This is a genomic window from Rathayibacter sp. VKM Ac-2754 (assembly GCF_009807095.1).
Classification (GTDB): domain Bacteria; phylum Actinomycetota; class Actinomycetes; order Actinomycetales; family Microbacteriaceae; genus Rathayibacter.
Genome location: NZ_WUCC01000002.1, coordinates 343,728 through 400,490 on the forward strand (window position 1 = coordinate 343,728; position 56,763 = coordinate 400,490).

The following is a 56,763-nucleotide window of genomic DNA, read 5'->3' on the forward strand; positions in this document are numbered from 1 at the left end:
TGCGCGGGCCGCAGGTGTTCCGCGGCTACCACCGCAAGCCCGAGGAGACCGCCGCGTCGTTCACGACCGACGGCTGGTTCCGCACCGGAGACATCGCGACGATCGACGACGACGGCTTCGTCCGCCTGGTCGATCGCATCAAGGAGCTGATCATCACGGGCGGATTCAACGTCTCGCCCTCGGAGGTGGAGGAGGTGCTCCGCCGCCTCCCCTCCGTCCGCGACGCCGCCGTCGTCGGGCTGCCCGACCCGCACAGCGGCGAGTCGGTCGCCGCGGCGGTCGTGCTCGAGCCGGGGGCGAGCTTCGATCCCGCCGACGCGCGCACGGTGGTGCGGGAGGCGCTGACGCCCTACAAGGTGCCGAAGCGGATCGTCGTCGTCGACGAGCTGCCGACGAGCATGATCGGCAAGGTGCTGCGGCGCCAGGTCAAGGCGATGCTGCTCGACGAGGGCTGACCCGCCACGCGGACGAGCCCCCGGCCGAGGGCCGAGGGCTCGTCGCGAGGTGCGCCTGTCACATGTCGAAGCCGCCGAAGTCTCCTCCGAAGTCGCCGCCCCCGCCGAAGTCGCCGCCACCGAAGTCGCCGCCACCGGAGTCGCCACCCCACTCGCCGCCGCCCGCATCGGCTCCGGCGTCGCCGCCGTCGGCTCCCGCGTCTCCCCCGTCGCCGCCGTCCGCCGAGGCCGTGTCGGCGCCGGCATCCGGGAGGAACGCGTCGGCGATGGCGGATCCGATCACGAAGCCGGCGATCGTGCCGAGCATCGACGAGGCGAGCACGCCTCCGAAGCCCATGCCGCCCGCGCCTCCGCCGGAGAAGCGGCGCTCCATGAAGCCGGGCTGCCGCAGCTCGCTCCGCGTGGCAGACTGCGCGAGAGCCTGAGGGTCGTCGCTCCGAGGGGCGTCACCCGCGGGCGCACCCTCGCTCAGCTCGCGGAAGACCTGCTGACGCTGCTCCGGAGTGAGCTGCTCGAAGGCCTCGCGGTGCACCTGCTCGATCGCCTCGGGCGGAGCGGTCTTGAGCAGGTAGCGGTAGCGCTCGATCGCGATCTCGTCCTCACTGCGGGCGGAGCGGGCGGGCGGCGTCCCGTAGGCCGGGCGCGGGTCGGTCGACGAGCCGTAGCCGGAGGCTCCGCGCGCGTCGTCGGGGCGCTCTTCGCGTCCCAGCAGTCGGTCCAGGAATCCCATGATCTCCTCCTCGGCGGCGCAGGACGCGCGCGCACATCGCAACGGTATGCCTCCTTCCATCGGGTCTGCTCAGGGTTCACTCAGAGCCTGCGGAGAGCGGCCCGACCAGCGCCCCGGGCTCAGGGACCGAGCTGGGCGGATCTCACGCCGACTCCCGGACGATCAGCTGGTGCGAGACGGTGCGCACGACCTCCGGCCCCGACCGCGGCAGCTCCCCGGCGAGCATCCCGACGGCGAGCTCGAGCGCGTGCCGGGCGAGAGCGTCGAGATCGACGGCGAGCGTGCTGAGGGTCGGCGCGAGCAGCCGGCCGAGCGAGAGACCGTCGATGCCGGCGACGCGGACCTCCCCCGGCACGTCGACGCCAGCGCGACGGCAGGCCGACAGCACTCCCACGGCGCAGAGGTCGTTGAAGGCGATGACGGCGTCGACCGCGCGCGGCAGGGCGATGATCCGCTCCGTGGCCTCTGCGGCCGCCTCGGCCGTCGCTGCGGACGCCCTCGCGATCGACGCATCCAGACCGCGCGCTGCGAACGACTGCAGCAGCCGCGCCGCGCGTCGGCTCGGGGCCGGCCCCGACGAGACGTCGAGCACCACCGGTCGCCGCACGCCCGCCCGGGTCAGGTGCTCGGTCAGTGCGTCGATCGCCTCGGAGGGATCGAGCAGCACGGCCGCGCGCTCCGGAGCAGCCGGAGGATCGAGCTCGACCACCGGGACGGAGCCGAGCTGCTCGATCCAGTCCGCCGCGCAACCGCCGAAGGTGCCGATGACGGCGTCCGACTGGGCGCCGAGCGCCCGCACCATGCGGTCGGAGTCTCCGGCGAAGCTCACGTCCGCGAGCGACACGTTCCAGCCCCTGGCCGCGGCGAGCCGGACGATCGCCGAGGCCAGCTCGGGCGACCACGGGTTGCGGAGGTCGTCCACCACCAGACCGAGCCGACGGTCCCCTCCGGTGACGAGGCCCCGGCCGAAGCGCGACGGGCGGTAGAGCAGCTCCTCGGCCGCGGCCAGCACGCGCTGCTTCGTGGTCTCGCTGATGCCCGGCATCCCGTTCATGGCGCGGGTCACGGTCTGCCTCGAGACACCGGCCGCCGCGGCGACGTCGTGGATCGTCGCGCGGGCGGCCGGGTCGGAGCCGCTCAGTCGCGGAGGTCGAGCCACGCCGCCTGCTCCGGGCTGAGCTCGATCGAGAGGCCGCGCATCGACGACCGCACCTCGGCGATGCTGCGCGGCCCGAAGAGGGGGAACGTCGGGAACGGCTGGGCGAGCACGTAGGCCAGGGCGATAGCCGTCGCACTCACGCCGTGCTCCGCGGCGAGCTGCTCGGCCCGGCGCAGGCGCTCGAAGTTCTCCGGGCTGTAGTAGCAGCGCACCAGCTCGGCGTCGCTCGTGTCCTCGGGCCTCGCCCGCCCGGTGAAGAAGCCGCGCGCCTGCGACGACCACGGGAGCAGGGGCACCTGGCGCTCGACGAGCCACGCCTTCGACGCCGGATCGGTCACGTGCACGCAGCCGTCCCAGGGCACGTCGTACGCCTCCGCGAGGCCGAAGTGGTCGCTCAGCGCCTGGAAGCCCGCGCGACCGTGGGCCCGTGCGTAGGCCTGCGCCTCGTCGAATCGCGCCGGCGTCCAGTTCGAGACGCCGTAGGAGCGGATCCGCCCCGCACGCTGGTGCTCGTCCATCACGTCGACGAACTCCCCGACCGGCACGGCGGGGTTGTCGCGGTGCATCAGGTAGATGTCGGCGTAGTCGGTGCCCTGCCGCTCGAGGCTCTCGAGGAGCTGCCGGGTGAGCGAGTCGGGGTCGCAGTGCGGCGTGTGCGCGCCCTTCGTGACGATGACGACGTCCTCGCGGATCCCCCGGTTGCTGATCCATCGGCCCAGCCGCCCCTCGAGGACGCCACCGCCGTAGATGTAGCCGGTGTCGAAGGCGTTGCCGCCGCGCTCGACGAAGTGGTCGAAGATCGCCGAGGCGTGGGCGAGATCGGGCTGGTTGTCGACGCCCATCACGAGGCGCGACATCCGCTTGCCGACCCCGGGGATCTCGCCGTAGAGCATCGGCGAGTCCTGCGCCACTCGCAGCGGCGCCCCCGAGACAGTCGGGATGTCGGCGTCCTCGGCCTCGAACGGGTAGCGCAGGCCGATCGCGGCGCGCCAGCGGTCGAGGGTGCGGGCGGCGGCCAGGCTCTCGTCGAGCGTCATCCGCGCGGCCTCGACGGAGCCGGCCTCGAGGGCGTCGGTCGTCGCGTCCGCCTCCCGCGCGTAGGGGTCGGAGGGCGCGAAGGTCAGCGTGCGCGGCTCCTCGTCGACGGTGTGGACCTCGATGGTCGACTCGGCGCCGATCCAGGGGTCGCTGACGAGCAGCCGGCCGCGCGAGCCGAGCACAGTGACGGTGTTCGCGTCCTGCACCGCGACGCCCGTGCGGAGGGTCGCCGTGATGCCGCCGCGGTAGGTCAGGCGGGCGACGCTCCACTCGTCGACGCCGGTGGGGCCGATGCTGCCGCTCGCCTCGAGGTCGACGGGCTCGGCGACCGCGGTGCCGGTGGCCGCCTGCACCACGGCGGCGGCAGCGGTGACGGTGTACCCGCCGACGTCGAGGATCCCGCCGCCGGCGGTGGCGACGTCGTAGAGCCGCCCGGTGCGCGCGCCCGTCCGGAACGAGAACGCGGCCTCGATGTGCAGGACGTCGCCTATCGCGCCGTCGCGGACCAGGTCGAGGAGCGCCGCCGTCTGCGGGTGGAAGCGGTACATGTAGGCCTCGACGAGCGGGAGGCCTGCTTGGCGGGCGGCGTCGGCGAGGGCCATCGCGGTGCCGTGGTTGACGGCGAGCGGCTTCTCGCAGAGCACGGCCTTGCCCGCCTCGAGCGCCTGCAGGATGAGTGCGGCGTGGCCGGTGTGCACGGTGGCGATGTACACCGCGGTGACGCGCGGGTCGGCGAGCGCGGTGGCGTAGTCGCCGCTGGTCACGTCCGTGAAGCCGAGGTCGGCCGCCTCCTCGGCGAAGACGCGGGCCCGATCCGGGTCGGAGCTGCCGACGGCCACGAGGCGGGCTCCGCGCTCGCTCGCGGGCAGCTGCGACAGGAACCGGCGCGCGATGCCGCCGGGGCCGAGGACGGCCCAGCCGGTCGAAGTGGGGCTGGTGGTGGGGGCGTTGTCGGTCATCGGGGCCTCTCGCATCGTCATTGACGTGAACGTTCACGAGAGACGCTAGACGGGCGAGGCCGAGGCCGTCAACCACCGGAGGGGTGGTTGTCGTGAACGTTCACCTCCCCGGGCGGAGAGAAGCCTCTCCCACCGCCGCTCGGCGCGACCGTGGGAGAGGCTCCGAGGTCACCTCTGCTTGGGGATCAGGATCCACATCACGATGTACGCGATGATCTGCGGCCCCGGCAGGAGGCAGGACAGCACGAAGAGGAGCCGGACCAGGAAGGGGCTCCAGCCGAAGCGGTGGGCGAGGCCGGCGCAGACGCCGGCGATGATCTTGCCCTGACGAGGGCGGACGAGAGTAGCCATGGGTCCACTCTGGCGGAGCGTGACCCTGCTCGGCATCCGGGGAACCCCCTAATGAGGGCTAGGGGTGACGCTCTGAGGCGACACTGCGCTCGAACACGTCCCGCCGCTCGACGTCCTCCGCGGGCCAGACCGCGACGAAGCGCTCGAACACGACGTCGCCGATGCCGCCTGGCGATTCGCGCGCGAAGTACCGGCGGTGCCCGTCGAGCCACGACTCCCGGGAGCGGTCGCCCTCGCCCTCCGCCCAGGCGAAGTCGTCGTCGACCGAGTCGAGCGGGCCGACGCGGACCTCGGTCGTGCGGAGGACGGCGCGCGCCGTCCCCGCTCCGTCGCAGACGATCCAGTGGTCGCCGACCGCGGGAACGGGCTCCGAGCCGGCGAGGGAGGCGGTGGCGCTCTTCACGCCGCGGCGGACGAGCGCCAGCAGTTCATCGGCCATCTCGACGGAGTCGCCGAACGACTCGACGGGAGGGAGCGCCTCCGGCAGCTCCTCCGATTCGTGACGGCGGTACTCCGCCCACAGCCGGCTCGCACTCTCGGCGTCGGGGTCGGGGAGCGGCGTCCGGTCGGGCGTCTCGGGCAGGAGTGGCACCAGATTGCCGCCGGCGATCGCGGCCGGGTCCTCCGGATGGTTCTCCGGGGTGTCGACGTCGTCGAAGGACCAGCGCAGTCGCAGCCACTCCCGGGCGTACGCGTCGAGCTCCTCCTCGAGTCGGGACGCCTGGAGCGTCGGGACGACCCACCAGGAGACGACCGCCGGCCCGCCCTCGACGGGGCGGACGCTCAGCGCGCCGAGCGGCTCGGTCCAGCTGCGGTCGACGAGGAGGTAGGCGTGGGCCGATCCGGTGCGCGCCGCCTCCTCGAGGAGCGCGAGCGCCTGGTAGTCGTCGCCGGCGGAGGCCGACGGCAGGGCGCTGGGGTTCCCCTCCGGGAGCAGGGCCCCGAGCCACGCTCGTCGGTCGTCGAGCACCGCGCGCAGGAGCTCGAGGTCGCTCGAGACCAGCGGTCGGAGGAAGGCCCCGCCCGGCAGGTCGAGGCGCGCCGGGATCCCCGTGCTCATGGTGCCGGACTCCGCGCGTCGGCTCAGCTGGCGGCGCGCTCCAGGACGAGCTCGCGGACCCGCGCCGCGTCGGCCTGGCCCTTCATCGCCTTCATGACCGCGCCGATGACGGCACCGGCCGCCTGCACCTTGCCGTCGCGGATCTTCGCGAGCACGTCGGGCTGCGAGGCGAGCGCCGCGTCGATCGCCTCGATGAGCGCACCGTCGTCCGAGACCACGGCGAGACCGCGGGCGTCGACGACCTCCTGCGGGGTACCCTCCCCGGCGATGACGCCCTGCAGCACCTCGCGGGCGAGGCGGTCGGTGAGCACGCCCTCCTCGATCAGGCCCGCCAGCTCGGCGACCTGCGTCGGGGTGACGAGCGCCGAGGGGTCCTCGCCGGCCGCATTGGCCAGGCGGGCGATCTCGCCGGTCCACCACTTGCGGGCGGCCTGCGGGCTCGCACCCGCGGACACGGTCTCGGTGATCTCGGCCAGCAGACCGCTGTTGGCGACGTCCTGGAACTCGAGGTCGGTGAAGCCCCAGTCGGCCTTGAGGCGGCGGCGGCGGACGGCCGGCTTCTCGGGCAGGGCGGCGCGCAGCTCCTCGATCAGCTCCGGGCTCGGCACGACCGGCAGAAGGTCGGGCTCGGGGAAGTAGCGGTAGTCGTCGGCGTCGCTCTTCGGGCGGCCCGCGGAGGTGCGGCCCGTGTCCTCGTGCCAGTGCCGGGTCTCCTGCGTGATCGTGCCGCCGGCCGCGAGGATCGCGCCCTGACGCTGGATCTCGTAGCGCACGGCGCGCTCGACGGAGCGGAGCGAGTTGACGTTCTTGGTCTCGGTGCGGGTGCCGAGCTTCTCCTGCCCGATCGGGCGGAGCGAGACGTTGGCGTCGCAGCGCAGGTTTCCGCGCTCCATCTTGGCGTCCGAGATGCCGAGGGCGAGGACGATGTCGCGGATGGTGGCGACGTACGCCTTCGCGAACTCCGGGGCGCTCTTGCCGGCTCCGTAGATCGGCTTCGTGACGATCTCGACGAGCGGGACCCCGGCGCGGTTGTAGTCGACCAGCGAGTACTCCGCGCCCTGGATGCGACCGGTGGAGCCGCCGACGTGCGTCAGCTTGCCGGCGTCCTCCTCCATGTGAGCGCGCTCGATCGGGATCTCGACGAGCGAGCCGTCGGCGAGCTCGACCTCGACGGAGCCCTCGAAGGCGATCGGCTCGTCGAACTGCGAGATCTGGTAGTTCTTCGCGAGGTCGGGGTAGAAGTAGTTCTTCCGCGCGAAGCGGCTCGACGGCGCGATCGAGCAGCCCAGGGCGAGGCCGAGGCTGATCGAGTAGCGGACGGCCTGCTCGTTGACGACGGGCAGCGAGCCCGGGAGACCGAGGTCGACGGGCGTGACGTTCGTGTTGGGCTCGGAGCCGAACTCGTTCGGCGCGTCCGAGAACATCTTGGTCTTCGTGTTGAGCTCGACGTGGACCTCGAAGCCGAGGACCGGCTCGAAGGTCTCGAAGACCTCGTCGTAGTCCATGAGCTCGGGGACGGACGTGTGCGCGGAGGCCATCAGACGGCACCTTCCTCGGTGGCGGAGAGCTCGGCGGCGGCCAGCTCGGGGGCCCTCGAGAGCAGCGGGTGGCCCCACTTCTCCTCGAGGAGAGCCTCGAGCGCCGCCCCGACGGTGTACAGACGGACGTCCTCGCGGGCCGGCGCGAGGAACTGGATGCCGACGGGCAGCCCGTCCTCGTCGGCAAGGCCCGCGGGGACGGAGATACCGGGGATTCCGGCGAGGTTCGCGGGGATGGTCGCGACGTCGCCGCGGTACATCGCCAGCGGGTCGTCGAGCTTCTCGCCGAGGCGGTACGCGGTGGTCGGCGCGGTCGGCGACGCGATCACGTCGACGGTCGTGAACGCGGCGTCGAAGTCGCGCTGCACCAGGGTGCGGACCTTCTGCGCACTGCCGTAGTAGGCGTCGTAGTAGCCGGCCGAGAGGGCGTAGGTGCCGAGGATGACGCGGCGCTTGACCTCCGGGCCGAAGCCCTGCTCGCGGGTCGCCGACATGACCTGCTCGACGGTGCCGCCTCCGGGAGGAGTGACGCGGAGTCCGAAGCGCACCGAGTCGAACTTGGCCAGGTTGCTGGACGCCTCGGCGGGGAGGATCAGGTAGTAGGCGGCGACCGCGTGCTCGACGCTCGGGGCGCTCACCTCGACGATCTCGGCTCCGGCGCCCTCGAGGACGGCGAGGGCCTCGTGGAAGCGGTTCAGGACGCCGGGCTGGAAGCCCTCGCCCCCGTCGAGCTCCTTGAGCACGCCGATCCGCAGGCCCTCGACGTCGGCACGGCGGACCGCGTCGGCGAAGGAGGGCCACGCGTCGCGGAGCGAGGTGGAGTCGCGCGGGTCGTGCCCGGCGATCACGTCGTGCAGGAGCGCGGCGTCGAGGACGGTCCGCGAGACGGGGCCGATCTGGTCGAGGCTCGAGGCGAGGGCGATGGCACCGTAGCGCGAGACGCCTCCGTAGGTCGGCTTCACGCCGACGGTGCCGGTGACGTGCGCCGGCTGGCGGATGGATCCGCCGGTGTCGGAGCCGAGGGCCAGCGGCGCCTCGTAGCTCGCGACGGCGGCCGCGGAGCCTCCGCCCGAGCCGCCGGGGATGCGGTCGAGGTCCCACGGGTTGTGCGTCGGGCCGTAGGCCGAGCGCTCGGTGGTCGAGCCCATCGCGAACTCGTCCATGTTGGTCTTGCCGATCGGCACCAGGCCTGCGGCGCGGACCTTCTTCATCACGGTCGCGTCGTAGGGCGGGCGCCAGCCCTCGAGGATGCGCGAGCCGCTGGTGGTCGGCATGTCGTTCGTGACGATGACGTCCTTGACGGCGAGCGGGACGCCGGCGAGGGCGTGCAGCGACGCTCCCTCGGCCCGGCTCCGGTCGATGCCCGCGGCCGTCTCGAGGGCGGCATCGCCCGCGACGTGCAGGAAGGCGTGGACGGCGCCGTCGACGGCCGCGATGCGGTCGAGGTGGGCACGCGTGGCCTCGACCGAGGACACGGAGCCGTCGGCGAGCTTCTCGGAGAGCGCGGAGGCGCTCAGGCGGACGATCTCGTCGCCGTGCGCGCTCACTGCTCCTCCCCCAGGATCGCGGAGACCTGGAAGCGGCTGCCGTCGTGCTCGGGAGCTCCCGAGAGCGCCTGCTCCCGGGTCAGCGTCTCGCCGACGACATCCGGGCGGAAGACGTTCTGGAGAGGGATCGGGTGGCTGGTCGCCGGCACGTCGGGGGTGGCGACGGCCTGCACCGCTCGCACGGAGTCGACGATCGTGCCGAGCTCCCGGGTCATGGTCTGGATCTCCTCGGGGGTGAGGTCGATCCTGGCCAGCTGGGCCAGATGGGCGACCGTGTCGGCCGTGATCTCGGACATGCGTCTCCATCGGGTGGTTCGTGAGGAATCGGCGACCAGTCTAGCCGGGGCCTCCGACGCCTCCCTCTGCCGAGGGCACCGCGCTCAGGAGGCGGGAGTCGGCGACGAGGAGCCGGCGCCGGCGCCGCTGCCGAAGAGGCTCGAGCCGTGCTTCAGCAGGGCGTTGTAGGCGCCCTCGTACGTCGTCGGCAGGTCCTCGCCCGGCCCGCCGTAGCGGGCCAGCAGGAGGCCCATCAACCCGAGGGCCGGCGGGCTGAGCGGCTTGTCGCGGTTCGCGTTCGCGGGGTGCGGAGGCGTCGCCTCCGGGTTCGGGGGCAGGTACTGCGGCACGGTGGTCGGCCAGTCGCCGATCTGGCGCGGCGTGCTCGCGGTGACGACGCCGAAGAGATCGGGCGCCGAGGCGTCGCGATCGGTCAGCGGCTCGAGCCCGTGCAGCCTGCTGAGCGTGCGGATGAGCGCGCCGTGGTGCATCTCGTCGTGCACGATCGTGCCGGGCGCGGTGTAGGCCGAGATCGCGATCGCGGGCACCCGGCAGCCGAGGCGGTCGAAGGCGAAGCCCATCTCGCCCGGCCTGCCGTCTCCCGGTGGCGTCGCGGCGGGCGGCGGCACGTGGTCGTAGAGCCCGCCGTGCTCGTCGAACGTCACCAGGAGCAGCGTGTTGACCGCGTTCGATCCGGTCGTGCTCGCGCTCTCGCGGATCGCCGAGTAGACCTGGTGCAGCAGCAGCTCCCCGGCGCGCACGTCCGAGAGGGCGCTGTCGTAGAGCGGCTGCCCGTCGAGCTCGTCCTCGTGGAAGGAGCCGGTCGGCGGGTGCATGTCGTTGTGGTCGAAGACCAGCCGGGGCTCGATGAAGGCGTAGTCGGGCAGCTCGCCGTTCGCGGCGTCGGCGGCGAACTGCTCCATCGTCGCGAAGTTCGTCCGCCAGTACTTCTCGAGCACCGGCGCGTGCAGGAACCCGGTGTAGGAGACGACCTGCAGGGCGTCGAAGTAGACCCGCCAGGTCTTCCCCGCCTCCTCGAGACGGTTGAACACGGTCGGCGCGTCGGAGAGGTCGTCGGCGAGCCACTTCTCATAGCCACCGCCGTGCTTGTTGGTGACGAAGCCGTGCGAGGTCGAGGCGTGGAAGAACGAGCGGTTGCAGAAGGTCTGCGACGGGACGGCGGCGAACCAGTGGTCGAAGACGGCGAACTCGCGCGCCAGCGTCGAGAAGACCGGGAGCATCTCGGGCGAGAAGCCGCCCATGATCGTGCGGTACTCCTCCGGCGTCGGCTCCTCGCCCTTCTGCATGGCGCGGAGGTTCTGCACGTAGTCCTCGAGGAACCCGCTCATCGTCGGGGTGGAGGCGTCGGCCGGGGCGTTGTAGGGCGCGGTCATCTCGCCGACCGTCTTCCCGGCGTTCGACGGCGGGTCGATCGCGCCGAAGAGCTGGGTGTTGACGTGCGGGTACTCCTCCCCCGGGTCGGGGTCGGGCTGGCGCATCACGGTGTCGGTCGCGCCCTCGTAGACGAAGGTCGCGACGGTGTCGCCGGCGGCGGTCGTGTTGGTGTGCTCGCCGGTCGCGAGACCCTCGAAGGTCTCTCCCGCGGGCAGGTCGCCGTCGGCGTGGAGCTGCCCGAGGATGTTGTCGAAGGAGCGGTTCTCGAACATCACGACGACGACGTGGTCGAACCCCGGCTCGTCCCGCGCGGGCAGAGTCGCCTCGGCTTCGCGGTCGCGACCGGAGGCGACGGCCGCGCCGATCGTGCCGCCCGCCAGGGCACCCGCGGCGACTCCACCGGCCACCGCACCGCCGGCGAGGAACCGGCGGCGCGACGTCGGTCGCGACGCAGTGACCACCTGATCCGGTGCCGTCCCGCTCGACGATTCGTCGCTGCCGGTCATGCGTCCCGCCCTTCCCGCGATCCGGGGATCCGTGCCTGGTCGGAGTGTAGCGACGCGTCCGGCCGGGCCGCTCGGAGAAGGGCGAGAGCGCTCTGGGCCGTCTCGGCGGTCGCGCCCTCGGTGTGCCGGAGGAGGGCCGAGGCCAGTCTCGGGGTCACGCGGTCGGTCGACGGCGGGACGAAGGCGGAGGCGGTCTGCGGCCAGCGGGAGAGTGGACGGAGCGGACCGGCGATCGCCTCGGCGAGGGCCAGGACACCGCCGTCGGACAGCGCGCGCCGGTCGCCGGCGAAGCGCGCGCGGAGGAGCCGCGGAAGCGTCGAGGCGGTGACCGGGGCGTCGATCCCGGCACCGGGACGGACGCCTGACGCGATGACGAGCGCCGGCACCTCGCCGGGTCGGGAGCGGCTCCCGCGCGAGACGACGAGCAGGAGCATCCGCCGGCCGGCGCGCTCCCCCGCGCGGACGGCGCTGTAGACGGAGTGCAGGAGGTCCTCAGCTGCCCGGGCGTCGGCACTCCGGGGCTCGCCGAGCTCGGCGGCGGAGGAGAAGTCGGCCGGAGCGACGAGCGAGCGCGGCTCGACGACTACGACGGGAGGGAGCTCGCCGGCCGTGGCGAGCGGGGCGAGGCGGCTCAACGGGACGAGCGAGCCGCTCGCTCGGTGGTCCTGAGCCTCGAGGAGGGTTGTCGAGAGGCCCTGGCGATCGTCGACGACCAGGGCCCAGGGCGTCGCGCTGTCGTGCGCGGCGCGGAGCAGCCCGGGCAGCGGGTCGGCTCCGTCGGCCCACCAGTGCTCGACGCGCGCGAACGAGCGGGCGAGCAGCGTGTGCACGGGCAGCATCTCGGGGGCGAAGCGTCCGACTCCGTCGTCGAGGGCGGGGGCGGTCATCACCTCGTCGGTGTCGCCCTCGAACTCGACGCCGTCCTCGCCGTCGAGCGCGCCGAAGACCTGGTGCCGGGGCCGACCGGCGAAGGCCACGACGACGACGTGGTCGATGCCGGCCAGCGCGGCGGCCGCGGCACTCTCCCGCGGCGTCGGCGGGGCGGACCGGCCGACGGCCTCGATCGCGGCGGAGGCCGCCTCGGCGAACGAGCGCCGCAGGAACGCCCGCCGCTCGCCGCCCGCCGGTTCAGGCATCGCCGTCGGTCGTCTCCTCCGCGGTCGCGTCTGCTGTGGCGGTCGCGTCGTCCGACTCAGCTGCCGGCTCCTCCGCGGGCGGGAGCGCGATGGCCTCCGGCCCCTCGGTGACCAGCAGGTGGAACTGGGCGGCGTCGATGATCCGGACGCCGAGCTGCTCGGCCTTGCCGAGCTTGCTGCCCGCGCCGGGGCCCGCCGCGACGTAGTGGGTCTTCTTCGAGACGCTCGAACCGGCCTTGCCGCCCGCCTGCATGATCGCCTCGAGGGCGCCCTCGCGCGAGTAGCCCTCGAGCGAGCCCGTGGCCACGACGGTGAGACCGGCCAGCACGCCTCCGGCGGCGTCTGCCGCACCGGGGCCCGGGTGGCCGGGGGTCGAGAACCGCACTTCGGCGGCGGCCCAGCGGTCGACGATCTCGACGTGCCAGTCGACGGCGAACCAGTCGAGCAGCGCGTCGGCGATGATGCCGCCGACCCCGTCGACCGCGGCCAGCTCGTCGCGGGTGGCCGCCCGGATCGCATCGAGCGAGCCGAAGTAGCCGGCGAGAGCGCGGGCGGCGACCGGACCGACGTGCCGGATGCTCAGCGACACGAGGAGCCGCCAGAGCTCCTTGGTCTTGGCGCGGTCGATGTTCTCGATCAGGCGGACCGCGCTGGTCGAGGGCACGGAGGCGTCGTCACCCGCGAACGTGTCGGCGGCGGGATCGAACGCGCCGTCCTTCGCGATCTGGCGCCTGCGCTTGAACGGCGTCACGACCTTCGGGTCTCCCGAGGCGTCGAGCTTCTGCAGCCCGGTCTCGGAGTCGCGGACGACGACCTCGATCGGGAACAGGTCGGCGAGGGTGAGCTCGAACAGGCCCGCCTCGGTGCGCAGCGGCGGGTCGGCGGGGACGAGCGGCTGGGTGAGCGCTGCTGCGCTGACCTCGCCGAGCGCCTCGATGTCGAGGGCTCCCCGGCTGCCGATGTGCTCGACGCGCCCGCGCACCTGTGCGGGGCACGACTCCGAGTTGGGGCAGCGCAGGTCGACGTCGCCCTCCTTCGAGGGCGCGAGCGTGGTGCCGCACTCGGGGCACTGCGTGGGCATGACGAACTCCCGCTCACTGCCGTCACGCAGCTCGATCACGGGCCCGAGCACCTCGGGGATGACGTCGCCCGCCTTCCGGAGCACCACCGTGTCGCCGATCAGCACGCCCTTCGCCTTGACGACGTCGGCGTTGTGCAGGGTGGCCTGCCGCACTTCGGAGCCGGCGACCTTGACCTTCTCCATCTGGGCGAAGGGGGTCGCCCGGCCGGTGCGCCCGACGCTGACGACGATGTCGAGGAGCTTCGTGTGCACCTCCTCGGGCGGGTACTTGTAGGCGATCGCCCAGCGCGGTGCGCGGCTGGTGGCGCCGAGCTCGTCATGCAGCTCGAGCTCGTCGACCTTGACGACGACTCCGTCGATCTCGTGCTCGACCGAGTGGCGCTCGCGCCCGTAGCGCTCGACGAACGCCAGCACCTCGTCGACCGACTCCGAGACCCGGTTGTGCTCACTGACGGGCAGCCCCCAGCCCGCGAGCAGACCGTAGATCTCGGACTGCGCCGCGACGGGCGGATCGGGCCAGGCGCCGATGCCGTGCACGTAGAGAGCCAGGGAGGAGACGCGCGCCTCCCCCGCCCGCAGGTCGAGCCCGGACTTCTTGTCGAGCTGCTGCCGCAGGCCGCCGCTCGCGGCGTTGCGCGGATTGGCGAACGTCGGGAAGCGCCGCAGCGCGCTCTCGCGCGCCCGCTCCTCGTCGAAGGGCTTGCCTGCGGGACGCGCCGACCAGCGCGCCCGGGCCTCCTCGACGGCGTCGTCGCGCAGGGTCTCCTGCAGACGGTTCAGCGCATCGAAGGCCGCGACGGGGATGAAGACCTCTCCCCTGACCTCGACCAGCGGCGGGTGCCCCGAGCCCTCGAGGTCGAGCGGGATGCCCGCGACGCGCAGCGCATTGACGGTGACGTCCTCGCCGGTGCGACCGTCTCCACGGGTCGCGGCCGTGACCAGGTGGCCGTTCTCGTAGTGCAGCGAGATCGCGAGGCCGTCGATCTTGAGCTCGGTCAGCCAGCGGATCGGGCGCGCGGCCGAGGCGACGGTCTTCTCGCACCACTCGCGCAGCTCGTCGGCCGAGAACACGTTGTCGAGCGAGAGCATCCGCTCGGCGTGGTCGATCGGAGCGAGGCCCGCGGCGACGATGCCACCGACGGTCTGCGTGGGCGAGTCGTCGCTGGCGAGCTCGGGGTGCGCCGTCTCGAGCCCGGCGAGCTCGCGCACCAGCGCGTCGTACTCGGCGTCGGCGAGCGGCGAGGCGTCGGCCGCGTAGTAGTCCTCGCTCGCGGAGCGGATCCGCGCGCGGAGCTCGTCGACCCGCTGGGCGGGATCGACGACCGGCTCGCTCATCGACCGGCTCCTGCGGGCACCACGAGGTCGGAGGCCACCGTGCGGTCGATGGTGCACTGCCCCAGCACGCGGGTGCCGAGGTAGACGACGGCCGTCTGGCCGGGGGCGACGCCGTCGAGCGGCGAGTCGGGAGTGATCACGAGCTCCACCCTGTCATCGACCTCCGACACCCGGGCGACCGCGGGCACCGGGTCGGCGTGGGCACGGATCTGCACATCGCACCCGAAGGGCACGGTCGCATCGACCGGCGCGGTCCCGGCCCAGGTGAAGCGGGAGCCGGCGATCTCGCCGATGCGCAGCGCCTCCCGGGGGCCCACCACGACCTCGTTCGTCTTCGGCCGCACCTCGAGGACGAAGCGCGGTCGGCCGTCCGGCGCCGGCACCCCGAGGTGCAGGCCGCGCCGCTGACCGACCGTGTAGCCGTGAGCGCCCTCGTGCGCGCCGACCACCGCGCCGTCGCGGTCGACGATCGACCCCGACTCCGGCGCCACCCGCTCCGAGAGCCAGCCGCGCGTGTCGCCGTCGGGGATGAAGCAGATGTCGTAGCTGTCGGGCTTGCTCGCGACACTCAGGCCCCGCCGCGCCGCCTCGGCCCGCACGATCGCCTTCGACGGCGTCGAGCCGAGCGGGAACATCGAGTGCGCGAGCTGCTGGGCGGTCAGCACGCCGAGCACGTAGGACTGGTCCTTCGCCTCGTCGCTCGCCCGGTGCAGCTCGGGGGTGCCGTCGGGCCCGGTCTCGAGGGAGGCGTAGTGACCCGTGCAGACGGCGTCGAAGCCGAGGTCGAGAGCCTTCTCGAGCAGGGCGGCGAACTTGATCCGCTCGTTGCAGCGCATGCACGGGTTGGGGGTGCGCCCCGCCGTGTACTCCGCCACGAAGTCGTCGACGACGTCGAGCTTGAAGCGCTCCGAGAAGTCCCAGACGTAGTACGGGATAGCGAGCACGTTCGCGGCCCGCTGCGCGTCCATCGAGTCCTCGATCGTGCAGCAGCCGCGGCTGCCCGTCCGCAGCGTCCCCGGCATGCGGCTGAGGGCCAGATGGACGCCGACGACCTCGTGGCCGGCCTCCACCGCCCGCGCTGCGGCCACCGCCGAGTCGACACCACCGCTCATCGCCGCCAGAACCTTCACCGCTCGAGTCTACGAGCGGTCGGCAGGCGCGCCCAGCCTCGGCCGAGGACCGGGGCCGGGCGCTCAGACGGCGCGGCTCGACAGACCGGCCCGGGCGGCCCGCGCGTAGGCGCCGGGAACGGCGGCGACGAGCGCGTCGACGTCCTCCCGGGTGGTCGTCCGGCCGAGGGTCATCCGCAGCACCCCGCGCGCCTCGTCCTCGCTCCGGCCGAGCGCCAGGACGACGTGCGACGGCTCGGGGATCCCCGCGGTGCAGGCCGAGCCGGTCGAGACCGAGAAGCCCGCCATGTCGAGGAGGAAGAGGAGCGAGTCGCCCTGCGCCCCGGGGAAGGCGAGGTGGGCGTTGTTGGCCACGCGCCGACCGGAGTCGAGCGCCGGACCGGTCAGCGTCGCACCCGGCACCGCTGCGAGCACCCCGGCCACGAGTCGATCGCGCAGCGCGGCGAGCCGCGGTGACTCCTCCGCCATCTCGTGCACCGCCTCGGTCACCGCCGCCGCGAACGCCGCCGCCCCGGGGACGTCCTGTGTTCCCGAGCGGATGCCCCGCTGCTGGCCTCCGCCGTGCAGTACCGGGACGACGCGCGCGTCGCGCGACAGGAACAGCGCCCCCGTGGCGATCGGGCCGCCCACCTTGTGACCGGAGACGCTGACGGCGACGAGGCCGGCGCCTCCGCTCGAGGCCGAGGCGCGGCGGACATCGGCGATCTCGAGCGGCAGGTGCCCGAGCGCCGCGACCGCGTCGAGGTGCAGGGGCACACCCGCTCGCGCGCAGACCGCGGCGAGCTCGGCGACCGGCGCGACGGTGCCGATCTCGTTGTTGACCCACAGGGCCGAGACGAGCGAGACGGAGGCGGGGTCGCGTTCGATCGCCGCGGCGAGCGCCTCCGGTCGCAGGGTCCCCTCGTCGTCGAGCGGGAGCCACTCGATCCGCGCGCCCTCGTGCTCGGCGAGCCACTCGACGCTGTCGATCGTCGCGTGGTGCTCGCCGCCGGGGACCAGGATGCGGATCCGCGCCGGATCCTCCGCGAGGCGCTGCCAGTAGAGGCCCTTGAGGGCGAGGTTGATCGCCTCGGTCCCCCCGGCGGTCAGGACGACCTCGATGGGCTCGCAGCCGAGGGCCGCTGCGATGGCGGCGCGCGCGTCCTCGAGCCGGCGACGCGCCTCCTGGCCCGAGCCGTGGATCGAGGACGGGTTGCCGGGATGCGCGGACGCCTCCGCGAAGGCGGCCAGCGCGACGTCGCGCAGCGGGGTGGTGGCCGCGTGGTCGAGGTAGATCACCGGAGCCTCCGTCCCGCGTCCCGGGCGCTGAGGTGGCCCTCGCCCGTCACTACTGTAAGTCGCATGATCGCATCCGACTCCCCGGCCGACCCCGTGGCCGACCCCCTGGCCCGACTCGGAGTCACCGTGGACGCGGAGGGCGGCGAGCTGCGGATCTGGTCGGCGCACGCGAGCGCGATCGACCTCCTCCTCTACGACGAGAAGGACCCGACGTGGGTCACCCGCACCGTGCCCCTGACGCGGGACGCCGGCAGCGTCTGGTCGGCGCGATCGTCGCTCCTGACGGCGGGGCGCCGCTACGCCGTCCGCGTGGACGGTCCGTCGGAGCTGCGCTTCGATCCCCGCACCGCGCTGCTCGAGCCCTACTCGCGCGGGCTGCACCGGGTCGCCGAGAACGAGTGGCGTTCGGTCGTGGTCGACGACGGATTCGACTGGGGCGCTTCCGAGAAGCCGCGGACGCCGCTCGACCGCACCGTGATCTACGAGGCCCACGTGAAGGGACTCACCAAGCTCAACCCCGCCCTCCCGGCCGAGCTGCGCGGCACCTACGCGGGACTCGCGCACGAGTCGACCGTCGCCTCCCTCCTCGATCTCGGCGTGACGGCGGTCGAGCTGCTGCCGGTGCACGCCTTCGTCTCGGAGCAGCGCCTGCTGCGCCAGGGCCTCACCAACTACTGGGGCTACAACACGCTGAACTTCTTCAGCCCGCACGCGGCCTACGCCTCCTCCGCCGCCCAGCGCGGTGGACCGACGGCGGTGCTCCGGGAGTTCAAGGGCATGGTCAAGCTGCTGCACGAGGCGGGCCTCGAGGTGATCCTCGACGTCGTGTACAACCACACGGCGGAGGAGGGGCCCAACGGCCCGCGCTCGAGCCTCCGCGGCATCGACGACGCGAGCTACTACCGCCAGACCGCGGAGGGCCACTACATCGACGTGACCGGCTGCGGCAACACGATCGACTTCGGCTCGCCCGTCGCGCAGCGCCTCGTCCTCGACTCGCTGCGCTACTGGTCGTCCGAGGTCGGCATCGACGGGTTCCGCCTCGATCTCGCCGCGACGCTCGGGCGGGACGAGATCGCGCACTTCCGCACCGACCATCCGCTGCTGCGGGCGGCGGTCGAGGACCCCGCCCTGGCCGGAGTGAAGATGATCGCCGAGCCGTGGGACGTCGGCACGGGCGGCTGGCAGACCGGCAACTTCCCGCCCGGCTGGTCGGAGTGGAACGACCGCTACCGCGACCGCGCCCGCAACTTCTGGCTCTCGGACATCGACTACTCGCGGCGCGCGGGGACGGCGCCGGTGGGCATCGGCGGCTTCGCGACCCGCCTGGCGGGCTCGTCGAACACGTTCTCGGTCGAGCGCGGCCCGCTCGCCTCGGTGAACTTCGTCACGGCGCACGACGGCTTCACCCTGGCCGACCTCGTCTCGTACAACGTCAAGCACAACATCGGCAACGGGGAGTCGAACCGCGACGGCGCCGACAACAACCGCTCGTTCAACCACGGCTTCGAGGGGCCCTCGCCCGATGAGGGCGTGACCCTGGCCAGGCGCAAGGCGATGCGCAACCTGCTCGGCACCCTCCTGCTCTCGGCCGGAGTGCCGATGATCACGGCAGGCGACGAGTTCGGCCGCAGCCAGCGCGGCAACAACAACGCCTACTGCCAGGACTCCGACCTCACCTGGCTGCGCTGGGAGGGCCTCGGCGAGTGGCAGCTGCACCTGCGCGAGCACACCCGCACCCTGCTGCGACTGCGCCGGGAGCATCCGGCGCTGCGGCCGTCGCACTACGGACGCGGCGGCGAGGTCACCCCGGGGGCGAGCAGCATGCGCTGGTTCGACGCGCACGGGCAGGGCATGTCCGATCACGACTGGACCTCGGCCGAGAACCGGACCCTGCAGTACCTCGCCTCCTCCACTCCCGAGGCCGAGGAGTTCGACCGGGTCCTGCTGGTCGTCCACGGCGTCGAGCACGAGACGAGCGTGGTGCTGGCCGAGAGCGACGGGGTCACCGGCTACACCCGGCTCTGGAACAGCGAGGAGGCGGTGCCGCTCGGGCACGGCGAGTCGTTCGAACCCGGTCAGGTCATCCGGGTCGCGGGGACCTCGATGCAGCTGTTCGCGGCACACGGCGCAGCGCCGGTGGAGTTCGTGTGAGCTCGGCGCACCGGGGCCCGGGCACTCCGGCGACGGTCGCGCTCAGCGCCGCGGGGATCGACTTCGTCGCGCGGGAGTACCGGCACGATCCCGGCACGGCGAGCTACGGATCGGAGGCGGCGGAGGCGCTCGGGGTCGATCCGGAGCGGGTCTTCAAGACCCTCCTGGTCGACGTCGACGGCGAGCTCGTCGTCGGGATCGTCCCCGTCACCGGGTCCCTGGGGCTGAAGGAGCTGGCCTCGGCGGTCGGCGGCAAGCGAGCGGCGATGGCCGATCCGGCACTCGCGCAGCGGAGGACGGGCTACGTGCTCGGCGGGATCTCGCCGGTGGGGCAGAAGACCCGGCACCGGACGGTCCTGGACGAGACGGCCGAGCTGTTCGACACCGTCCTCGTCTCGGGCGGCCGCCGCGGCTTCGACATCGAGCTGGCCCCCGCCGCCCTGATCGCCGTGACCGACGCGATCCTCGCGGACATCGCGCGCTGACCGCCTCCGCTAGCTCCTCTCCTATGGGCCGGCTCGAGGCTCGCGGAGGCGGTCAGCCTGCGGCGGCGACCAGCCCGAGCTCGGCGGAGCGCGCGAGCAGCGGGTGCTTCGGCACCACCCGCACCGTGTAGCCGAAGGAACCGCTGCGGTCGAGCGTCACCACGCCCGCGTAGGGCACGCGGCCCACGGCGTCCGCGGGCACGACCGCTCCGACGGACTCGGCGACGTCGAGCTCCTGGTGCTGCACGTCCGTCAGCGACCCGTCGGCCTCCGTCGTGCCGTAGACGACCTGCACGGTCACGTCCTCGGGCCGGAGATCGCCGAGGAGCACGCCCGCGCGCACGGCCAGCCGGTCGCCCCGCTGCGGCACGGCGTCGATGCCGCCCGACTCGACGGAGGCGACGGAGACGCCGGGCCAGCCCGCACGCACCCGCAGCTTCCACGCCGAGAGCTCCTTCGCCGGCTCGAAGTGGTCGACGACGATCGCGCGATGGGCGTCGGCCGCCGGGCGGTAGAGCGCGTCGACGTACTGGCGCACCATCCGCTCGGCGGAGAGCTCGGGCGAGAGCGTCGCCAGCGTGTGCCGGATCGAGCGCACCCAGCGGCGCGGGACTCCGTCGTGGTCCCGCTCGTAGAACCGCGGCACGACCTCGCTCTCGAGGAGCTCGTAGAGCGCGTCGGCCTCGAGGGTGTCGCGCGCGTCGGGGTCGAGCGCGCGGTCGGAGGAGGGGATCGCCCAGCCGTTCTCGCCGTCGAAGTACTCGTTCCACCAGCCGTCGAGAATCGAGAGGTTGAGCGAGCCGTTGAGGGCCGCCTTCATCCCGGAGGTGCCGCAGGCCTCGAGCGGTCGGAGCGGGTTGTTCAGCCAGACGTCGGTGCCCGGGTAGAGCAGCTGCGCCATCGCGATGTCGTAGTCGGGGAGGAAGACGATCCGCCGCCGCACGTCGGGCTCCTGGGCGAAGCGCACGAGCTTCTGGATGAGCCGCTTGCCCTCCTCGTCGGCAGGGTGCGACTTGCCCGCGATCACGATCTGGATCGGGTGCTCGGGATGCGTGAGCAGGGCGCGCAGCCGCTCCGGGTCGTGCAGCATCAGCGTCAGCCGCTTGTAGGTCGGCACGCGGCGGGCGAAGCCGATGGTCAGCACGTCGGGATCGAGCAGCTCGTCGAGCCAGCCCGGGGTGAGGCCGCCCGGGTTCTGCTCTCGCCACGACCGCGCCGCACGGATCCGCGCATCCCGCACCAGCTGCTCGCGCATCGTGCGCCGCGCCTGCCAGATCTCGCCGTCACCGAGCGCCCCGGAGGCCCAGTCGGCCTTCGTCGTGTCCTCCGTCCCGAGGCGGTCGCGCGCCAGAGCGCTGAGCACCGGATCGGTCCAGGTGGCCGCGTGCACGCCGTTCGTGACCGAGCCGATCGGCACCTCCGCCGTGTCGAATCCCGGCCAGAGCGCCGAGAACATCGACCGGCTCACCTCGCCGTGCAGCGTCGAGACTCCGTTCGAGCGCTGGGCGAGCCGCAGCCCCATGAACGCCATGTTGAACATGGCGCCCGACTCCTCGGCGCCGAGGTCGAGGACGTCCTCGACCTGCACGCCCGGGAGCAGCTCGGTCGAGAAGTACCGCTCGACGAGACCCCGGTCGAAGCGGTCGATGCCGGCGGGCACCGGAGTGTGGGTCGTGAAGACCGTGCTCGCGCGCACGACCTGGAGGGCCTGGTCGAAGTCGAGTCCCGAGCCGATCAGTCCCGAGATGCGCTCCAGCCCCTGGAAGCCCGCGTGGCCCTCGTTGGTGTGGAACACCTCCGGGAGCGGCACGCCCGACACCTCGGACCACAGCTCGAGGGCGCGCACGCCGCCGATGCCCAGCAGCAGCTCCTGCAGGAGGCGGTGCTCGCCGCCGCCGCCGTAGAGCCGGTCGGTGGTGCCGCGCAGCGAGTCCTCGTTCTCGGGGATGTCGGTGTCGAGGAGGAGGAGGGTCACGCGACCGACCTCCGCCCGCCACACCCGCGCGTACAGCGCACGCCCTTCGGGGAGGGCCAGGACGATGCGCGCGGGCGACCCGTCCGCGAGGCGCACGACACGCAGCGGCAGACCGTCGGGGTCGAGCGAGGGGTACGACTCGAGCTGCCAGCCGTCGGCCGAGAGACCCTGCGAGAAGTAGCCGGACCGGTAGAAGAGCCCGACGCCGGTCAGCGGGATGCCGAGGTCGGAGGACGCCTTGAGGTGGTCGCCCGCGAGGATGCCGAGACCGCCGGAGTACTGCGGCAGGGCTGCGGCGATGCCGAACTCGGGCGAGAAGTAGGCGATCGACCGCGGCGCCGACTCCGGGAGCGACTGGTACCAGCGCGGCTCTGTGCGGTAGCGCTCGAGCTCGTCGCGCAGGCGCCAGACGTCGTCGACGAAACCCTGGTCGCCCGCCAGCTCGGCGAGGCGCTCCGGGCTCACGGCCCCGAGGAGCGCTGTCGGGTCGGCGCCGCCGCGGCGCCACAGCTCGGGGTCGACCCGCTCGAACAGCCGGCGGGTGGGCTCGTGCCACGCCCAGCGGAGGTTGCTCGCGAGCTCGCCGAGCGCCGAGAGCGCGGGCGGCAGGACGGACCGGACGGTGAAGCGGCGGATGGCCTTCACGGCACTCCTCGACTCTCTGCGGACCCCGGCCTACACAGATGCGGGAGCGCCGGGGCGCTCGCGCGAGGTCACCCTAGCGGAGAGGAGTGACCCGCGGACCGACCCGGCGCACCCCGTTTGCACAGCCCCGAGCACGGGCGCAACCGGCGTGCCAAAGCGTCCCCCGGTCGCTACTGTCGAGTCGTGGCTCAGACACCTTTCTTCAAGGCTTCGCACGGCAAGGACGCACGACGAGCAGGACGCGGGAGAACCGCGCCGGAGGAGGTGACGACGCCCCCGGAACCGGCTCCCGCTCCCGAGGAGGCGGCGGCGGCCGCACCGCCGGCCGCGGCAGCGCTCTCGACTCCCGAGCAGGCGCCGCCCGCCCCGCCGACGGGGAGCGGCTACGAGGTGCGCGCCGAGCGCATCCCGATCATCGATCCCCAGCCGCGCCTCGAGGACGACCGCTGGCCGGCCAAGGCGTTCGTCGGCGAGGTCGTCCCGTTCGCCGCGACAGCGTTCCGCGAGGGACACGACCTGATCGGCGTCGACCTCCTGCTGACCTCTCCGACCGGTGCCGACTCCGAGCACCGGATGTCGCTGCTCGCGACGGGCACCGACCGCTACGGGCGCCTCGTCCTCCTCGATGCCGAGGGCGACTGGACCTACCGGATCCGCGCCTTCGCCGACGACTGGGCGACCTGGCTGCACACGGCCGAGGTGAAGATCCCGGCCGGTCTCGACATCGACGTGACCTTCGCACTCGGCGCGGGACTCCTCCGCGAAGCCGCGGACGACGAGAAGCGCCCCGGTGCCGAGCGCACCCTGCTGACCGAGGCCGCCGCCCGCGTGGGCGACGCCTCCCTCGCGCCCGAGGAGCGCCTCGACGCGGCCACCGACTCCGCCGTGCACGGAGCCCTCGACGCCCGCCCCGTGATGAGCCTCGCCAGCGTCTCGGCGCCGCGCGTCGTGCACGTCGAGCGCACCCGCGCCGGCGTGGGCGCCTGGTACGAGTTCTTCCCGCGCTCGGAGGGCGCCGTCGAGAACGAGGACGGCTCCGTCACGAGCGGCTCGTTCGCGACCGCCGCCCGGCGCGTCCCGGCCGTCGCCGCGATGGGCTTCGACGTCCTCTACCTGCCGCCGATCCACCCGATCGGGCGCACGTTCCGCAAGGGACCGAACAACACGCTGAACGCCTCCGAGACCGACCCCGGATCGCCCTGGGCGATCGGATCGCGCGACGGTGGCCACGACGCCATCCACCCCGACCTCGGCACGGTCGACGACTTCCGCGCCTTCCACGCGGCCGTCACCGGCGCGGGCCTCGAGCTGGCGCTCGACTTCGCCCTGCAGGCCTCGCCCGACCACCCCTGGGTGACCAGTCACCCGGAGTGGTTCACGACCCTCCCCGACGGGACGATCGCGTACGCCGAGAACCCGCCGAAGAAGTACCAGGACATCTATCCGATCAACTTCGACAACGACCCCATCGGCATCCGCCAGGAGTCGCTGCGGATCCTCGAGTACTGGATCTCGCTCGGCGTGACGATCTTCCGCGTCGACAACCCGCACACCAAGCCGCTCGACTTCTGGGAGTGGGTCATCCACGAGGTCAACGCGAAGCACCCCGAGGTGGTGTTCCTCGCGGAGGCGTTCACCCGCCCGGCGATCATGCGCGCGCTCGGCAAGGTGGGCTTCCAGCAGTCGTACTCGTACTTCACCTGGCGCAACACCAAGGAGGAGCTCGCCGAGTTCTTCACGAGCATCTCGCAGGAGACGGCCGACTACATGCGGCCGAACCTCTTCGTGAACACCCCCGACATCCTCACCGAGTACCTGCAGTACGGCGGCCCGTCGGCGTACAAGGTGCGCGCCGCGCTCGCCTCGACGGCGTCGCCGCTCTGGGGCGTGTACTCCGGCTTCGAGCTCGTCGAGAACGTCGCGCGCCCGGGCGCCGAGGAGAACATCGACAACGAGAAGTTCCAGTACAAGGTGCGCGACTGGGCCGAGGCTGAGGCCTCGGGCCGCTCGCTCGCTCCGTACCTCACGCGGCTCAACGAGATCCGCCGGGCGCACCCCGCCCTGCGCCAGCTGCGCAACCTGCTGGTCCACGGCAGCGACGACGACGCGATCCTCGTCTACTCCAAGCACCTCGAGCGCGCCTTCACGGGCACGGGCTCGGCCGACACGATCCTCGTGGTCGCGAACACCGACCCGCACTCCGCGCGCGAGACCACCGTGCACCTCGACCTGCCGGCGCTCGGACTCGAGTGGGGCGCGACCTTCGACGTCGAGGATCTGATCACGGGTGCGGTCTGGACCTGGGGCAGCGACAACTACGTGCGACTCGACTCCTTCGTCGAGCCCGTGCACATCCTGAGCGTGAAGGCGGACGAACGATGAGCGACACGGTTCCCGAGAACGACGGAACGAGCGCCGCCGAGGCCGCGGGGCTGACGCCGCGCGTCGAGACGGTCGTCACCACCGGCACGAGCGCCGCCACGACGACCGGCACGACACCGCGCCACGCGGCGGCTCCGGCGGAGGAGGCTCCGGCGGAGGACGCTCCGGCGGAGGACGCTCCGGCCCCCGGGACCCCCGCCTCGCCCGCCGGCCCCGTCGAGGGCTCGGCGGCCGTGGCGCTGCCCGAGATCCCGGAGTGGATCCTCCAGCAGATCGCCACGGGCAGCAATGCGCTCCCCCACGACGTCCTCGGCCAGCACGTCGTGTCGGCGCCCGGCGTGGCCGACGAGATCACCGTCGTCCGCGCGCGCCGCCCGCTCGCCGACCGGGTCGTCGCCGTGCTCTCCACCGGTGCCCGCGTCGAGCTCAGCCACCTGCGCGACGGCATCTGGCAGGGGTTCCACATCCTCGGGCCGCAGGCCTACACGATCGAGGCGAGCTACGGCGACGGACCGGCGTGGATCGCGGAGGACCCCTACCGCTTCACGAAGACCGTCGGCGACTTCGACCTCTACCTGATCGGCGAGGGTCGTCACGAGCGGCTCTGGGAGGCGCTCGGCGCGCGGCACCGCGAGCACGAGGGCGTCTGGGGCACCTCGTTCTCGGTCTGGGCGCCGCACGCCCAGGCCGTCCGGGTCGTCGGCGATTTCAACGACTGGAGCGGCGAGGGCCACGCTCTGCGCAACCTCGGCGTCACCGGCGTGTGGGAGATCTTCGTGCCCGGGCTCGAGCCCGGCGCCTCCTACAAGTTCGACCTGCTCTCGCGCGACGGCCGCTGGGTCCGCAAGGCCGACCCGATGGCCCGTGCGACGGAGGTGCCGCCCGCCACGGCCTCGCGGATCCCCGTCTCCCACCACCACTGGAGCGACTCTGCCTGGATGGAGAAGCGCGCGGCGGTCGACCCGCACACGCAGCCGATGAGCGTCTACGAGATGCACCTCGGCTCGTGGAAGCCGGGGCTCGGCTATCGCGAGGTCGCCGATCCGCTGATCGAGTACATCACCGCCCTCGGCTTCACCCACGTCGAGTTCATGCCGCTCGCCGAGCACCCTTTCGGAGGCTCGTGGGGCTATCAGGTCACCGGCTACTTCGCCGCGTCCAGCCGCTTCGGCACCGCGGACGACCTGAAGTACCTGATCGACCGTCTGCACCAGGCCGGCATCGGCGTGCTGGTCGACTGGGTGCCCGGGCACTTCCCGAAGGACGACTTCGCGCTCGCCCGCTTCGACGGCGAGCCGCTCTACGAGCACCCCGACTGGCGCCGCGGCGAGCAGATGGACTGGGGTACGTACGTCTTCGACTTCGGTCACACCCAGGTCCGCAACTTCCTCGTCGCGAACGCGCTGTACTGGCTCGAGGAGTTCCACGTCGACGGCCTGCGCGTCGACGCGGTCGCCTCGATGCTCTACCTCGACTACTCCCGCAAGGAGGGCGAGTGGCTGCCCAACGAGCACGGCGGGCGCGAGCACCTCGAGGCGATCAGCTTCCTGCAGGAGGTGAACGCCACCGCCTACAAGCTCTACCCCGGGATCATGATGATCGCCGAGGAGTCGACGAGCTGGCCGGGCGTCACCCAGCCCACCGTCTCGGGCGGGCTCGGCTTCGGGCTCAAGTGGAACATGGGCTGGATGCACGACTCGCTCGACTACATGGCGAACGACCCGCTCTGGCGCCAGTACCACCTGGGCGAGCTGACCTTCTCGTTCGTCTACGCGTTCAGCGAGAACTTCGTCCTGCCGATCAGCCACGACGAGGTCGTGCACGGCAAGGGCTCGCTGATCAACAAGATGCCGGGCGACCACTGGCAGAAGCTCGCGAACGTGCGCGCCTACCTGGCCTTCATGTGGGCGCACCCGGGCAAGCAGCTGCTCTTCATGGGGCAGGAGTTCGGGCAGTTCTCGGAGTGGAGCGAGGAGCGCGGTCTCGACTGGTGGATCCTCGACCAGCCCAGTCACCACGGGCTCTGGAACCTCGTCGGCGAGCTGAACCGCGTCTACCGCGAGTCGACGGCGCTCTGGGAGCTCGACAACGAGCAGGCCGGATTCGAGTGGATCGACGGCGGAGCCGCGGCACCCAACGTGATCTCGTTCCTCCGCCGCGACCGCGAGGGCCGCTCGGTCGCCGTCATCGCGAACTTCTCGGGATCCCCGGTGCACGGCTACCGCGTCGGTCTGCCGCAGGCCGGACGCTGGGAGGAGCTCGTCAACACCGACGCCGAGATCTACGGCGGATCGGGTGTCGGCAACCTCGGTGCCGTCGAGGCCCGCGAGGAGCCGTGGGCGGGTCGCCCCGCCTCGGCAGAGCTGATCCTCCCGCCGCTCGGCGTGCTCTTCCTCCGTCCCACCGACTGACGAGTTCCTCGGAAGAACAGAGAACCCCCTCCGCAGACGATCGCGGAGGGGGTTCTTCAGTGTGTGTGGCGGGCGTACTCCTCAGTACAAGAGGCCGGTGAGGCGCGCCCTGGCCTTGTTGACGCGCGGGTCGGTCGTGCCGACGATCTCGAAGAGCTCGAGGAGTCGCGCGCGGACGCTCGCCTTCCCGTCGGCATCGAGCCGCGGGAAGATCGAGAGCAGCCGGTCGAACGCGTCCTCGACGTGCCCTCCGGAGACATCGAGGTCGGCGACCGCGAGCTGCGCGTCGAGGTTCGAGGGCTCGGCGGCGGCGGTGGAGCGCACCTCGTCGAGCGTCCTCCCCTGCAGCCGTGACAGCAGCCTGACCTGCGCGAGCCCCGCGACGGCGAGGTCGTCGCGGGGATTCTGCGCGATGGCGGTCTCGTACTCGGTGATCGCCGCGGCGTAGTCGCCCCGGTCGATCGCGTCGTACGCCTCCTGGTGGTGCGGGGGCAGCGGAGCCGGCTCGGGCTCGCCCGCCTCGGCCGGGGCCGCATCGACCGGGACGGTGCCGGTCACGCCGTTGGTCGCGGCCAGCTGCAGCACCTGCTCGAGCAGGTCGCGCAGCTGCTCCTCGGCGACGAGGCCGCTGAACAGCGGCACCGGGCGCCCGCCGATGATCGCGGCGACCGTCGGGACCGACTGCACCTGGAACGCCTGCGCGAGCTGCGGGCTCGACTCCACGTCGACGCCGACGAGCACGAAGGCCCCGGCGTACGACACGATGACGCGCTCGAGCACGGCGGTCATGCTCGTGCTCTGCTCCGACCAGGATCCGCGGAGGTCGACGATCACGGGGACGCGCGACGAGAGCTGGACGACCTGGTCGAACTCCGCGTCACCCGCCGTCAGCAGCAGCGGGTTGGCGGTGGGCGGCGGCCCGGCGGGCTCGCCTCCCTGCGCTGCGGGGGCGGTCGGAGCCGGCGCAGGACGCCGGTTCACGAGGGAGGACAGGTCGACGGCGCCGCGGAGGCCTCCGGGCAGTGGGGGGACGGTGCTCACGGCAGCTGCACCACCGAGACGAGTCCCTGGCTCCATCCGAGCATGACGATCTTCTCCTCCGATCCGACGGGCGGTACGTAGAACAGCAACTGGTAACCGTAGGTGGTCTCGATGCCCGTCGTCGACTTGTCGGTCCCCAGCAGGGTCTGCGAGGCACCGGAGGTCGAGACGGTCGAGCCCTCGGCGGTGGGCTTCACGGTCGACACTTCGGCGATGCTCGCGGCCACGAGGGCGCCCGAGTCGTTCGTCGCGAGCGCGACTGTCGGCGAGGTGCCGGCCTTGTTCGAGAACTCGATCGACGCCGTGTCGGGCAGCGCCGCGCGATCCGCATTCTTCTTGTCGATGCCGACCTGGCCGCGCAGCGTGTCCCCGTCGGCCGAGAACGACTCGGCGAAGCTGCTGGTGTCGCCGTTCGCGAGGATGTCGGCGTAGGCCGAGCCGACCTCCTCCGGGGCGAGCTTCATCAGCTTGGAGTCCGGCGCGACGATCGAGGTGCCGACGGTGACCGGCGCGACGTCGGGGATGCGGGCGTTCGCCTCGAGCGAGATGGCGTAGTCGACCTTGTAGTCGACGCGCGGGCTGGCCTGGCTCATCACCAGCGCGATCGGCGCCTGAGTGGTGTCCGTCGAGTTCTGCACGACGGCGGTGACGAGGCGGGGCCACGCCTCCGTGTCCTGCGGCAGCACGAGGCTCACGGGCGACGCGGGGATCGCCTGCGGCGGGTCGATCGTGCCGCCCTTGACGACGACCTCGTAGTTGGTCGTGCGCTCGGTGAGCGCCTCGCCCTGGAATCGCTCCGCGAGCGCGGTGGCGTCATGGGCCGCATCCGCGGCCGACGCGACGTCGGCGACGGAGGCGACGATCGCCTCCGCCTGCTGCGTCGTGACGACCGGGGTCGCCACCTCGGCGGCGGGCGCCGCCGTGGAGGAGGCGGAGGCGCTCGGGGTCCCCGTGGCACCCGCCGCCAGATCGGGCCAGTAGTCGGAGCTGCAGCCGGCGAGCAGGACGCTCGTCCCCACGACGACGGGCAGCACGAGGAGGCGGCGACGGCGAGCGGGGCGCGGGGCGGCGACGGACGCCTGGATGCCGGCGCGAGCGCGCGGCCGGCGGGCGCCGCGGGGCACCTTGCCCTGCGGGCCCTTCCGGCGAGGACCGTGCTGCCGGCGCAGGTGCAGGAACGCCCAGATGTAGAGGACGAGGCCGACGAGGAGGAAGAACGCGCCGCCGAGCAGCAGCGGACCGGCGAGAGGGGTCGCGGTGTCGACCGGCCAGCTGACGCTGACGTCGCTCGCGGCCGGCGCGGTGCCGTCGGTGGCGATCAGGATCGAGACGTCCTCGGGCACGTCGAGCGCGACGGTGATGCTGCCGGTGCCCTCGAACTGCTCGAGCCACAGGTCGGAGCCGCGCGGGTCGACGACGGCGGCATCGGCCGTGGCGACGTCGGAGGCCAGCTCGAGGGACGTCCCCGTCTCCTCCGACGCGGTGAGGGCGGCGGGCTCGCTCCGGTAGCCGATCGCCTCGTACTCGGAGCCGCCGACCCAGCCGAGCACGTCGGAGGTGCGCGCGTAGGCCAGCACCAGATCGCCGTCCCCCTCGACGGTGATCGTCTGCCGGCCCGGATTCGCGTCGAGCGTGCTGCCGTCGATCACCGCGTACGGGGCGCCCGACTCGAGAGCCGTCTCGGCGGTGAGCGACTCGGGAGGGGCCCAGACGGTCCTCTGACCGATGCCGAGCGCGATCATCGCGGCGGCGATGACGGTGGCGATGATGGCGAACACGAACCGCACGAAAGAACTCCTCCTGTGTCGCCGGATCAGGGTGACGACCTCGGCCGGTTCGGGTGACACGGCCGGCCCGCGGCGCGACGGCAACAGACAAAGACAGTCCACGATAGCCGATGGCCTCCGACGATCCCAGGAGATCCGCCGAGAGAGCCCGCCGGCCGCGCCGGGTGGGGTGTCGCCCCCGGGCCGGGACGCACCCGCTGACTAAACTTCCCGGAGTGCCGCGGACCCCACGCGGACCTACTTCCGGAGGAGACGACGTGGCAAGCGACGAGGCCGAATTCACCCAGGTGTTCCGTGGCTACGACCGGGACGAGGTCGACAAGGCCATCCAGGGTCTGCGGCGCGAGCTCATCCACGCCAACACCCAGGCCGCCGAGGGCGGTCGCGAGGTCAAGCGGCTCACCTCCCGCATCGACGGCCTCGAGAAGGAGCTGCAGCAGGTCGGCACCCCGACCTACGCGGGCCTCGGCGCCAAGCTCGAGCACACCCTCCGCGTCGCCGAGGAGCAGTCCGAGCGCCTGATCGCCCAGGCCGAGAACGACGCGTCGGCGCTGCGCCGCTCGACCCGCGACGACGGCGACCGCATCCTCCAGGAGGCGCGCGACGAGGCCGAGCGCCTCGTGACGGAGGCTCGTCGCCGCGCCGACCGCACGCGCAACGAGTCCGAGGCGCAGGCCGCCGCCACCCTCGGCAAGGCGGCCGACGATCGGGACGTCATGACCCAGGACGCGGTCCGCGAGGCCGCCGCGATCCGCGGGACCGTCGCGACCGAGGCCGCCGAGACGCGCGCCACGGCCAAGCGCGAGGCCGCCGCGATCCGCTCCGAGGCCGAGCGCGAGGCCGCCGAGATGCGCGCCGTCGCCGCTCGCGAGGTCGAGGTAGCCCGCGCCGAGGCCGCCCGCCTGACCCAGAGCACCGAGCTCCTGCGTGCCGAGGTCGCCTCGGAGGTCGACCGCCTGCGGGCGGCCGTCGCCGCCGAGGTCGCCGAGGCCCGCGCGGCCGTCGAGGCCGAGATCCTCACGGCGCGCGCCGACCTCGACGCCGAGCTGGCCGGCGGCCGAGCCGACGCCGCCCGCGAACTGGCCGATCAGCGCACCCGCCTCGCTCAGGAGAGGGCGGACGCCGTGGCGCAGCTCGACGCCGAGCTCGCTGGCCTCCGCGCCGCCGCGAACGACGAGGCAGCCGCGCTCTCGCGCGACGTGGAGCAGGCGCGCATCGACCTGGTCGTCGAGCTCGCCGCCCGCCGCGAGGAGGCCGACCGCGACTACCTCGTCCGCCACCAGGAGGCCGTCGCCCAGACCCAGCGCTACCTCGACGAGTCGAACCTGCAGCTCGCCGACGCCATCCGCCGCGCCAACGACAAGCGCCTCGAGGCCGACGAGCTGCGCAGCGACGCTCTCGACGAGACCACCCGGCTCCGCCGCGACGCGCAGGACGAGTCGGACCGGCTGCTCGACGAGGCCCGCGAGCGCGCCCAGCAGATCGTCGCGGACGCCGAGCGCCGCACCCGCGAGCTCGTCTCGGCAGCCGAGGGTCGCCTCGACGAGATCCGAACGGAGCGCGACGCGATCGCGGGATACGTCACGGGCCTCCGCGGGCTGATCGGCCACATCGACGGCCTGTCCGAGGACGACTCGAAGAACGACTCGAAGGACTGACTCCCGAGGAGCCCGGCCCGCCGAGCCCGCTCACCGCAGCCGGGGCCTCAGCGGGTCGGGGTCCTCGCGTCCGGCTCAGGCCGCGTCGCCCGCCCACTCCGTCGGCAGCGGAGCGGAGACGGGGGCGACGACGCGGACGATCTCGTCGAGCACTCGGCGCGTCTGCGCCTCGCCGACCCACAGGTGCTTGCCCCCGTCCACGGCGACGAGCTCGAGCTGCGGCACCGAGGCGAACCGCTCCGCCGCCTCCCGGGGCCGCAGGTAGTCGTCGAGCTCCGGGATCAGCGCGACGAGCGGCCGCCCGTCCTCGGCCCACGCGGCGACCTCGTCGGCCGACGCGCGGTGCAGCGGCGGCGAGAGGAGGATCATTCCCTCGATCGGGTGCTCCCTCCCCCACTTGAGCGCCAGCTCCGTGCCGAACGACCAGCCCACGAGCCACGGATGCGGCAGTCCCCGCTCGGCGACGAACGCCATCGCCGCCGCGACGTCGGCGCGCTCGTCGTCGCCGTGCCCGAACGCGCCTTCGCTCGTGCCGCGCGGAGAGCTCGTGCCGCGGGTGTTGAAGCGCAGGACGGCCAGGTCGGCGAGAGCCGGCAACCGCGCCGCGGCCTTCCGCAGGATGTGCGAGTCCATGAAGCCGCCGTGCGTGGGCAGCGGGTGCAGCGTGACGAGCGTCGCGACCGGCTCGCGGTCGAGCGGCAGTGCCAGCTCGCCGACCAGCGTCAGCCCGTCCGAGGTGTGCAGCTCGATGTCCTCGCGCCTGGCGGGGAGGACCACTCCGCCGCGGATCTCGGTCGTCATCGGGCTCCTTCGATTCTCCAGCAGTGGGTGTGCCAGTGCCGGCGTCCCGCGAGGTCGGCCGCGTCGCCGAGCGCTCCGTCGGCGCGCCAGACCACGAGGTGCGCCAGGCCGACGTCGATCGTCAGGCCGCAGCCCGGGCAGAGGTAGTTCTTGACGGCGCGGGCGGCCGACACGGGCTGCACGTTCCACTCCCGGCCGCGATGCGACTCGGTGCGGCGCCAGCCCGCGAGCATCTGCGAGAGATCCCGCTGCTCCTCGCCGTCGTCGTCGCGCCTGCTCCCCCGGGGTCTGTTGCTGCGCGGCATCGCACCAGTCTAGGAGGCGCCCCTGCGGCGTTCCGGAACGGGTGTCAGTGCGAACTGTCGTCCATCTCGAGCCGGGTCTCCTCGGCGTCGAGCATCAGCTGGGCCCGGCGGAGGATGCGCGACGAGTAGACGCCGCGGCTGCGCGCCTCCAGCAGCGCCTCGCGCTCGGCGAGCAGGACCGCGCGCCGCAGGTGCAGGTACTGGCCGTGCGGTCCGAGCGGGGCGTCGCCGTGCCGCTCGACCTGCTCCCAGGCGACCTGCGATCGGGTGAGGGTGTCGCGGCGGACGCGCTCGAGCACGCGCGGGCCGACGGTCCCCTCCGGCAGCTCGTCGACCGCCTCCGGGAGCGCCTGGATGCCGGTGGACGCCACCTCGTCCAGGAGGGTCGCGAGCTCGCGTCGATCGGCCTCGCCGTCGCTGCCCTGGATCCCGGTGATGCGGATGAGGGCCGGCAGTGTCGCTCCCTGCAGCAGCAGAGTCACGACCGCGACGGTGAACGCGATCAGGATCAGCTGCGAGCGATAGGGCGTCTCGTCCGGGAGCGACTGCGCCGCGGCGAGCGTGACCACGCCCCGCATCCCCGACCACGAGAGGATCACGCCGCCGCGCCAGCCGAACGCCTCATTCGCGGTCGCCGCGAGATCGGTCTCGCGGCGCTGGTAGAGCTTCTCGGCGCGCTGCTGCCGACGACGGAAGCGCTCGTCGGTGGTGGCGCTGTTGCGCAGCCGCATCACCCCGACCTTCAGCCGCCGGTTGATCCGCTCGGCGCGACGCCCCGATCCGCGGAGCCAGAGCAGCAGCGGCCAGACGAACAGCGTCCGCAGCACGATGAGGAGGACGACGGTCGCCAGCCCGAGGTACACGGAGGTGTCGACGCCGAGCCCGCCCTCCACCTCGCCGATGATCGCCTTGATCTCGGCGCCCATCAGCAGGAAGACGCCGTTCTCGAGCAGGAACTGCGCCGTCCGCCAGTTGATCCGCTCGCTGAGCCGCGACTGCGGGCTGAGGTAGCGCGCGCTGTTGTGCCCCGTGTAGATGCCGGTGACCACGACCGCGAGCACGCCCGAGGCGCCCAGCTCCTCCGCGGGGATGTAGGCGAGGAACGGGACGGCGAACGAGACCGCCGTGTCGAGGACCGGGTCGCTGAGCTTCGAGCGGATGAAGACGGTCAGCACGCCCATCACCATCCCGAGCGCGATCGCCATCAGCACGGAGTAGACGAAGAGCACTCCCACCTCGCCGACGTCGATGGCGTCGGTCGTCACGGAGGCGCCGACCACCGCGGCCGCGGCCGTCGCCGCCCGCAGCAGTACGAGGGCCGAGGCGTCGTTGACCAGGCTCTCGCCCTCGAGGACGGTGACGAGCCGCGGAGGCAGCCCGAGCTTCTTGCCGATCGAGGTCGCGGCGACCGCATCGGTCGGGCTGACGACCGCACCCAGGGCGATGGCCGCAGGGAGGCTGAGGTCGGGCAGGACGATGTAGAGGAAGAGGCCCACGACGATCGCGGTGACGAACACCAGCAGGACCGAGAGCCCGAAGATCGAGCGGAGGTTGCGGCGGAAGTCGGTCAGCGGGACCTGGATCGCCGCTGAGTACAGCAGGGGCGGGAGCACACCGGCGAGGATCAGCTCCGGCTCGACGTGGATGTCCGGGACGCCGGGCACGTAGGACGCGCCGATGCCGACGACGACCAGGATCAGGGGCGCCGCGATGCCGAGTCTGCTGGAGAAGCGCGCGACCGTGACGACGGTGATGATGCCGGCGATCCCGAGCAGCGCGTAGTCCACGGCACCAGGGTACCGACGCGATCAGCGCCGACCGGTCACCGGCCTCGACGCCGCCGGAGGATCAGTACCAGCCGACGTCCTCGGAGTGCGCCCAGGCGCCGCACGGCGAGCCGTAGCGACCCGAGATGTAGCCGAGGCCCCAGGTGATCTGGGTGCTGGCGCTGGTCGCCCAGTCGCCGCCCGCGCTGGCCATCTTGTTGCCGGGCAGGGCCTGCGGGATGCCGTAGGCGCCACTGGACTTGTTCTCGGCGTAGACGTTCCAGCCGGACTCGCGGTTCCAGAGCAGGACGAGGCAGTCGTACTCGCTGTCGGCCCAGCCGCGCTGCACGATCATGTCGTACGCGATGGCCTTGGCGGACCCGGGATCGGGAGCGGCGGCACGGGCCACAGGTGCTGCTGCCTCCTCCGACTCCTCCTCGTCCTCCTGGACGGCCTCGGCCGTCTCGGTGGGGGTCGGCGTCGGCGTGGGGGTCGGAGTGGGCTTCGCCTGCGCGTCGAAGGTGTCGCGCTGGATCGTCCGCTCGACGGCACCGGCGACGACGAGACGCTGCGCGGGGTCTCCGTCGAAGCGGGCGGGGGCCTGGTAGTAAGGCGACGCGACGGCTCCGCTGGAGGGATCGACAACGTTCACCATCACGAACCCGATCGACGCGGCGAAGGCGAGGAAGGCGAGCGGGATGCGGGTGCGCGACCTGCGAACGGGGGGCCGCTTCGGGGCGGCCGGCGCTGCGGCCGAGTGCCGCGAGACCGGTGCCTGGGAGACGGAACGTTCTTGATGCATAGCCACGATCACGAAAGCATAACGGGTTATGGCCTGATCGGCCAGGTGATCCGGAGGCGCGTCAGCGGACGGCCAGCATCACGTCGACCACCGTGTCGAGGACGAAGTCGACCTGGGGCTCCGAGTACCCGCCGCGCTGGGGGGCGAACGAGACCGTGCGGACGTCGTCCACCGTCAGGACGGAGCCGTCGCGGAAGTAGCCCGAGATCCGGTCGGCGAAGGCGTCGACCTGGCGGATGTTGTAGCCGGTGGTCAGGGCGCCGGCGTGGTCGAAGCGCTCGTGGGCGGGGCGGGCGAGCCGGTTGACGATCTCCTGTGCGGTCGCGCGCGCCTCCCGCAGCCACTGCTCCTCGCCCTTCGCGGCGATCGCGAACTGGCGCTCGCGCAGGGCGAACGCGTCCTCGAGGCGCTCGAGCGCGGCGTCGACGTGCGGCGCCGAGTAGCCGCCCTTCTTGAGCGTGAACGCGGTGTGGCGGAGGTCGGCGGCGCGCAGATCCGCGGCTCCACCGGAGAGCTGCGCGTAGGCCTCGCGCGCGGAGGCCAGGAACGTGTCGACCTCGACGGTGTCGTAGCCGGGCCGGGACTCGCGCGCGTAGGGGAAGGGAGCGTCCATCCCGTCATTCTGCCAAGACCCGAGAGCTGCGGCGGACAGCGGCGAGTCGGCGCTCAGCGGGCTCGAACCGCTCCGAGCGCTCAGCGGCCCAGTGCGCTCAGCGGCTCGATGGGCTCAGTGCGCGAAGACGAAGTAGAGCACGTAGGCCGCGGCGGCCGACGGGAGGATCGAGTCGAGTCGGTCGAGCAGTCCCCCGTGCCCCGGCAGCCACGTGCTCATGTCCTTGATGCCGATGTCGCGCTTGATCAGCGACTCGGCGAGGTCTCCGACGGTCGCGGTCAGGAGGATGACGGCACCGAACACGGCGCCCACCCACCACGGCTGACCGAGCAGGAGGACGGCGAGCAGGATGCCCGCCACGACTCCCGCGACTCCGGCTCCCGCGAAGCCCTCCCAGGTCTTCTTCGGGCTGATGCGCGGCGCCATCGGGTGCTTGCCCCAGGTGAGGCCGCTCGCATACGCCCCGGTGTCGACGACGATCGCGAGGGCGAGGAACGAGAGCGCCCACAGCTGGCCGCCCGGCTCGGCGACGAGGCGGATCGCGAACGCGCCGAGGAAGGTGACGTAGGCCTGAACGAAGGCGCCGAGGCCCAGATCGAGCAGCAGATCGCGCCGGCTCGACGAGGTGCGCTTGACGAGCTGCTCGCCCAGACGCCAGAGGCCGATGAAGACCGAGCCCAGGACAACCGCGAGGAATCCGCCGGAGATGCCGCCGTAGTAGGCGGCCGGCACGGCGACGACCGCCACGATCCCCGTGGGGATGCGGGGGATGTCGCGACCCGCGTGGCGGAGTGCCATCGAGAGCTCGAGAGCGGCGAAGAGCACCAGCACGCCGGCCAGCACCATGAAGAGCTCTTTGATCACCAGCAGGCTGACGAGCATCACGCCGACGCCCACGAGTCCGATGAGCGTCGCCGAGACGAGGTTGCGTCCCGAACGCGCCGTCAGCCGCTCGTTGGTGGCCTCCAGCTGCGCCCGCGTCGCCTCGAGCTGACGCTCGACGTCGGCGCGACCCTGCTGGGCCCGCGCGCGGAGAGCGTCGCGCGTGACCATGCGCGACCCCCGGGCGCCCGGGACGTGCGGACCGGGCCGCTCCTCGCCGCCTTCGGGTTCCACGGGGTGCTCTGCCACGGCCGACTACACCTCGAGGAGTTCGGATTCCTTGCGCTTGAGCGCCTCGTCGATCGCGTCGACGTGCTGCTTCGTGAGCGCCTCGAGCTCCTTCTCACCGCGCGAGAGCTCGTCGTCGCCGATATCGCCCTTCAGCGCGTCGAGGTCGTCCTTCGCCTTGCGGCGGATGTTGCGGACCGCGATCTTCGCGTCCTCGGCCTTGGTGCGCACGACCTTGACGAACTCCTTGCGGCGCTCGGTGGTGAGCTCGGGGAGGGTGACGCGGATGAGCGAGCCGTCGTTGGTCGGGTTGGCGCCGAGGTTGGGCATGTCCCGGATGGCCTGCTCGATGTCGCGCAGCGAGCCCTTGTCGTAGGGCGTCACGAGGAGCGTGCGCGCCTCCTGGTTCTGCATCGACGCGAGCTGCGAGAGCGGCGTCGGCGTGCCGTAGTAGCTCACCAGCACCTTCTGGAACATGCCGGGGTTCGCCCGGCCGGTGCGCACCGACGAGAAGTCCTCCTTGGCGACCTCGACGGCCTTGCCCATCTTGGTCTTCGCGTCGGCCAGTACATCCGAGATCACAGGGGACTCCTTAGGAAGGGGGAAGTGGTCAGTCTAGTTCGACACGAGGGTGCCGAGCTGGGCCCCCCGGATGGCCTTGGCGACGTTGCCGGCGGGCTCCATCCCGAAGACCTGCATCGGCATGCCGTTGTCCATGCAGAGGCTGAAGGCGGTCGAGTCGACGACCTTGAGGCCGCGCTGCAGCGCCTCCTGGTAGGTGAGGGTGTCGAGCTTCTTCGCGTCGGGGTTCGTCCGCGGGTCGGCGTCGTAGACGCCGTCGACACCGTTCTTGGCGACGAGCACGACATCGGCGTGCGTCTCGAGAGCGCGCTGCGCGGCGACCGTGTCGGTCGAGAAGTACGGCAGGCCGGCTCCGGCGCCGAAGATGACGACGCGGCCCTTCTCCATGTGGCGGATCGCGCGGCGGGGGATGTAGGGCTCGGCGACCTGCGTCATCGCGATGGCCGACTGGACCCGCGTCTCCGCTCCGGCCTGCTCGAGGAAGTCCTGCAGGGCGAGGGCGTTCATCACGGTGCCCAGCATTCCCATGTAGTCGGCGCGGCCGCGGTCCATGCCGCGCTGCGAGAGCTCGGCACCGCGGAAGAAGTTGCCGCCGCCGACCACGACCGAGATCTCGACCTCGGTCGCCGCATCCGCGATCTCCCGCGCGAGAGCGCTGATGACATCCGGGTTGACACCCAGCGTCCCGGCTCCGAACGCCTCCCCCGACAGCTTCAGAAGCACCCTGCGGCGCTTGCCCGTCGTCATCGCATCCGTCTGCGTCATGGACGTTTCCTCCCGTAGACCCGTACAAACCTATCCCGCGCGGGACGCACCCGCGACCACGCCCGGAGCACCCGACTCCGGGCAGAGCGAAGGGAGTCCGGGTCGACTGAACGACCCGGACTCCCCTCTTCAGCGTGTTAGGCGCCGACCTTGAAACGGGCGAAGCCCGAGACGGTCAGGCCCGCGTCGCTCAGCACCTTCGCGACGGACAGCTTGTTGTCCTTCGCGTAGTCCTGGTCGAGCAGGGCGACCTGCTTGAAGTACGCGTTGACGCGACCCTCGATGATCTTCGGGAGGGCGGCCTCGGGCTTGCCCTCGCCGCGCGAGATCTCCTCGACGATGCGACGCTCGTTGTCGACCTCGGCCTGCGGCACGTCCTCGCGCGACAGGTAGGTCGGGTTGGCGAACGAGATGTGCTGCGCCACGGAGCGAGCGGTCTCGGCGTCGTCACCCGAGTAGCCCACGACCACGCCGACCTGCGGGGGCAGGTCCTTGTTGGTCTTGTGCAGGTAGACGGCGAAGTGCTCACCGGTGACGCTGGCGACGCGGCGGAGCTCCACCTTCTCGCCGAGGATGGCGGCCTCGTCGTTGATGATGTCGGCGACGGTCTTGCCGCCGGCGGGGGCCGCGAGGGCCTCCTCGACGGTGGTCGCGCCGGCGGCGACGACCGCGGCGAGCACGGCGTCGGCGAGGGCGATGAACTTGGTGCCCTTGGCGACGAAGTCGGTCTCGCACGCGAGCTCGATCATGGTCGCGACTCCGCCGTTCTCCGCGGCGGCGACGAGGCCCTCGCTGGTGGAGCGGTCGGCGCGCTTCGCGTTGCCCTTGGCGCCCTTGAGGCGGAGGATCTCCACTGCCTTGTCCAGGTCGCCGTCGGCCTCGACGAGAGCGTTCTTCGTGTCGACCATTCCGGTACCTAGCTGCTCGCGCAGCGTCTTGACGTCAGCGAGGCTGAAAGTAGCCATAGTTCTGCGAACTCCTTCGTGTTCTGCGGACCCCGGTCGCCGTCTCGGCGTGTCGGGCCCGCAGCGATTCTGTTACGGGGATGTCGTGCTGCTACCGAACGGGGGCCGAACGTTCTGCATCCGCAGAACGTCCGACCCCCGACTCAGGAGGTGGTGTCAGGCCTTGGCGGACTCGTCGGTCGAGGCCTCGGCGGGGGCGTCCTCGGTCGAGGTCTCCTCGGCGGCGGGCGCCTCGACGGACTCCTCGACGACGAGCTCGTCGGCGGGGGTCTCGGCGTCGGCGACGGCCTCGTCGGCGGTCTCGGCCTCGGCGTCGGCGACCTTCTCGGTCTCGGCGCCGGCCTGCTCGTTCGGCTCCTCGACGGCGGCATCGGGGGTGCCCGACGTGAGCAGCTCCTTCTCCCACTCGGCGAGGGGCTCGACGGCGGAGACGTTGCCCTCGGCCTCGGGCTTCTGGTGACGCTGGATGAGGCCCTCGGCCGCGGCGTCGGCGATGATGCGGGTGAGCAGGCTCACCGAGCGGATCGCGTCGTCGTTGCCCGGGATCGGGTACTGGACCTCGTCGGGGTCGCAGTTCGTGTCGAGGATGCCGATGACCGGGATGCCCAGCTTCTTGGCCTCGTCGATCGCGAGGTGCTCCTTCTTGGTGTCGACGACCCAGAGGGCCGACGGCGTCTTCGAGAGGTTGCGGATTCCGCCGAGCGACTTGTGCAGCTTGTCGAGCTCGCGCTTCTTGATGAGGAGTTCCTTCTTCGTGAAGCCGCTCTTGGCGGTGTCGTCGAAGTCGAGCTCCTCGAGCTCCTTCATGCGCGCGAGGCGCTTGGAGACGGTCTGGAAGTTGGTCAGCAGACCACCGAGCCAGCGCTGGTTGACGTAGGGCTGGCCGACGCGGGTCGCCTGCTCCGAGATCGCGTTCTGCGCCTGCTTCTTGGTGCCGACGAAGAGGATGGTGCCGCCGTGGGCGACCGTCTCCTTGACGAAGTCGTAGCTCTTGTCGATGTAGGCCAGCGACTGCTGGAGGTCGATGATGTAGCTGCCCGAGCGCTCGGTCAGGATGAAGCGCTTCATCTTCGGGTTCCAGCGACGGGTCTGGTGACCGAAGTGGACGCCGCTGTCGAGCAGCTGGCGCATGGTGACGACTGCCATGAGTCGTTCTCCTTGTCTCGGGGCTCGGGCGCACGACGGCGCCGAACTCCCGTTCGGTTGTCTGTGACGGCCGGTCGGCGCGTCACCCTGGCGCCCGGCGCGCTCCCGCCCGTCCGCGTGAGCGGAGGGACCGTGGGGAGCGGAGGCCGAATGGGCGCGCGTAGTCACCCCGACGAGCGAGGTGCTCCGGAGATTCTAGCACCTGCGCGGGTTCAGGCCGGGCTGCCGCTCGACCTGTGCATGTCCGGCTCGTGGAAACACGTTCGGCTCGCAGGAATCGAGGATTCCGACGAGCCGAACGTGATCTCGCGAGCCGGAGGTCGGCCCGCAGGTGAGCTACTTGCGCGCGGACTTCATGACGGTGCGGATGTGCAGCGTGTCCATCTCCTCGAGCGAGCGGCCCTTCGTCTCGGGCACGAACATGAAGACGAAGACGAACGAGAGCGCCGCGAACGTCGCGTACAGGCCGTAGGCGAGAGTCAGTGAGACGTCCTGAGAGAGGATCGGGAACGTCACGGTGATCGCGAAGTTGGCGATCCACTGAGCCGAGGCGGCCAGGCCGAGAGCGGCGGCGCGGATGCGGTTCGGGAAGATCTCGCCGAGGAGCACCCAGACCAGCGGTCCCCAGGTCGCCCCGAAGAAGACGACGAAGGCGTTGGCCGAGACGAGGGCGATCGGGCCCCATGCGCCGGGCAGCGAGACGTCCTCGCCGCTGATCGTGGACTGGCTGAACGCGATCGCCATCAGCGCGAGCGAGATCGCCATGCCCGCGGAGCCGACCAGCAGCAGCGGCTTCCGGCCGACCTTGTCCACCAGGAAGATGGCGACGAAGGTGACGACGACGTTCACGACCGAGGTGAACACCGAGATCGCGAAGGAGTTGGACTCGTCGAAGCCGACCGCGCTCCAGAGCGAGGTCGAGTAGTAGAAGATCACGTTGATGCCGACGAACTGCTGGAACACCGACAGCAGGATGCCCACCCAGACGACCGGCAGGAGGCCCAGCGCCGGGCCGCGGAGGCTCGACTTCTGAGCGTTCTCGGCGTCCTCGTCGATCTTCTTCTGGATGTCGTTCAGGGCGTCATCGACCTCGTCACGCGGAGTGACGGTCGCGAGCACCTTGCGCGCCTCCTCCTTCTTGCCGCGGGTCGCGAGGTAGCGCGGCGACTCCGGGAGCGTGAGCGCGAGCAGACCGTAGATCACCGCGGGGACGGCGCAGGCGATGAACATCCAGCGCCAGGCGGCCACGCCGAACCAGTACGGCTCGGAGGCGCCGTCGGCACCGTTCGCGATCAGGGTGTCCGAGAGCAGCGCGGCGAAGATGCCGAGCGTGATCGCGAGCTGCTGGAGCGAGGCGAGGGCCCCGCGGATCGCCTTCGGGGCGATCTCGGAGATGTAGGTCGGCGCGATGACCGAGGCGATGCCGATGCCCAGGCCGCCGACGACGCGCCACAGCACGAGGTCCCAGACGGCGAAGGCGGCGCCCGCTCCGATCGAGGAGACGAGGAAGAGGACCGCGCCGAGCAGCATCACCTTGATGCGGCCCCAGCGGTCGGCCAGACGCCCGGCCAGGTAGGCGCCGAGCGCGCAGCCGAGCAGGGCGGACGCGACCGCGAAGCCGATCAGGGCGGCCGACAGCTCGAACTCGCCCTGCACCGCCTCGACCGCGCCGTTGACGACGGAGGAGTCGAAGCCGAAGAGGAATCCGCCGACCGCCGCCGCGATGGCGAGGCCGATCACCTTCCTCCGGAGTTTCGCCGCCGAGGGGTTCGGGGTGGTGTCAGATCGTCCGCTGGTCATGGTCGTCTCCGATTCTCGCCGCCGGTCGGGCGCTGGTCTCGCCCCGCTCCGGATCACAGGCACGTTACTCCCGGCTCGGAATCCACCGGGACGGGGTTGTGCTCCGCGCGATCCTCTTTCTCCTCCACAGTCCCCCGCCCAGCCGTCTTCTCCCCCGGTCGGGCCGCAGGTCGGTCGCGGCGCGGCTCGCACGGCCAGGGTGGGCGCATGACCCCACCCCTCCTCCTCCGCCCGGGCGTGTTCCTGGTGCTCGCGCTGCTCGCTCCGATGCTCTGGACGCCGCCCGTCGCGGGGTTCTCGGTCGTCGCACCGTGGTCGGCGCCCGCTCACCGCTATGCGGCCGGGCACCGCGGGATCGATCTCGCGGCGCCGCCCGGAACCGCTGTCGCCGCGGTGGCGGCGGGGGTCGTGTCGTTCGCCGGTCCGGTGGTGGATCGCCCGGTGGTGAGCATCGAGCACGCTGACGGACTGGTGTCGAGCATCGAGCCGGTTCTCGCGACGGTGACGAAGGGACAGGCGGTCGCCGCAGGCGAGGCGATCGGAGTCGTCGGGGCCGGCGGGCACTGCGACGGGTCGTGCGTGCATCTCGGCGTGCGCGAGAACGGGGAGTACGTCTCGCCGATGCGGTTCTTCGGCGGCATTCCGAGGGCGGTGCTGCTGCCGATGGACGACCTCGCGTCAGGCGCGCGGGTGCGCGAGCCGGTAGGCCTCGCGGATGCGCTCGGTCGAGACGTGCGTGTAGATCTGCGTGGTGCCGAGGCTGGCGTGACCGAGCATCTCCTGCACGGCACGGAGGTCGGCGCCGCCGTCGAGGAGGTGGGTGGCGGCGGTGTGCCGGAGGGTGTGCGGGCCGGAGGGCCCGGAGCCCTGGCCGCCGTCCAGGAGCCGGGAGACGACTCCGTAGACGGTGCGCGGCGTCAGGCGGGCGCCGCGTCGTCCGAGGAGGAGGGCATCGGTGCGCTCGGCCCCCGCGGTGGCGAGGGTGGGGCGGGCGTTCTCGAGGTAGGCGACGAGCGCCTCCTTCGCGGGCACTCCGAAGGGGACGACGCGCTGCTTCGAGCCCTTTCCGGTGACGAGCACGGTGAGCCTGCTCAGGTCGAGGTCGGCGACGTCGATGGCGACCAGCTCCGAGACCCGGATCGCGGAGGCGTACAGCAGCTCGATGATCGCCAGATCGCGGATCGCGATCGGGTCGTCGGTAGCCCCCTGCGACGCGACGATGTCGATGACCTGCTCGGTCTGCGGCTGCGTGAGCACCCGCGGCAGCGACCGCCCACCCTTCGGTGTGCGCAGCCGTGCCGCGACGTCGGTGGCGAGGCGCTCGGAGCGGAGCACCCAGGAGGAGAAGGAGCGGACCGCGGCCGTGCGTCGGGCGAGCGTTGCCCTCGCCACTCCGGTCTGCGACTCGTGCCACAGCCAGTCGCGCAGCAGCTCGAGGTCGAGCTGCTGCAGGCGGTCGGCGTTCCTGGTCCTCGCGAACTCGACGAGCGTGGTGAGGTCGCCGCGATAGCCCTTCGCAGTGGCGGGTGAGAGCGAGCGCTCGTCGAGCACGTAGCGGAGGAAGTCGTCGACCGCCGCGGCGAGCGAATCGTCAGGCATCGGGCATCCGCGACCAGAGGTCGATGCGGCCCTGCTCGTCGAGCGCCTCGAGCTTCTCGATCAGGTCGGTGCCGAAGCGGGTCGCGATCGGAGCCGTCGCGGTCGGGACGAGGGAGGTCGCGATCGTCTCGGGGTGGACGTGGACCAGCGAGAAGCTCTGGGCGCCGTCGATCCCGCGGAGCTCGCGCTCCGGAGCGCTGAGATCCATCGTGTAGCTGGTCGCGCCGGCCACGAAGACGGGGATACCGGCGAAGGTCGCGGCCGTCGGGTAGTGCAGGTGCCCGCCGAGGATCGCGCGGACGTCGGTGCCGCGGATCACCTCCTCGAGGCGGTCCATCCCGCGGAGCTCGAGCACGGTCATCGCGCCGAGCGGAGTCGGCAGCGGCGGGTGGTGCAGGGCGAGGATCGTACCGAGCGGAGCCGGGGTCGCGAGCTCGTCGGCGAGCCTCTCGAGCTGGGCGTCGGTGAGCTCGCCGTGGTGGAAGCCGGGGACGGCGCTGTCGAGCGCGATGAGCCGGAGCCCGCCGAGGTCGACGACCTGGTCGATCGGGGCGTCGACTGCGCTGTCGCGCTCCTCGAGCAGGATGCGGCGGAAGGCGCGGCGCTCGTCGTGGTTGCCCATCACCCAGACGATCGGGCAATCGAAGCGGTCGCCCAGCGGGTCGAGGGCGGTACGGACGCGGCGGTACGCGTCCTCCTCCCCGCGGTCGGCGACATCGCCGGTCACGACGATCGCGTCGAGGGCTCCCCCGCGCTCCTCCAGCCGCTCGACGGCCTGCGCCAGGCGGGCGACGGTGTCGACCCGCCCGTACAGAGGTGCACCCTCCGCGAGGAAGTGCGTGTCGCTGAGGTGTGCGATGACGCGGTCGGCCGCCCTGAAGTGACCGAGCTGCGGCCTCGCCGTCCGTGCACTCTCGTCGCCCATGCCGCTCCCCTTCGCCGATGCGTCTTCAGCGTAGGGCGGACGACCGACACGGCCGGCGGGGCGCACGGTGCACGGACCACGAGCACGCCCGACCGACGCGCCTCCACTCACCGCGGCACTGCCCGCCACCCTCCGTCGTCGCCGCGCTCGACGAAGCCGTCGGCGAGGAGCGCCCCGAGCACGGAGAGCGCGTCGGCCACCGAGCAGCCCGCCTCGCGCGCGACCGACTCGGTGTCGTGCGCACCTCGCCCGCGCAGGGCGTCCATCAGCCGTGTCCCGGGCCCCGAGGGTTCTGCCGCTTCGACGCCCTGGTCTCGCACGCCCAGCAGTTCGAGGACGTCGGCCGTCGAGGTCACGCACGTCGCCGCGTACTCGCGGAGGAGACGGTGACAGCCCGCGGACGACGCACTCGTGACCGGTCCGGGAACCGTTCCCAGGGGGCGACCGAGCGCGGCCGCGTGCCCCGCGGTGTTCAGCGAACCGGAGCGAGCGCCGGCCTCGACGACCACCGTCGCGGCCGTCGACGCCGCGATCAGCCTGTTGCGCTGGAGGAATCGCCATCTCGTAGGTGTGGTGCCGGGCGGCACCTCCGTCACGACGGCGCTGCCCGGTGTCGCGATGATGCGGTGCAGCAGATCGGAGTGGGCGGTCGGATAGAGGCGATCGGCGCCGCCTGCGAGGAACGCGACAGTATGGCCGCCCGTTCCCAGGGCGGCGCGGTGCGCGACCGCATCGATCCCGAAGGCGCCGCCCGAGACGACGAGCACCCCGCGGTCGGCGGTTCCCGCGGCGAGCTCGGCGGCGACGTGCTCGCCGTAGCCGGTCGCAGCCCTCGCTCCGACGAGTGCGAGCCGGCGGGGCGTCACGAGGGCGGCGGAGTCGCCGCGAATCCAGAGGACGAGCGGTGCATGGGGACCGAGGTCGTCCAGTGCCTCAGGCCATCCACTGGAACCCGGCACCAGCAGGTGCGCATCGAGCCGGTGGGCGATCTCGAGTCGTCGGCGGAGGAGCGCGCGGTCCACGCGGGGCCGCCACCGTCCGAGACCAGCGGAGAGTGCACTCAGCTCGAGTGGCGGCTCCTCGCTCGTCGCCAGGATGTCGGCGGCGGACGATGTGGTGATCACGTGGGCGAGGGCCGCGGCAGCCCCGATGCCGTCGATCAGCGTCGCGGCGACCGCGTCTCCCGGCTCGGCGAGCGAGCTCCAGGCGGCACGGGCCAGCGCCACGATCGGATCCACCTCGGATCCCTCAGTGAGCAGCGGACGGACCGCGCGGATCTCGGTCCGGTCGAAGAGCTCGGTGGTGCGCATCACGCCGCACCTCCCCGCAGCACCAGGGCCCGGCCGAGGTGCGACGCCGTCGGTCGATCGACGTCGTCGAGGTCGGCGAGCGTCCAGCCCAGGCGGAGGACGCGGTCGTAGCCGCGCATCGTCACGAGCCCTCGCTCGAGTGCGCGGTCGAGCACGCGCGACTCGGAGGCGGACGGGCGGTGCTCGCCCGAGCGGAGCCAGCTGCCGGCGACCTCGGCGTTGGTCGACCAGGGCGTCCTGCGCAGCCGCTCGGCGGCGCGACCGCGGGCCGCGACGACGCGGGCTCGCGCCTCGGCGGTCGTGAGGCCGGGCTCGTCGCGACGGGCCGCCAGCTGGGCGGCTCCGATCCTCCGGACCGTGAGCCGGATGTCGACCCGGTCGAGCAGCGGACCGCTCAGCCGGGCGAGGTACCGACGACGCAGCGCGGGAGCGCAGGTGCAGGTCTCCCCCGGGATGCCGTGCCGCCCGCAGGGGCACGGGTTCGCCGCGAGCACGAGCTGCACCCGGGCCGGGAACTCCGCGACGGCGTTCGCGCGGTGGATGCGGATGACCCCGGACTCGAGCGGCTGACGGAGCGCATCGAGCGCCACCGCCGAGAACTCCGGAGCCTCGTCGAGGAAGAGGATGCCCCTGGTGGCGCGCGCGACGGCGCCCGGACGGATGCGTCCGCTGCCGCCTCCCACGATCGCCGCGGGCGACGCGGAGTGGTGCGGGCTCTCGAACGGCGGCCGCCGAACGAGGTCCCCGCCGGTCGGTTCGCCGGTCAGCGAGCGCATGCACGTCGCCTCCAGCGCCGCCTCGTCGTCGAGGTCGGGCAGGATGCCGGGCAGCCGTGACGCGAGCATCGTCTTGCCCGCGCCGGGCGGCCCGAGCAGGAACACGTGGTGACCGCCCGCCGCCGCGGCGATCATCGCCTCCGCCGCCTCCTCGTTGCCGATCACATCGGAGAAGTCGAGCCGCGACTCAGCCCGGATCGGCGGCGCCGATACTGACGCCTCTTCGGGCAACACCGGCACCTCCCACTCCGCGCCGTGCCAGACCGCGGCCGCCGCGAGCGAGGACACCGCGATCACCTCCACGCCGTCGACGAGCTCGGCCTCGAGCCGGTCGTCGGAGGGGACCATCACCCGTCGCCGCCCCTCGCGCGCCGCCGCGAGCACCGCGGGCAGCACCCCCGGCACCGACCGCAGCCGGCCGTCGAGACCCAGCTCGCCCATGTGCACGACCGACGCGACCGACTCCGCGTTCACCTCCCCCAGCGCCGCCAGCGCCGCGAGCCCGATCGCGAGATCGAACGCCGACCCGTGCTTCGGCATCGCCGCCGGCGACAGGTTCACGGTGATCTTGTACTCCGAGATCACTGAACCGGAGTTGATCGCCGCCGACCGCACCCGCTCCTTCGCCTGCGACAGCGCCGCATCCGGCAGCCCGATGATCACCATCCCCGGCGTCCCGTCGGCCGAGTGCGCCTCCACCCCGACCACCGCGCCCGTGAAGCCCACGAGCCCGACCGACGACGTCCTCCCGATGCCCATCACGCCACCGCACGCAGATGACGCACCTGCGTCGGCACACCCTCGGGCGCGATGATTCCCACGGCGTCGATCCGCAGGTGCCGCGACCGCTCGTGATGCTCGTGCGCCCACGCGTACGCCAGCCGCCGCAGCCTCTGCGCCTTCGCCCGCGTGATCGCCTCGACCGGCAACCCGAATCGGCTCGAGGACCGCGTCTTCACCTCGACCACCACCAGCGCCGCACCCTCACGCGCCACGATGTCGAGCTCACCCTCCCGAACCCGCCAGTTGCGATCCAGGATCTCGAACCCGTGCGCCTTCAAGTGCTCCGCCGCGATCTCCTCGCCACGCCGCCCCAACTCGTCCTTGTCCATGCAGAACCTCCCGCACGAACCGTCCCGCAACGGAGGAGTACTGAGGAGGGGACACCCTCCAACCTGTGGAGAGTTCCACCGGAGGGTCCGTGGGGAGGACAACTAGACGCCCGCCGCCCGGCTCCGCTAGCCGGTCGCCAGGCGGCTACGAAGCGCCTTAGTCGTGTTAGGGGCTAGTTGGGGCCGAACCGGTCGCGCTGACCTGGTACTCCCCGACAGACGAAGACTGACCACTCACGGTGTTCCAGAGGATGGTGCCGCTAGAGACATCCGGTGTTGAGTCGAAGCGCACCGTCCTCTGCGTCCATGGACTGGACACGTCAGCAGCCTGAATCGAGCTGCGTGCGAGTACAGCCCCTTGGACGCCAGCGGAGTCGTCACAGATCTTCACCAGCACGGTGCCCCGGGTGGCCCGCGTCGAGCGCATGCGTACGTCCGCGCGGGTGATCTGATCGTTTTCGGTGCTTGTGAGCTTCTGAGAGATCGCCTGCGAGCCGGGAACCGTCAGGATGGATGCTGAAGCGGTCGATGAGACGGACGCGTTCTGTGCCTCTCCTATGGGCACTGTGTAGTGGCCGAGCCCGCGGCGGGTATGGTGGCGACCGATCTTGACGAACCGAGCGTCGAACGCTGCGGAAAGCTCGGCGATTGAGATGTCGTCGTTGTCCTCGTGAGTGTTGACGCCGTCCTTGAAGCTGATCGCCTTCGTCTGCCCCTTGGCAGAGGTGAGTGCGGTGCCCGAAGCGGGACCTAACCACGTCGGCCTCGAAGCGATGACTTGCCGACGCGGAACTGGCGTAGGCCGTAGCGCTGGAGCATGTCCTCGGCGAGGTCCTCCACCTTGCGCTCGTGGAGCGAGGCGATGTCGAAGTTCTCGCGATGGCGCTCGACGCCAGCAAGGCCACCCTCGACGAGGACGTTGCTGAACTCCTCAGGGATGAGCGGAGCTGCGTCGTCTTCCAGGCGCGGTGCTGCCACGCGGTAGCGAAGACCGATCGTGTAGTCGAGATCGAGTGGACGGTCCCAGTAAAGCTCGCCTGCGTAGTCCGTGTAGGTCGACGGCATGCCGGCTGCGTTGGTGTCGGGGACTGCGTTGCGCTCGAAGAACGCGCTCGGCTCGACGACCTCTGGCTGACCGTGCGTCGCGGGTGAAGCGACGCTGCTCAGGACGACCTGCAAGATCTCTTGGTGGCCGATGTCGTACGCGAAGGTCGTGGAGTCGGCGTAGAGCGTCTCGACCAGGCGTGCCTCGGTAAGCGGGAAGCGGTGTCGCCCCAGCACTTCGTCCTGGGTGCCCTGGAGGTAGCCCCGGACCAGGTCGCGGCTGAACGAAGAGTCTTTCGCCCGTGCGATTACTTTGTCGATGAGTGTGGACACGTTGTAGTCGGCCATGTTGTTCCCGCGCGACTCGTCCTAGTTGTTTCTAGGATAACAAATCCGATTGCAGCTGCCTAGATCTCGTGTACGATGCGGCCATGCCGTGGCCCTTCAAGCGTAAACCACCCTTGCCGAAGTACATGCAACGACAGCCGCGTCAGGCTCCTACTTGGCTCAAGTCCGGACTAACGCTCGCGCTTGGAGCAATTCTTGCCATCGCTGCCGGCGGCGTGCAGTCTTATATAAGCGGCGATCTCGAATCGGACCGCAATCGAGAGGAGTTTGTCAGAGAGCAACGGGTCCTCGCATACTCAGATTTCCGCGCCGCACTACAGCAGCAAGACTCGCTCGTGAGGCAGCTACTACAAAAGGCGAGCAGAAGCTCGGCTTACTCCCTAAACGACTATGAAACCGATCTCGTACAACTACAAGAGGCTTCGGATAACCTCGATTCTACTGCTGCGCAGATCGGAATGATTGGAAGCGATGAGACTTCTCAAGCTACCAATAGCGCTGTGTTTGCTCACGCAATTTCCTTTGACTCGGTTCGAGATGTATTACTCGACGCAACCACCGAATCTCCTCGGATTAAGGATAGGACGTTCTTTTCAGACGTAACCTACGCACTGGCTTGCTATTCTGAAAGCTCAGCAACGTTCAACGCGCACGCCCGCGCCGACCTCACCGGCGAAGACTACCAAGGCTCCTGGTCCGTTACAGACTGTCCGGAAATCTATTTAGCGGACGTGAGTTCGGATTAATACAAGAAAAGGCACTCAGTTGTGCACGGGCATCGTTGCCTCGTACGGCACCTTCGCGATGCGCTTGTCCTCCTGCGCCCGCCGCATGGCTGAGCCGAAGTATGCACCAGCGACGGGGCTGTCCCACGAGCAGTAGTACTCCTGGTCGACGAAGGCATTGGCCTCCTCCTCGCTCTGACCACGCGCCAGGAAGCGTGCCACCGCACCAGCACGGATGCGTTCCATCTGCTCGGGCTTGAAGACGTTCGTCTCAGTTACGGGCAGGATCGACACGTAGACGGTCGGGTCCTTCTTCCACGCCTCGAGCATGCCCTTGGCGGCGCTGTCGCCGTTGCTGGTCATGTTGACGATGAGGATCCCGCCGTTGGCCTCCAGGATCGGCTCGATGATGTCGATGACGCTGGGGTCCATCGCCTGGAACTCGGACAGCACGAAGAGCTTAGAGTTGCCACCGCGGAGGCGACCCGGCTTGTGCGCTGAGATGATGCGGATCGAGCCGCCTGTGATCAGTTCGATGCGCTTGAGCGAGTCGTTCAGCCCGTCATCGTTGGCGTGCCGGCGGACGCGTAGGTCCTCGGGCACGAAGTCGGTGAAGCGCAGGCCGTCGTTGGTGTAGCTCTCCCAGAGGTTGTCGCGGCTCATGTCGCTCGTCGGGAACGCGTACTTGGTGGTCATCGGCTGCTCGGCAGTACGCTCGATCGCCATGTTCCAGTTGGTCATGTCCTTGCCAGCACGGCGGTGCCAGTTGAAGACGAAGTTGCGGTAGCTCTTGCCCTTGTGCGCACCCGTGCCGTGGAACGCATCCCAGGCGTCCTCCTGGTAGTAGCGCTTCTTGTAGATGTGCGGGAGCTTGATCTCTACCGCCACGAGCTAGTCCTCGCTGCGTGTGATGACAGTAACCGTCTGGTCGCTCTTCTCGGCAACCTCGGCGCGGTCCACGTAGTCGTGCTTCGCGAGCATCAGCTTGGTGATCGTCGCGTTGAAGCGGCCGTAGAGGCCACCGTTGATGAGGCGGTGCGCTTGGATCTGCATTACACGGTCAAAGATGTGGGAAAACTCCTTGCCCATCGGAGTGTCAATCTCAGCCCACGCGTAAAGCGTAGTGCGATCGATGTCGAGGTAGAGACCAGGACCCTCACGAGTAGGTAGCTCCGCAATGCATTGATCAGCGTAGCGTGCGGCGCGGTCTAGCATTTTTTGCGTCAGTTTAGTGGGTCTTGCCATATGCCTTTGTTATAACACATCATCATACTTTGGTATGGACGAAGCATGGCGGTGCGTCTTGCGATGCACGCGCTCCGGCATGTACTTCAGGGTGTCAAGATGACGCACCCAATGCACACCATGACTGTCGGCAAACTCTAGAAAAAACTCGGATAGCTCGTGCTCTTCTTTGTATATCAGTTCAACACTGCGAGACGAGTCCTTGAGAATGGGGCCATCTTCCCCGCGCACGGTGTACGGATTCTGATGGCTGTCGCGTCGAGCGTGCACAGGAATGTAGGAGGTCTCTGAGATGTCTTCCGGTCCGGCCACGCTCGCCCAGATAATCGGTTCTGTCCCGGAGTTGTGGACGTTGACCGTCAGCTTCCACTCAAGAACTCCGATGTTCGTCAGGTGCCTCGTGATGTTGATTTGAGTCCACGAAGCGAAGGCATCCGCGGGTCTTCTTCTCGACCTCGTCCGATCGTCAAACAAGAGTTTCAGACCGAGGCCGAATGCGGCGAGAGTTCCAACCCCGCTCACCCAGTCAGCAACGCTTCCCCATTCAATCACAGCTCACCCGTCCGCTTCTGCTCTCGCATGTTTGCGACAACCCTCTGTCGGTGGAGTTCCATCCTCACATCGAAGAGCTTCGCCTCCAGCCAGCTCATCTGCCGCTGCTTTGTTCTCCACGCCTCTAGCCACCGTCGCGAATGGTACGAACCATCCTTCAGACGGCGGTGCCACCTACGACCGTTCCCGTCTGAAAAGCTGATGACGGGGTCGTACTTCTCGGGATGAATTGATTCGTCAATAGAAGTCATCTTGGACTCCCCTGGCTCGAGCACGAGATCCATCACAGGAAGGCTAACTGGCGCAATGCTCTCGTACCGATATTGATCCTGGTCGTCGAAATAGCCGACTGAGGCAGAGTAGATAGGTGAGTCGCCAGTGTTGTGCGCGATAATCTCGAAGGTTGTAATCTCCGTATCGACATCCTGTGCAAGATGAGAGACGACGCGGAACCGCTCAGCGAGGGCTCTCTTCTTCTCGGCAACATCGCGCCTCCAGAGGTAGGCACCGCCGATGAAAGTGGCAGCTGTGGCGGTCGAACCGACCCACTCTGCCCATGACCCAAGTTCCATGCCCGGAGCCTAGCGTTGACCTCCGACGACGTAGTCCAGCAGCTCCTTGGCATGGCAGCGCGTGCACCCTCGCACCACGAAGTGAGCCGAGCCGTGGAACCGAGCGTTCTCGACCACTACCGTCTGCTTGAACGAGGCCCACGTGTGCATGCATCCGTTGGCCTTGGTACGAGACGCCACCCGAGCCTGCGACGCAGCCCTGACCCGAGCGTGCAGCTCAGCGCGGAGGGTGTCGAGGTCCCTGGGGCTCTGACCTACCACCACGTGTTCTCCTTGAACACCGTGCCGTAGTTGTTGGTGCAGTGTCCGGTGCAGGACCAGTACGCGGCGGCAGCCACCCATGAGCCGTAGCGCTCACGCATGTAACCCGTGAACCAGTCGTCCTGGCAGGCGTAGTCGGTCAATGAACACGGGAGCTTGCTGCACGGGAGGGCCTGGCCGATCCCGCACGCACCAGACGACGGGTTGATCGCGTCTGGACGGTTGCCGCTCTCGTGCTGGTAGACGAACGCCTTGGCCTCCGCTTCAGCGTCGATGGCCGGCGCTGCTGTTGAGACAGAGGCTGTGAGCTCGTCTGAGGCCTGCTGGGGCTCGGTGAGCGCTTCAGGTGGTTCTGGTGCCGTCTGGATGATGGGCGCGGTAGAGACGGCTTCTACTAGCGTTGCTCTAAAGACCCTGCGGCGACCGCTTGCTCGATCTGGCTCACGTTGTGTGAACGGAGGGTCCAGCCGGTGATGATGCCAGCGAGGGCGAAGGTCATGATGGCGACGATGAACCATGGGAGCGAGACGCTCAACGCAATGGTTCGAGGCTTTTTTGGTAGGGATGGTTCTTGTGTGTTGGTAGTGCTCATATTCAATTTTCCTTGCTTATCCATAGTCCGGGAATTTCCGGACTATGGATTTTATTACTTTAGTTGTGCTTACTTGACTATTACGAACGTGATCTTATTGGGTGCTCGGTAGTCTGTGATTGCTATTAGGTTAGTCATGTTGGTGTTTCCTGTTTATTTGACTGTCTTTAGTTAAACACAAGCGTTACATAAAGTCAATACTATTTATGTGCGATATGGTGCTTCGCTGGCATATACCTTCACAAACCTCTTGAAGCCCAAATCGTTATCGAGCGCCATTCTGATTCCAAACACGGTTTCACTGGTTGCTCCGGGACCGAGAATTACTTCTCGGAGAGGATAGAATCCGTCCGCATCAACAGGCCAAGCCAATGACTTGTATCCCATGATTCCTCGCCGACCGTTGCGTACCTCCATCCGCTCACTCTCGACCGAGCCAATTAGCCGGATCTCTCGCTCTTCTGCAAACGCCTTATGCTTCAAGACGGGAGACTCCCATCCAACCTCGCTTCCGATGGCGTCATACACACGGAGCCAGTGCGGGTCCTCGTTGTAAGCTCCAGTTCGAATTCTTGCAAGAGCCCGACTAATAATGCCATTCATCAAATCGCTGGCAGTACCAGCATCGTAGATACACTCGCGGAGCTTCCACTGGTATATGTCCTCAAACATGGACCGGTCAAATCCGAGGGCATAGCCTTGGCCGGGACCGGTGTATCCACGCCACTGACTCAGGGAGTCAGGGTCTGAGGAGAACGAGACGATGCAGTTGCCGTGGTAAGGCATGTTGTCCAAGTACTCGGCTGCGTGTAGCATCCCGATAACGACGTCATCATTCTCAGGTTTCTGAGCTTCAAGCTGAAGCGCCGTAGACATGAGTCGGTGAAACTGAAGCAGCTCTTCCGTGTCATTCAAATGAAAAGTGTGCGAAGCCCAAAACTCGCGACTCTTGAGCATCCCAAGGGCACCAGCCGCATCGGTGTAGTGCCACATGAGGTCCGAGGGGACAGGACCGGTCCGCGTCTCCAGCTCGTACATGCGCTCGACGCTACATGTCAGACCCGTCGCACCGCATTTGCCCACACCCACGCATCGAGCTTCGTGCCGTTCGACATGCTCCACTCGATGTGCACCGCTCGGTCGGTCCACTCCACCGCGAACGCGTCGGTGATGACGGGCTGCTCCTGGAAGCGCACCCAAGCCCGCACGGGAACAGCCGGCCCTCGACGGATCGGATGGTTGGCTTCGTCGAGCTCAGCGGGCGTGAGGGACACGGGCTCAGGCCTGACCGCCGCCTCCGACACGCGCTGCTGCGTCATACGGTCGTAGTGGTCCTCGTAGCGTCGGTTCGATCCCATGGCGTCAGACGGTAGTCGAACGTATGTTCGAACGCGAGCGAATGCGGCGTGTCCTACGGTGGTGCCATGACAACGGCAGAGACGGTCAACGCGTTCCTTCCCCTGCTGTCGATCCCGCTCTTCACAGCAGCCGTTGTCGCCCTCGTACCAATTGCGATACCGACGATCCGTTGGAACCGACGCCTCAAGAACGAGCTTGCGGTGCTGAAGGATCTCCCGGACGGCGAGCAAAAGGATCGCTTTGAAAGACGCATCGTGGCACAGGCCAAGCGGCTCAACGATTACCACGAGCTGATTCCAATCCACGAGAAGGTTCTCACTTGGGTCTCAGTACCCGTGTTTGTCGGACTCACAACTATTACCGCCTTGCAGTGGGACGCGTTTGGCGAATTCTCGATCCTCGATAATCTTCTGACGGCTCTTGTGATACTCATCGGTTTTGCGGCCACTTTGGGAGCGTTCACCGGACGTACTTCTGGGCTTATGAATGGAGAAGCGTACCGCGCTTACATGCGAAACGAAATAAAGGGCATGAAACGTCAGACTGCCAGAAGAACCGCGCGTCGTAGGCTCAGGGGCATGAAGAAAGCAGAAAAGCGTGCCAACGCAAACAGACCCACTGTCGAGCGCGTAACAGGCTCGGGGAGTTAGTACTGAAGCATTCCCTTAGTGGGGTGCAGTCGGTCGGTTCTTCAAGGATAGCTTGAGTAGCAACTCCCTCATGATCAGTTGAGCACATGTTGCGCACGTTCTGAGCATGTTCTGAACCAGGTTGTGAAGGTGCGCGGGTTGTTTCCCTTTGATCCCATCAGTACAAAGCAGGCTTTACGATAGCCGAAACACACGCTCCAACTAACGACTGGATTGCGACTTTGAGTCAGTTCTTCTCTGTACCGACTATTTCGTCGAAGAATGGTATTGACTATTTAGAACATAAGCGCATAATGAGAAGCAGGTAAGACGCGGGACACCAAATAGGTCCGACAGCGATCCGCCAGAACTCATCAACTTAAATACCGAAGGGGGACGCATAAAGGATATTCACACATGGAAGAGCAGAACAACTGGCGCATATACAAGAAGCAGCACGGACGCCAGCAGATCAAGGCTAGCGACAAATGGGAACCAGCACTCCGCCAGGCGTTGCAGGACCTCGCAGACAGCGAGACACAGCGCTTAGGTAGGAAGATCTCGGTCTCAACCGTCGTCAGCAACCTCATGACACGCAACGGTGCGTTCGCGATCGAGAAGCGCAAGGAGCTTCGCAAGAACTATTTACAACTGAAGAAGGAGAACACCAATGACAGCAGAAGGGAGCATCGAGGGCAGTAAGCTCGCCGCCGCACTAGTCGGCTTCCGAGCGGACGTGCCCGTAGTCAAGCGCAACGCCACTGGTCAGGCTGGCTCACGCACGTACAAGTACGCCGACCTGGCCACAGTAGAAGAGACGGCTCAGCCGCACTTGGCGAAGCACAGGCTCGCAGTAACGCAGCCGATCGACACCGGTGAGGACGGCTTCAACTACCTCCGCACCGTGATCCGACACGAGTCTGGTGAGCGAGAGGAATCGAGGATTCGCATCCCGCTGGAAGGCGTAACGCCTCAGCAAGCAGGGTCGGTCATCACCTACTACCGTCGCTACGCGTTCACCACGAACCTTGGCATTGCCGTGGAGGGTGAGGACGACGACGGGGACGCAGGCAATGACGCAAAGCTACCGGCCGTTCGAACACCCGCAGCATCATCGAACAAACCAGCGACGGAGAAGCAGCTCAACCTCATCGGGACCCTAGCCATGCGAAAGGGCAAAGACGAGGAGTGGTATCTGGCCGCGCTTGAGAAGGTTCGAAACAGTGCCGACGCCTCAGCAATAATCAACAAGCTGAGCGAGCTTGAGGACGCACAGTAATGCAGGTCTTCGAGTACTACAGCGACCGCGAAGGGTGAAGAGGGCGAGGCCGCGCCAGCACCCGATGCCGAGCCCGAGCAGCCGATGGTGGTGCGCCGATTCAAGGTGGTGCGAGCGCTGTTCCACTACGCCCAGGTGGCCGGCGAGGGTGGTCTACCACCGTACGTGCCGCCCAACTGGGACGAGACACGAGCCCTCGAGACACTCGACATCACTGAGGAGCCGTTCGCGCTCTACAACGGCAACATCATGGGCTACTCGTACGACC

52 protein-coding genes and 1 pseudogene (2 of these 53 running past the window's edge) are annotated in these 56,763 nt (G+C 70.1%); 12 read left to right on the forward strand and 41 right to left on the reverse strand.

What is annotated here, in order from left to right:
* Window positions 1–455, forward strand: partial view of a long-chain-fatty-acid--CoA ligase gene (locus GRS92_RS04935; RefSeq protein ID WP_159853848.1) — the 3' portion only. Its footprint begins 1,231 nt before the window's first position; only the last 455 of its 1,686 coding nucleotides appear in the window; its start codon lies off the left edge, out of view; it ends in the stop codon at window positions 453–455.
* 58 nt (window positions 456–513) lie between these two features.
* On the opposite strand, the gene GRS92_RS04940 is transcribed toward GRS92_RS04935, so the two are convergent.
* From GRS92_RS04940 to GRS92_RS05000, 13 genes are all read right to left on the reverse strand, one after another.
* Entirely contained in the window at window positions 514–1,185 is a 672-nt protein-coding gene (locus tag GRS92_RS04940; protein ID WP_159853850.1) for a hypothetical protein, read from the reverse strand.
* Between the two features lie 142 nt (window positions 1,186–1,327).
* The gene (locus GRS92_RS18960; protein ID WP_235021820.1) at window positions 1,328–2,344 is read right to left on the reverse strand and encodes a LacI family DNA-binding transcriptional regulator; all 1,017 of its coding nucleotides are present in this window, start codon (window positions 2,342–2,344) and stop codon (window positions 1,328–1,330) included.
* Window positions 2,323–4,341 carry an aldo/keto reductase gene (locus tag GRS92_RS18965; RefSeq protein WP_159988639.1) on the reverse strand — a complete coding sequence of 673 codons (2,019 nt, stop codon included), beginning with the start codon at window positions 4,339–4,341 and terminating at the stop codon, window positions 2,323–2,325. Before GRS92_RS18965 ends, GRS92_RS18960 begins: the two co-directional genes overlap by 22 nt.
* Before the next feature lie 168 nt (window positions 4,342–4,509).
* Complete coding sequence (locus GRS92_RS04955; RefSeq protein ID WP_159853854.1) at window positions 4,510–4,692, reverse strand: PspC domain-containing protein; 183 nt, start codon at window positions 4,690–4,692, stop codon at window positions 4,510–4,512.
* A gap of 58 nt (window positions 4,693–4,750) precedes the next feature.
* On the reverse strand, window positions 4,751–5,752 hold the full coding sequence (locus GRS92_RS04960; RefSeq protein ID WP_159853856.1) for an ASCH domain-containing protein: 1,002 nt from the start codon (window positions 5,750–5,752) through the stop codon (window positions 4,751–4,753).
* A gap of 23 nt (window positions 5,753–5,775) precedes the next feature.
* The gene (gatB, locus tag GRS92_RS04965) at window positions 5,776–7,290 is read right to left on the reverse strand and encodes an Asp-tRNA(Asn)/Glu-tRNA(Gln) amidotransferase subunit GatB (protein ID WP_159853858.1); all 1,515 of its coding nucleotides are present in this window, start codon (window positions 7,288–7,290) and stop codon (window positions 5,776–5,778) included.
* Window positions 7,290–8,837, reverse strand: coding sequence for an Asp-tRNA(Asn)/Glu-tRNA(Gln) amidotransferase subunit GatA (gatA, locus tag GRS92_RS04970; protein ID WP_159853860.1), 1,548 nt, complete (start codon window positions 8,835–8,837; stop codon window positions 7,290–7,292). The genes gatB and gatA overlap by 1 nt, the downstream gene beginning before the upstream one ends.
* On the reverse strand, window positions 8,834–9,133 hold the full coding sequence (gene gatC, locus GRS92_RS04975; RefSeq protein WP_159853862.1) for an Asp-tRNA(Asn)/Glu-tRNA(Gln) amidotransferase subunit GatC: 300 nt from the start codon (window positions 9,131–9,133) through the stop codon (window positions 8,834–8,836). The genes gatA and gatC overlap by 4 nt, the downstream gene beginning before the upstream one ends.
* Window positions 9,134–9,217: 84 nt before the next feature.
* Entirely contained in the window at window positions 9,218–11,014 is a 1,797-nt protein-coding gene (locus tag GRS92_RS04980; protein ID WP_159853864.1) for an alkaline phosphatase family protein, read from the reverse strand.
* Window positions 11,011–12,150: a hypothetical protein gene (locus GRS92_RS04985; RefSeq protein WP_159853866.1), complete on the reverse strand. Its 1,140-nt coding sequence runs from the start codon at window positions 12,148–12,150 to the stop codon at window positions 11,011–11,013. Before GRS92_RS04985 ends, GRS92_RS04980 begins: the two co-directional genes overlap by 4 nt.
* A complete protein-coding gene (gene ligA / locus GRS92_RS04990; RefSeq protein ID WP_159853868.1) occupies window positions 12,143–14,566 on the reverse strand; it encodes an NAD-dependent DNA ligase LigA in 2,424 nt (807 codons plus the stop codon). Before ligA ends, GRS92_RS04985 begins: the two co-directional genes overlap by 8 nt.
* Window positions 14,563–15,696: a tRNA 2-thiouridine(34) synthase MnmA gene (gene mnmA, locus GRS92_RS04995; protein ID WP_204162357.1), complete on the reverse strand. Its 1,134-nt coding sequence runs from the start codon at window positions 15,694–15,696 to the stop codon at window positions 14,563–14,565. Before mnmA ends, ligA begins: the two co-directional genes overlap by 4 nt.
* A 63-nt stretch (window positions 15,697–15,759) precedes the next feature.
* Window positions 15,760–16,971 carry a cysteine desulfurase family protein gene (locus GRS92_RS05000; protein ID WP_159854104.1) on the reverse strand — a complete coding sequence of 404 codons (1,212 nt, stop codon included), beginning with the start codon at window positions 16,969–16,971 and terminating at the stop codon, window positions 15,760–15,762.
* Between the two features lie 66 nt (window positions 16,972–17,037).
* On the opposite strand from GRS92_RS05000, the gene glgX reads away from it, so the two are divergent.
* Window positions 17,038–19,128: a glycogen debranching protein GlgX gene (glgX, locus tag GRS92_RS05005; protein WP_159853870.1), complete on the forward strand. Its 2,091-nt coding sequence runs from the start codon at window positions 17,038–17,040 to the stop codon at window positions 19,126–19,128.
* Complete coding sequence (gene ybaK, locus GRS92_RS05010) at window positions 19,125–19,613, forward strand: Cys-tRNA(Pro) deacylase (protein WP_159853872.1); 489 nt, start codon at window positions 19,125–19,127, stop codon at window positions 19,611–19,613. Before glgX ends, ybaK begins: the two co-directional genes overlap by 4 nt.
* 52 nt (window positions 19,614–19,665) lie before the next feature.
* Here the strand turns inward: ybaK and glgP are convergent, their stop codons facing one another.
* The gene (glgP, locus tag GRS92_RS05015; RefSeq protein ID WP_159853874.1) at window positions 19,666–22,233 is read right to left on the reverse strand and encodes an alpha-glucan family phosphorylase; all 2,568 of its coding nucleotides are present in this window, start codon (window positions 22,231–22,233) and stop codon (window positions 19,666–19,668) included.
* Window positions 22,234–22,497: 264 nt separating this feature from the next.
* On the opposite strand from glgP, the gene GRS92_RS05020 reads away from it, so the two are divergent.
* Both GRS92_RS05020 and glgB read left to right on the forward strand, forming a co-directional pair.
* Window positions 22,498–24,615 (forward strand): alpha-1,4-glucan--maltose-1-phosphate maltosyltransferase, encoded by a 2,118-nt coding sequence (locus tag GRS92_RS05020; RefSeq protein ID WP_159854106.1) that lies wholly within the window; start codon window positions 22,498–22,500, stop codon window positions 24,613–24,615.
* Window positions 24,612–27,026, forward strand: coding sequence for a 1,4-alpha-glucan branching protein GlgB (gene glgB / locus GRS92_RS05025; RefSeq protein ID WP_159853876.1), 2,415 nt, complete (start codon window positions 24,612–24,614; stop codon window positions 27,024–27,026). Before GRS92_RS05020 ends, glgB begins: the two co-directional genes overlap by 4 nt.
* A gap of 81 nt (window positions 27,027–27,107) precedes the next feature.
* Here the strand turns inward: glgB and GRS92_RS05030 are convergent, their stop codons facing one another.
* Both GRS92_RS05030 and GRS92_RS05035 read right to left on the reverse strand, forming a co-directional pair.
* Window positions 27,108–28,067, reverse strand: a complete 960-nt coding sequence (locus GRS92_RS05030; RefSeq protein WP_159853878.1) for a tetratricopeptide repeat protein — start codon at window positions 28,065–28,067, stop codon at window positions 27,108–27,110.
* Window positions 28,064–29,854: a hypothetical protein gene (locus tag GRS92_RS05035; RefSeq protein ID WP_159853880.1), complete on the reverse strand. Its 1,791-nt coding sequence runs from the start codon at window positions 29,852–29,854 to the stop codon at window positions 28,064–28,066. The genes GRS92_RS05030 and GRS92_RS05035 overlap by 4 nt, the downstream gene beginning before the upstream one ends.
* Before the next feature lie 257 nt (window positions 29,855–30,111).
* Here GRS92_RS05035 and GRS92_RS05040 point away from each other — a divergent pair, with 257 nt between their 5' ends.
* Complete coding sequence (locus GRS92_RS05040; RefSeq protein ID WP_159853882.1) at window positions 30,112–31,512, forward strand: DivIVA domain-containing protein; 1,401 nt, start codon at window positions 30,112–30,114, stop codon at window positions 31,510–31,512.
* Between the two features lie 75 nt (window positions 31,513–31,587).
* Here GRS92_RS05040 and GRS92_RS05045 read toward each other — a convergent pair whose 3' ends face one another.
* From GRS92_RS05045 to GRS92_RS05095, 11 genes are all read right to left on the reverse strand, one after another.
* A complete protein-coding gene (locus GRS92_RS05045) occupies window positions 31,588–32,313 on the reverse strand; it encodes an alpha/beta hydrolase (protein WP_159853884.1) in 726 nt (241 codons plus the stop codon).
* Window positions 32,310–32,618, reverse strand: coding sequence for a hypothetical protein (locus GRS92_RS05050; protein ID WP_159853886.1), 309 nt, complete (start codon window positions 32,616–32,618; stop codon window positions 32,310–32,312). The genes GRS92_RS05045 and GRS92_RS05050 overlap by 4 nt, the downstream gene beginning before the upstream one ends.
* Before the next feature lie 44 nt (window positions 32,619–32,662).
* Window positions 32,663–34,405, reverse strand: a complete 1,743-nt coding sequence (locus GRS92_RS05055; RefSeq protein ID WP_159853888.1) for a cation:proton antiporter — start codon at window positions 34,403–34,405, stop codon at window positions 32,663–32,665.
* Window positions 34,406–34,466: 61 nt separating this feature from the next.
* Complete coding sequence (locus tag GRS92_RS05060) at window positions 34,467–35,186, reverse strand: lytic transglycosylase domain-containing protein (protein ID WP_159853890.1); 720 nt, start codon at window positions 35,184–35,186, stop codon at window positions 34,467–34,469.
* A gap of 61 nt (window positions 35,187–35,247) precedes the next feature.
* Entirely contained in the window at window positions 35,248–35,799 is a 552-nt protein-coding gene (locus tag GRS92_RS05065) for a DivIVA domain-containing protein (RefSeq protein WP_159853892.1), read from the reverse strand.
* A 114-nt stretch (window positions 35,800–35,913) separates the two neighbouring features.
* Window positions 35,914–36,852 carry a phosphatidate cytidylyltransferase gene (locus GRS92_RS05070; protein ID WP_159853894.1) on the reverse strand — a complete coding sequence of 313 codons (939 nt, stop codon included), beginning with the start codon at window positions 36,850–36,852 and terminating at the stop codon, window positions 35,914–35,916.
* Between the two features lie 84 nt (window positions 36,853–36,936).
* Window positions 36,937–37,491 carry a ribosome recycling factor gene (frr, locus tag GRS92_RS05075; RefSeq protein ID WP_085475698.1) on the reverse strand — a complete coding sequence of 185 codons (555 nt, stop codon included), beginning with the start codon at window positions 37,489–37,491 and terminating at the stop codon, window positions 36,937–36,939.
* A gap of 33 nt (window positions 37,492–37,524) precedes the next feature.
* Window positions 37,525–38,238 (reverse strand): UMP kinase, encoded by a 714-nt coding sequence (pyrH, locus tag GRS92_RS05080; protein WP_056044605.1) that lies wholly within the window; start codon window positions 38,236–38,238, stop codon window positions 37,525–37,527.
* Between the two features lie 155 nt (window positions 38,239–38,393).
* A complete protein-coding gene (gene tsf / locus GRS92_RS05085) occupies window positions 38,394–39,221 on the reverse strand; it encodes a translation elongation factor Ts (RefSeq protein ID WP_159853896.1) in 828 nt (275 codons plus the stop codon).
* 156 nt (window positions 39,222–39,377) lie between these two features.
* Complete coding sequence (gene rpsB / locus GRS92_RS05090; protein WP_159853898.1) at window positions 39,378–40,367, reverse strand: 30S ribosomal protein S2; 990 nt, start codon at window positions 40,365–40,367, stop codon at window positions 39,378–39,380.
* 336 nt (window positions 40,368–40,703) lie between these two features.
* On the reverse strand, window positions 40,704–42,167 hold the full coding sequence (locus GRS92_RS05095) for a sugar porter family MFS transporter (protein ID WP_159853900.1): 1,464 nt from the start codon (window positions 42,165–42,167) through the stop codon (window positions 40,704–40,706).
* Window positions 42,168–42,434: 267 nt separating this feature from the next.
* Between GRS92_RS05095 and GRS92_RS05100 the strand changes: the two are divergent.
* Window positions 42,435–42,776 (forward strand): annotated as a pseudogene (locus GRS92_RS05100) (peptidoglycan DD-metalloendopeptidase family protein); the annotation flags it as partial.
* 69 nt (window positions 42,777–42,845) lie between these two features.
* On the opposite strand, the gene GRS92_RS05105 reads toward GRS92_RS05100, so the two are convergent.
* The 6 genes from GRS92_RS05105 to GRS92_RS05130 all read right to left on the reverse strand — a co-directional run bounded on the left by GRS92_RS05105 (window position 42,846) and on the right by GRS92_RS05130 (window position 49,281).
* The gene (locus GRS92_RS05105) at window positions 42,846–43,766 is read right to left on the reverse strand and encodes a tyrosine recombinase XerC (RefSeq protein WP_159853902.1); all 921 of its coding nucleotides are present in this window, start codon (window positions 43,764–43,766) and stop codon (window positions 42,846–42,848) included.
* Window positions 43,759–44,691: a phosphodiesterase gene (locus GRS92_RS05110; protein WP_159853904.1), complete on the reverse strand. Its 933-nt coding sequence runs from the start codon at window positions 44,689–44,691 to the stop codon at window positions 43,759–43,761. Before GRS92_RS05110 ends, GRS92_RS05105 begins: the two co-directional genes overlap by 8 nt.
* A 107-nt stretch (window positions 44,692–44,798) precedes the next feature.
* Window positions 44,799–46,001, reverse strand: coding sequence for a DNA-processing protein DprA (gene dprA / locus GRS92_RS05115; protein WP_159853906.1), 1,203 nt, complete (start codon window positions 45,999–46,001; stop codon window positions 44,799–44,801).
* On the reverse strand, window positions 46,001–47,536 hold the full coding sequence (locus GRS92_RS05120; protein WP_159853909.1) for a YifB family Mg chelatase-like AAA ATPase: 1,536 nt from the start codon (window positions 47,534–47,536) through the stop codon (window positions 46,001–46,003). Before GRS92_RS05120 ends, dprA begins: the two co-directional genes overlap by 1 nt.
* Window positions 47,536–47,889, reverse strand: coding sequence for a YraN family protein (locus tag GRS92_RS05125; RefSeq protein WP_159853911.1), 354 nt, complete (start codon window positions 47,887–47,889; stop codon window positions 47,536–47,538). Before GRS92_RS05125 ends, GRS92_RS05120 begins: the two co-directional genes overlap by 1 nt.
* 750 nt (window positions 47,890–48,639) lie before the next feature.
* Window positions 48,640–49,281: a phage adaptor protein gene (locus GRS92_RS05130; protein ID WP_159853913.1), complete on the reverse strand. Its 642-nt coding sequence runs from the start codon at window positions 49,279–49,281 to the stop codon at window positions 48,640–48,642.
* Between the two features lie 83 nt (window positions 49,282–49,364).
* Here GRS92_RS05130 and GRS92_RS05135 point away from each other — a divergent pair, with 83 nt between their 5' ends.
* Window positions 49,365–50,027 carry a hypothetical protein gene (locus GRS92_RS05135; RefSeq protein ID WP_159853915.1) on the forward strand — a complete coding sequence of 221 codons (663 nt, stop codon included), beginning with the start codon at window positions 49,365–49,367 and terminating at the stop codon, window positions 50,025–50,027.
* Window positions 50,028–50,042: 15 nt separating this feature from the next.
* Here GRS92_RS05135 and GRS92_RS05140 read toward each other — a convergent pair whose 3' ends face one another.
* From GRS92_RS05140 to GRS92_RS05175, 8 genes are all read right to left on the reverse strand, one after another.
* Window positions 50,043–50,894: a hypothetical protein gene (locus tag GRS92_RS05140; RefSeq protein ID WP_159853917.1), complete on the reverse strand. Its 852-nt coding sequence runs from the start codon at window positions 50,892–50,894 to the stop codon at window positions 50,043–50,045.
* A gap of 3 nt (window positions 50,895–50,897) precedes the next feature.
* Window positions 50,898–51,251 carry a terminase small subunit gene (locus GRS92_RS05145; RefSeq protein ID WP_159853919.1) on the reverse strand — a complete coding sequence of 118 codons (354 nt, stop codon included), beginning with the start codon at window positions 51,249–51,251 and terminating at the stop codon, window positions 50,898–50,900.
* Between the two features lie 9 nt (window positions 51,252–51,260).
* Complete coding sequence (locus GRS92_RS05150) at window positions 51,261–51,803, reverse strand: hypothetical protein (protein WP_159853921.1); 543 nt, start codon at window positions 51,801–51,803, stop codon at window positions 51,261–51,263.
* The gene (locus GRS92_RS05155; RefSeq protein WP_159853923.1) at window positions 51,800–52,375 is read right to left on the reverse strand and encodes a hypothetical protein; all 576 of its coding nucleotides are present in this window, start codon (window positions 52,373–52,375) and stop codon (window positions 51,800–51,802) included. The genes GRS92_RS05150 and GRS92_RS05155 overlap by 4 nt, the downstream gene beginning before the upstream one ends.
* A gap of 254 nt (window positions 52,376–52,629) precedes the next feature.
* Window positions 52,630–52,779: a hypothetical protein gene (locus GRS92_RS05160; RefSeq protein WP_159853925.1), complete on the reverse strand. Its 150-nt coding sequence runs from the start codon at window positions 52,777–52,779 to the stop codon at window positions 52,630–52,632.
* 251 nt (window positions 52,780–53,030) lie between these two features.
* Window positions 53,031–53,228, reverse strand: coding sequence for a hypothetical protein (locus GRS92_RS05165; RefSeq protein ID WP_159853927.1), 198 nt, complete (start codon window positions 53,226–53,228; stop codon window positions 53,031–53,033).
* Window positions 53,229–53,432: 204 nt separating this feature from the next.
* Complete coding sequence (locus GRS92_RS05170) at window positions 53,433–54,266, reverse strand: DUF2971 domain-containing protein (protein WP_159853929.1); 834 nt, start codon at window positions 54,264–54,266, stop codon at window positions 53,433–53,435.
* 17 nt (window positions 54,267–54,283) lie between these two features.
* Window positions 54,284–54,586, reverse strand: coding sequence for a hypothetical protein (locus GRS92_RS05175; RefSeq protein WP_159853931.1), 303 nt, complete (start codon window positions 54,584–54,586; stop codon window positions 54,284–54,286).
* 66 nt (window positions 54,587–54,652) lie between these two features.
* Here GRS92_RS05175 and GRS92_RS05180 point away from each other — a divergent pair, with 66 nt between their 5' ends.
* The 4 genes from GRS92_RS05180 to GRS92_RS05195 form a co-directional block, all read left to right on the forward strand.
* Window positions 54,653–55,237, forward strand: coding sequence for a hypothetical protein (locus GRS92_RS05180; protein ID WP_159853933.1), 585 nt, complete (start codon window positions 54,653–54,655; stop codon window positions 55,235–55,237).
* A gap of 396 nt (window positions 55,238–55,633) precedes the next feature.
* A complete protein-coding gene (locus GRS92_RS05185) occupies window positions 55,634–55,918 on the forward strand; it encodes a hypothetical protein (protein WP_159853935.1) in 285 nt (94 codons plus the stop codon).
* On the forward strand, window positions 55,887–56,495 hold the full coding sequence (locus GRS92_RS05190; RefSeq protein WP_159853937.1) for an ERF family protein: 609 nt from the start codon (window positions 55,887–55,889) through the stop codon (window positions 56,493–56,495). The genes GRS92_RS05185 and GRS92_RS05190 overlap by 32 nt, the downstream gene beginning before the upstream one ends.
* Before the next feature lie 84 nt (window positions 56,496–56,579).
* On the forward strand, window positions 56,580–56,763 hold the 5' portion of the coding sequence (locus GRS92_RS05195; RefSeq protein WP_159853939.1) for a hypothetical protein. 332 nt of this gene lie beyond the right edge of the window; only the first 184 of its 516 coding nucleotides appear in the window; it begins with the start codon at window positions 56,580–56,582; its stop codon lies off the right edge, out of view.

Bases quoted from the DNA above. Each gene is read 5' to 3' on its own strand.
- GRS92_RS18965 (WP_159988639.1), bottom strand. From the start codon at position 4,341: ATGACCGACAACGCCCCCACCACCAGCCCCACTTCGACCGGCTGGGCC.
- GRS92_RS05065 (WP_159853892.1), bottom strand. From the start codon at position 35,799: ATGGACGCTCCCTTCCCCTACGCGCGCGAGTCCCGGCCCGGCTACGAC.
- GRS92_RS05120 (WP_159853909.1), bottom strand. From the start codon at position 47,536: ATGGGCATCGGGAGGACGTCGTCGGTCGGGCTCGTGGGCTTCACGGGC.
- GRS92_RS05165 (WP_159853927.1), bottom strand. From the start codon at position 53,228: ATGAGCACTACCAACACACAAGAACCATCCCTACCAAAAAAGCCTCGA.
- GRS92_RS04985 (WP_159853866.1), bottom strand. From the start codon at position 12,150: ATGCCTGAACCGGCGGGCGGCGAGCGGCGGGCGTTCCTGCGGCGCTCG.
- GRS92_RS05175 (WP_159853931.1), bottom strand. From the start codon at position 54,586: ATGGGATCGAACCGACGCTACGAGGACCACTACGACCGTATGACGCAG.
- gatC (WP_159853862.1), bottom strand. From the start codon at position 9,133: ATGTCCGAGATCACGGCCGACACGGTCGCCCATCTGGCCCAGCTGGCC.
- rpsB (WP_159853898.1), bottom strand. From the start codon at position 40,367: ATGGCAGTCGTCACCATGCGCCAGCTGCTCGACAGCGGCGTCCACTTC.
- GRS92_RS05185 (WP_159853935.1), top strand. From the start codon at position 55,634: ATGGAAGAGCAGAACAACTGGCGCATATACAAGAAGCAGCACGGACGC.
- GRS92_RS05190 (WP_159853937.1), top strand. From the start codon at position 55,887: ATGACAGCAGAAGGGAGCATCGAGGGCAGTAAGCTCGCCGCCGCACTA.
- ligA (WP_159853868.1), bottom strand. From the start codon at position 14,566: ATGAGCGAGCCGGTCGTCGATCCCGCCCAGCGGGTCGACGAGCTCCGC.
- glgX (WP_159853870.1), top strand. From the start codon at position 17,038: ATGATCGCATCCGACTCCCCGGCCGACCCCGTGGCCGACCCCCTGGCC.
- GRS92_RS05060 (WP_159853890.1), bottom strand. From the start codon at position 35,186: ATGCATCAAGAACGTTCCGTCTCCCAGGCACCGGTCTCGCGGCACTCG.
- pyrH (WP_056044605.1), bottom strand. From the start codon at position 38,238: ATGACGACGGGCAAGCGCCGCAGGGTGCTTCTGAAGCTGTCGGGGGAG.
- GRS92_RS05130 (WP_159853913.1), bottom strand. From the start codon at position 49,281: ATGGCCGACTACAACGTGTCCACACTCATCGACAAAGTAATCGCACGG.
- gatB (WP_159853858.1), bottom strand. From the start codon at position 7,290: ATGGCCTCCGCGCACACGTCCGTCCCCGAGCTCATGGACTACGACGAG.
- GRS92_RS05155 (WP_159853923.1), bottom strand. From the start codon at position 52,375: ATGGAACTTGGGTCATGGGCAGAGTGGGTCGGTTCGACCGCCACAGCT.
- tsf (WP_159853896.1), bottom strand. From the start codon at position 39,221: ATGGCTACTTTCAGCCTCGCTGACGTCAAGACGCTGCGCGAGCAGCTA.
- glgB (WP_159853876.1), top strand. From the start codon at position 24,612: ATGAGCGACACGGTTCCCGAGAACGACGGAACGAGCGCCGCCGAGGCC.
- GRS92_RS04940 (WP_159853850.1), bottom strand. From the start codon at position 1,185: ATGGGATTCCTGGACCGACTGCTGGGACGCGAAGAGCGCCCCGACGAC.
- GRS92_RS05135 (WP_159853915.1), top strand. From the start codon at position 49,365: ATGCCGTGGCCCTTCAAGCGTAAACCACCCTTGCCGAAGTACATGCAA.
- GRS92_RS05170 (WP_159853929.1), bottom strand. From the start codon at position 54,266: ATGTACGAGCTGGAGACGCGGACCGGTCCTGTCCCCTCGGACCTCATG.
- GRS92_RS04955 (WP_159853854.1), bottom strand. From the start codon at position 4,692: ATGGCTACTCTCGTCCGCCCTCGTCAGGGCAAGATCATCGCCGGCGTC.
- GRS92_RS05180 (WP_159853933.1), top strand. From the start codon at position 54,653: ATGACAACGGCAGAGACGGTCAACGCGTTCCTTCCCCTGCTGTCGATC.
- GRS92_RS05110 (WP_159853904.1), bottom strand. From the start codon at position 44,691: ATGGGCGACGAGAGTGCACGGACGGCGAGGCCGCAGCTCGGTCACTTC.
- GRS92_RS05095 (WP_159853900.1), bottom strand. From the start codon at position 42,167: ATGACCAGCGGACGATCTGACACCACCCCGAACCCCTCGGCGGCGAAA.
- GRS92_RS04960 (WP_159853856.1), bottom strand. From the start codon at position 5,752: ATGAGCACGGGGATCCCGGCGCGCCTCGACCTGCCGGGCGGGGCCTTC.
- GRS92_RS05045 (WP_159853884.1), bottom strand. From the start codon at position 32,313: ATGACGACCGAGATCCGCGGCGGAGTGGTCCTCCCCGCCAGGCGCGAG.
- GRS92_RS05105 (WP_159853902.1), bottom strand. From the start codon at position 43,766: ATGCCTGACGATTCGCTCGCCGCGGCGGTCGACGACTTCCTCCGCTAC.
- GRS92_RS05050 (WP_159853886.1), bottom strand. From the start codon at position 32,618: ATGCCGCGCAGCAACAGACCCCGGGGGAGCAGGCGCGACGACGACGGC.
- dprA (WP_159853906.1), bottom strand. From the start codon at position 46,001: ATGCGCACCACCGAGCTCTTCGACCGGACCGAGATCCGCGCGGTCCGT.
- GRS92_RS05125 (WP_159853911.1), bottom strand. From the start codon at position 47,889: ATGGACAAGGACGAGTTGGGGCGGCGTGGCGAGGAGATCGCGGCGGAG.
- GRS92_RS05070 (WP_159853894.1), bottom strand. From the start codon at position 36,852: ATGGTCACGCGCGACGCTCTCCGCGCGCGGGCCCAGCAGGGTCGCGCC.
- GRS92_RS05145 (WP_159853919.1), bottom strand. From the start codon at position 51,251: ATGGCAAGACCCACTAAACTGACGCAAAAAATGCTAGACCGCGCCGCA.
- GRS92_RS04980 (WP_159853864.1), bottom strand. From the start codon at position 11,014: ATGACCGGCAGCGACGAATCGTCGAGCGGGACGGCACCGGATCAGGTG.